This is a genomic window from Gluconacetobacter tumulicola, assembly GCF_014174215.1.
Classification (GTDB): Bacteria; Pseudomonadota; Alphaproteobacteria; order Acetobacterales; family Acetobacteraceae; genus Gluconacetobacter; species Gluconacetobacter tumulicola.
Window position 1 is genome coordinate 1 of the sequence record NZ_JABEQL010000010.1, and the last position, 55,425, is coordinate 55,425.

Below are 55,425 nucleotides of genomic sequence, written 5' to 3' on the forward strand. Positions count from 1 at the left end.
GACGTGTCGATGGCAATGCGTTTAAACTCGCTCATGGGCGGCTCCTGGGTTCAGTGTGATGACCCCCTGAACCTTGGCACATGATGCCGTGGGGGCCGTCCACCCCAACACGGCCGTCAAGGCCGCTCCGCTTCGGTGCTCGGAAACACACGACGGGCGTACCGCTGCGCGGCACTCTCGCTCACCAGCCCACATTTTCACGAAGGCTCTTCGGGGCTCACTGGGCATGCATACTGGCGGCGATTCCGTGTGTGTTTCCATTTCGGCTCTGACGACGTCATCGTCATGATCCGAGGGCTGTCGGGCGGGGTTTTTCCCGCGAGGCCCTTTTAACGTCGGGGGATGTACGGCAGAAAATCGGGTCATGATGGATATCGTGTCGAATATGCTGATGAAGCTGGTGCGGCGGCTGGACCCTGAGGACGCGCATCGCCTGGCCCTGGATGCCCTCATGCTCGGTCTGGGGGGAGGCAATGGCTCGGGCCAGGACGATCCGGCCCTGTCGGTGCGGGCGATGGGGCTGCGCTTTCCCAATCCGATCGGCATTGCCGCCGGTTTCGACAAGAACGCCCAGGTGATCCGGCCGCTGGCGAGGATCGGGTTCGGCTTTGTCGAGGCCGGAACGGTGACGCCGCTGCCGCAGGAAGGTAACCCGCGTCCGCGCCTGTTCCGGTTGACGGAAGATCGGGCGATCATCAACCGCATGGGTTTCAACAACCAGGGCATCGACCGGTTCGCGGTTCGCATGGCGCGGCTGCACAAGCTTCCCGCCAAGGGCAATGGCGCCGGCGCGCGGGTGCCGGTGGGGGCCAATCTGGGCATCAACAAGAATGGTGCCGACCCCGAGCGCGACTATCCCCGTCTGGTCGGGCGCGTGAAGCATTATGCGGACTATATTGTACTGAACCTGTCATCGCCCAACACGCCCGGCCTGCGCGACCTGCAGCAGGCTGACCGGCTGCAGGCAATCCTGCAGGCGATCGGCGAGGCCCATCCCGACCGGCCGCCGCTGCTGGTCAAGCTGGCGCCCGATCTGGCCCGTGACGATATCGGGCCGGTGATCGAGGCCGTGATTGCCGGTGGCGCGCAGGGTGTGACCGTGACCAACACCACGATCTCGCGGCCCGACGGGTTGCGCAGCCCCCATGCCGGCGAAACCGGCGGCCTGTCGGGGCGCCCGCTGCGCCCCCTGGCCGAGGCGGTGCTGCGCGACGTGGCGCAGATTGCCGCCGGGCGGCTGACGCTGGTGGCCTGTGGCGGGATCGAGACCGGGGCCGATATCGTGGACCGGGTGCGTGCCGGGGCCGACCTGGTGCAGCTTTATAGTGCCTTCGCCTATGAGGGGCCGGGGATCGTGCGGCGCCTGAAGCGTGAGACGGTTCGTGCCCTGAATGCCGAAGGGTTCGAGACGCTGGCCGACGCGAAGGGGACCGCATGATGCGCTTTCTCGACGGGATCGCGCCGCTGGCCGGGCAGTATGACGGTTTTATCGTCGATCTCTGGGGTGTCATACATGACGGTGTCAGCCCCTATCCGGGGGCGCGGGACTGTCTGGCGGCGCTGCGCGCGGCGGGGCGGCGCGTTGTGCTGTTATCCAACGCGCCACGGCGGGTATCGGTGGTGCGCGAGGGGCTGCGAGCCATGGGGGTGGCGGACGATCTGTACGACGGGGTGATGACCAGCGGCGAATATACGCGCGGCCTGCTGGCCGAACGTACCGATCCCTGGTTTGCCGGACTGGGGCGCCGGATGCTGCATCTGGGGGCGCCGAAAGACTATAATCTGTTCGAAGGGCTGGATCTGGAGCGGGTCGAAGACCCGGCCGATGCGGATTTCATCCTGAATACCGGACCGAACCCGGAGCAGGGCGAGGGCGACCCTGCACCCTATCTGCCGCTGCTGGACGCCTGTGCGGCGCGCGGGCTGAAGATGGTGTGCGCCAATCCGGATATGGAAGTGATCCGTGCCGGCCGGCGGCTGATCTGCGCCGGCTTGCTGGCCAGCCTGTATGAGCAGAAAGGCTGCGCCGTCCGCTGGATCGGCAAGCCGCATCCGGAGGTCTATGGCCCCGTCCTGCGCATGCTCGACGTACCGCCCGAGCGCGTGCTGGCGGTCGGCGACGCACTGGCCACCGACATGCGCGGAGCAAAGGCAATAGGGGTCGATGGCTGCTGGGTTCTGGGCGGTATCCATCAGGAAATGATCGGCGACGACACGGCACTGGCCGAAGCGGAAGCCTTGTCGGCGGGGCTGGCCCCGGTGGCCTGCGTGCCGGCCTTTCGCTGGGCGCTCTGAGCGACGCTCAGGCGCCAGCGCTCGGGCTTTGTCCGACTCCCGCATACCGATTCGTTGATACGAAAGAGTAACGGAGGTGCGGCTTGATCAGCTGTCGGCATGGGAGAGGCTGCTTTAAAAGTGCTGATGCTGAGCAAGAGCGACCCTTGAGGGTCGCGGCCGGCGTGTGTTTTTGAGCATCGGAGCGCAGAAAACGCGCGTCGGATTGCCGGCAGCGGCGCTTTTAAAGCAGCCTCTCTCAGGCTCGGCTGGTTTGGTGGGTTAGGTGCATCGGATCCATGTTGATGGTCGCCAGGGCCTGGCGCCATTTGGCGCCGTGGTCCAGCCCGAAGAGGATTTCGTCGCTGGGCGGGGCTGGTAGCCAGGCATTGTGGCGGATGATCTCGTCTTCCAGCTGATCGTCGCACCAGCTTGCATGGCCCAGGGCCAGCAGGGCGTTGCGGGGGCCGGCGCCGTCGGCGATTTCGCGCAGTACATCCAGGCTGGCGGTCAGCGTCGTGCCGTTATCGACCGACAGGCTGCTATCGCCGATCCAGTCCGAGGAATGCAGCACGAAGCCACGGCCGCCATCCACCGGGCCGCCGGCGCACAGCGCGATCCGACGGCGCGGCGGCACCGGATCGATGCCGAGCCGTTCCAGCACGTCATCCAGGCCTGGTTGCGACAATCGGCGATTGACGATCAGCCCCATCGCGCCTTCTCCGGGCACATGGGCGCACAGATAGATCACGGTGCGGGCGAAGGGGCTGTCCGCCAGGGCCGGGGAGGCGACAAGCAGGGAACCGGTGAGGGAGTCAGCCGAGGTCTGGGAGAGAGGAAACATCACCTTGTACATAGAACAAGAACCGCCGGCCATTGCAACCGCAGCATGCCGATTTGCGGCGGCGGGGGGATTGGCGCTTAAATATTCGCGACAGAATGGCCATGGGAGCATCCGGCGATGACGAAGATTGTTTTGGTGACGGGGGCAACGGCGGGTTTCGGCAAGGCGATTGCGGAACGGCTGGTGCATGACGGATATCGGGTGATTGCCAGCGGGCGCCGCCGCGACCGGCTGGAGGCGCTGGCCGGGTCGCTCGGGCCGGCGCTGCTGCCGCTGGTGCTGGACATGGATGACAGCGCGGCCCTGCGCGCGCTGCCTGCCAGCCTGCCGGACGGATGGCAGGAGGTGGATATCCTGATCAACAATGCCGGCCTGGCGCTGGGCATGGGCAAGGCGCAGGACAGCGCGGTCGCGGACTGGCGGCAGATGATCGAGACCAATATCGCCGGGCTGGTCGAGATTACGCACGCCCTGCTGCCCGGCATGGTGGCGCGCGATCGGGGCCATATCGTCTCGATCGGCAGCACCGCCGGCACCTATCCGTATCTGGGCGGCAACGTCTATGGCGGCACCAAGGCGTTCGTGGCGCAGTTTATGCGCAATCTGCGCTGCGACCTGCTGGGCACCAGGGTACGGGCGACGAACCTGGAGCCGGGCCTGTGCGGGGGCAGCGAATTCAGCAATGTGCGCCTGCGTGACGATGCCAAGGCGGCGGCCGTGTATCAGGACACGCACCCGATTCAGCCCGAGGACATCGCCGAGACCGTGGCGTGGGTGCTGGGACTGCCGGCGCATGTCAACATCAACCGTATCGAGATGATGCCGACCTGTCAGGCGGCCGGTGGGCTGGCCGTGGCGAGGGGGCTGGAGGTCTGACGGTGGGTGAGAACGCGCTCGACCTGAAGACAGTGCTGCATCGCTGCCGGGTCGAGGAGGGGGCGCGTTTCGACCTGGCGGACCATCCGACCCGCATCGCGGAGATCGCGGATATCGACAAGGCGGCGGGCAAGCACATGCTGCGTCATGGCGTGAAGCGCCTGTCGGCCTTGCAGGAGCTGCTGTACGCCAACGGCACCTGGTCGCTGCTGCTGGTGTTCCAGGCGATGGATGCCGGCGGTAAGGACGGAATGATCAAGCATGTGATGTCCGGGGTGAATCCCCAGGGCGTGACGGTGACGTCCTTCAAGCAGCCGGGGCCGGTCGAGCTGGCGCATGATTATCTGTGGCGGGTGCATCTGGCGGCGCCCTCCAGCGGACGGATCGGGATCTTCAATCGCAGCCATTACGAGGAAGTTCTCGTCACGCGGGTGCATCCCGAACTGCTGGTCCGGCAGAAGATTCCGGCCCCGCTGCGCGATGGCACGATCTGGGAAGAGCGGTATCGCGACATACGGCATTTCGAACATTACCTGTCGCGGCAGGGGACGGTGGTGCTGAAATTCTTCCTGAACCTGTCGAAGGAAGAGCAGCGGAAACGCTTCCTGCGGCGGATCGATCAGGATGAGAAGCACTGGAAATTCTCGGTCTCGGACGCGCGGGAGCGGGAGCATTGGGATGCCTATCGCAATGCCTATCGCGAGGCGATCTGCAATACCGCCCAACCCAGCGCCCCGTGGTTCGTGATTCCGGCCGATCGGAAATGGATGGCGCGGCTGCTGGTGATGGAAACGACCATCGCGGCGTTGGAGGGGCTGAAGCTGAGCATTCCCGACCCGGCGCCCGACATCGTCCGCGACATGGCGGCGGTGCGCCGCGAACTGGAAGCGCAGGCGCCGAAGGCGAAGCACGCATGATGATGGAACGGAGTGGACCTTCGCGCATGGATCATAAGGGCTGGCGGGTGTGGGCGGCCATCGCGGGTGCTGTCTTCGCGATGAGCCTGCACGGCGCGCAGGCGCAGGAGGCCATCGGGCCCGCCTGCGACAACCGGCATTTCCTGGCGGTGCAGCAAGCGTTCGAGGGCGGATCGCTGCGTGGAGACCAGCCGGTGCATGTCTGTGGCCGGGTGATCGCGGTCTCGCGTCAGCGCCGGACGCGCAGCGGATGGCATGGTTATTTCTATGTCGATGTCGGGCAGGGTGTGTCGATCCGCATCGTGTCGGACCTGGACCGGATGGCGGCGCCGGCCTGGCCGTGGGTCGCCAAGGGGGATGCGGTCGATGTCGTTGGTCGCTATTATTACGACAATCCGCGTAGTCAGGGCATCGACTGGACTCATCATGGCACGGGCCGGACATGGGGCATGCCGGGATATGTCGCCGTTAATGGCGCGCGGTATCAGTGAATAGGGGCGGGCGGGCTTTGTGGGGCTCTGCCCCACAAAGCCCGCCAAAGGGCAGGCGCCCTTTGGAAACCCATTCGTTATCAGATGATTGGGGTGTGGGGCGGAGCCCTGGTTGCCAGATAAAAGAAGGGCCGCGCGGCTTGTGCCGTGCGGCCCTCTTTATAGGTCCCGGCTGGGACGGGGTCAGTTCGCGGTTTCGGATTCCCGCTCGCTGCCCTCGTCGCCTTCGGTGGCGGTCTCGCCATTGGCTTCGATATATTCGAAATCCAGCGCGCCATCCTTCAATGTGATCTTGACCGCGCCACCCTTGACCAGCCGGCCGAACAGCAATTCCTCGGCCAGCGGCTTCTTGATGTTCTCCTGGATCACCCGGCCGAGCGGACGGGCGCCGTAGAGACGGTCGTAACCGCGTTCGGCCAGCCATTCCTTGGCCGCCGACGAGATTTCGATCGTGACGTTGCGGTCGGCAAGCTGGGCTTCGAGCTGGAAGACGAACTTCTCGACCACCCGGCCCACGATCTCGGGCGTCAGGTTGGCGAAGGGGATGATCGCATCCAGGCGGTTGCGGAATTCCGGGGTGAAGATGCGCTTGATCGCTTCCTCATCCTCGCCCTCCCGCGTGTCGCGGCCGAAACCGATCGCTTCCTTGTTCAGGTCAGCCGCGCCCGCATTGGTCGTCATGATCAGGACGACATTGCGGAAATCGACGGTCTTGCCGTTATGGTCGGTCAGGCGCCCATGGTCCATGACCTGGAGCAGGACGTTATAGAGGTCCGGATGCGCCTTCTCGATTTCATCCAGCAGCAGCACGGCGTGGGGATGCTGGTCGATCGCGTCGGTCAGCAGGCCGCCCTGATCGAAGCCGACATAGCCCGGCGGGGCGCCGATCAGGCGCGAGATCGAATGGCGCTCCATATATTCGGACATGTCGAAACGGACCAGCTCGATGCCCAGCGTCTTGGCCAGCTGCTTCGCCACCTCGGTCTTGCCCACGCCGGTCGGGCCGGAGAACAGGTAGTTGCCGATCGGCTTTTCCGGATCGCGCAGGCCGGCGCGTGACAGCTTGATCGCGGCCGTCAGGGCCTCGATCGCGCGGTCCTGGCCGTAGACCATGCCCTTGAGGTCGCGTTCGAGGGTGCGCAGCGTCTCCTTGTCGTCCGACGACACGCTCTTGGGCGGGATGCGGGCGATCTTCGCCACGATGTCCTCGACATCCTTCAGGGTCACGGTCTTGCGGCGCCGGTTCTCGGGCACCAGCATGCGCGAGGCCCCGACCTCGTCGATCACGTCGATCGCCTTGTCCGGCAGCTTGCGGTCATGGATGTATTTCGCCGCCAGTTCCACCGCGCCGCGAATCGCCTCCTCGGTGTAGCGGACCTTGTGGTGGCGTTCGTAGTTGCCCTTCAGGCCGCGCAGGATCTTGACCGCGTCCTCGACCGATGGTTCGGCGACGTCGATCTTCTGGAAGCGGCGGACCAGCGCGCGGTCCTTTTCGAAATGCTGGCGGTACTCCTTGTAGGTCGTGGAGCCGATGCAGCGCAGCGTGCCGGCCGCGAGCGCGGGCTTCAGCAGGTTGGAGGCGTCCATCGCCCCGCCGGAGGTCGCGCCCGCGCCGATCACGGTATGGATCTCGTCGATGAAGAGGATGCTGCCCGGATTATTGTCCAGTTCGGTGACGACCGCCTTCAGCCGTTCCTCGAAATCGCCGCGATAGCGGGTGCCGGCCAGCAGCGCGCCCATATCCAGCGAATAGATCGTGGATTTGAGTAGCACTTCGGGCACGTCGCCTTCGACGATGCGCTTGGCCAGCCCCTCGGCAATGGCCGTCTTGCCCACGCCCGGATCGCCCACATAGAGCGGGTTGTTCTTGGTGCGGCGGCACAGGATCTGGATCGTGCGCTCGATTTCCGAATCGCGGCCGATCAGCGGGTCGACCTTTCCGTCCTCGGCCTTGCGGTTGAGGTTGGTGCAGTAGGCGCTGAGCGCGTCCTGATTCTTCTGGGCACCCTTGCCGCGTTCCTCCCGCTCGCCCTCCGGATTTTCCTGCGCGCTGCCGGTGATCGGGCGGCGTGTGGAGCGGTCCGGCGCCTTGGCGATGCCGTGGGAGATGAAATTGACCGCGTCGAGCCGCGTCATGTCCTGCAGTTGCAGGAAATAGACGGCGTGGCTTTCGCGTTCGGCGAACAGGGCCACCAGCACGTTCGACCCCGTGACCTCGTCGCGGCCGGTGGACTGGACATGGATGGCGGCGCGCTGGATCACGCGCTGGAAGGCGGCGGTGGGCTTGGGATCGACCGTCCGGTCGGATGCCAGCCCCGCCAGATCCTTGTCGAGGAATTCGGTCAGGTCCGACCGCAGCTTGTCGAGATCGACGCCGCAGGCGCGGAAAACCGTCACCGCGTCGCTGTCATCGACGAGGGCCAGCAGCAGATGTTCCAGGGTCGCATATTCGTGACGCCGATCCCCGGCTAGGGTCAGGGCACGGTGAAGCGTCTGTTCGAGAGTGCGTGACAACATCCGTGACGCTCCTTTTCCTGGGCCGGACACGAACCCGACGGGTCGGGCCGGTCGAACAGGACCATATTTGGTGTGTTTTGGACGGAAAGCCAGTGGAAAGAACGATAAAGTTCTGACGGGGGCGCGCAGTTGCCGCATGGCTGCGACAGGGTGGGCTTTGCGCACGCCGCATGTGCCCACGCGCGTGGGCCGGAGGGGAGGTGCGCTGCCGGCGGCATGCCGGGCATCCGGTTTGGGCCGAACGGCCCGAATGGCCGGAGATGGGTTGCAAAAACAACGATCTGGCGGAGATCGTGCGCTAAATCCGCAAGGCGGGGTTCAGCCTAGTCTTTCTCGATCGTGCATTGCAGCGGGTGCTGGTTCTGCCGCGCCAGGTCCATTACCTGCGTCACCTTGGTCTCGGCGACCTCGTAGGTGAAGACGCCGCAGACGCCGACGCCGCGCTTGTGGACATGCAGCATGATGTCCGTCGCTTCCTCGCGCGATTTCTGGAAGAACCGTTCGAGGACATGAACGACGAATTCCATCGGCGTGTAATCGTCGTTCAGCATCAGGACCTTGTACATCGCGGGCTTGCGCGTTTGCGGCCGGGTGCGGACGACGACGCCGATCGTGGGGGAATCGGGATTATCCGGGTCGGAATCCTGTCCGTTGCCATCGCGTCGGGTCGGGTTGTTGCCGCCATGCGCCCACACCGAACCCGCCGCGACTGTGACGCGCGGGCCGATCATGGGACGGACAGGGGAAAATGCTGCTGTCATGGTGATACCATATTGGATCGGCATCGTGGGTTGGAAGAGCGAAGCGGTGGAATTTTAAGCATGGCTGGGCCCGCTTTCGATGATCAAATCCACCGGAAGCGGCGCATGGCTGCCTGCTCCCGCCTGCGGCCGGGCGCGGGCATCACTGAAAAGACTGTATTTTCTTCCCCTTATCGTGGTTTTCTCTGGACGGGTTCCGAAAAAAGGCCATAAAGTTGACGGATGATGCGGATCCTGTAACGAGGGGACAGGCGGTGACCGACGGAGCATGGATGGACGAGAAGCGGGGATGGCTCGCCCACCTGCGTCGCACTGTGGTGTCTCTCGTTCCTGACGGCGCGCGCCGTCAGGCTGGTCGCGGGCGCACCCTGCGCCTGTCCGTTGGTCTGGCGGCCGGATATCTGGCCACGACCGTGGTCGCCACGCCCCGTGCCCATGCCCAGTATGTCGGCCAGATCAGCTCCATCGTCATGGACGCCCGCACGGGCGCCGTGCTGTCGCAGAGCAACCCCGACCTCCAGCGCTTTCCCGCAAGCCTGACAAAGTTGATGACGCTCTACATGGCTTTCAAGGCCATGCGGGGCGGGCAGATCACGCTCGACCAGTCGGTGCCGGTCTCGGCCCATTCCGCCTCCATGGAACCGTCGAAGCTGGGGCTGGTGCCCGGCAGCTACCTGACGGTGGAGCAGGCGGTGCTGGGGTTGGTGACCAAATCGGCCAATGATGCCGCCTGCGCGCTGGGTGAATTGCTGGGCGGGGGGGACGAGGCCCGGTTCGCCGATCTCATGACCCGTCAGGCGCGGGCGCTGGGCATGGTCAACACGACTTTCCGCAATGCCTCGGGCCTGCCGAATGACGAGCAGATGACCTCGGCGCGCGATCTGGCGGTGCTGACCAGGCAGATCATCACCGAATTCCCGGAATATTATCATTATTTCTCGGTTCCGGCCTTCTATTTCCATGGTCGGCAGGTGCCCAACCATGATCCGATGCTGCGGATCTATCCGGGCGCCGACGGGCTGAAGACGGGCTATACGGTGCTGGCCGGGCGTAATCTGGTCACTTCGGCGGTTCGCGAGAATGTGCGGCTGATCGGCGTGGTGCTGGGGGCGCGGAGCAATCCGCAGCGCAGCGCCCTGATGGCCGGTATCCTCGATGACGGTTTCCGCCAGGAAGGCGTGGCCGATGTGCGCCGGCCGCTGGTGCTGGCGCGTGGGACCCATCGCCGGGCCGCGATCATGCTGGCCGCAGCGACGCGCGGCAGCGCCGGGCCGGAGCAGGTGGCCGAACTGCCGAGCACGCCCCATCATCGTGCCGGGATGCACCATGCGCGCGCCCATGCCCCCGTGCATATGGTCGCGGCGGGCCATGCAGGCCACGCAACGCGCCGGCGTGGGCGCAGCCACGGCTGAGGCGAGGGGACGAGCGGCGCGTTGCCCTTGCCTAGCGGCCCTGTCCCGCGCATTTATCCCCGAGAGTTGATGGTGCCGTTCTGCGGCGAATGAACAAGCGAGGGGGCATCGTTATGGATGGTGATACGGACGCGCGGCGCGTGATCCTGCATGCGCAGGAGGATTTCGTCGGCATGCGGGCGGCGGGCCAACTGGCGGCGCGTACACTGGACATGATCGTGCCGCACGTTCGCGCGGGCGTGACGACCGGGGAACTGGACCGGCTGATTCATGATTTCATGATCGCGCACGGGGCCACGCCGGCGACGCTGGGCTATCGCGGCTATCCGAAATCGAGCTGCATTTCGCTCAATCACGTCGTCTGCCATGGGATTCCGGGCGACCGGCAGTTGCAGGATGGCGATATCCTGAACATCGACGTGACCGTGATCCTGGACGGCTGGTTCGGCGATACCAGCCGCATGTACACGGTCGGCGCGGTGCCGCGGAAAGCGGAGAAGCTGATCGAGGCGACCTATGAGGCGCTGATGCTGGGCATCGCCCAGGTGCGTCCGGGCAATACGCTGGGCGATATCGGGCATGCGATCCAGGAATTCGCCGAATCGCATCGTTTTTCGGTGGTGCGCGATTTCTGCGGCCATGGCATCGGCCGCACCTTCCATGCCGCGCCGAACGTGCTGCATTACGGCCGCCCCGGCCAGGGGCTGGTGCTGCGTCCGGGCATGTTCTTCACCATCGAACCGATGCTCAATGGCGGCCGGCCGGACGTGAAGGTGCTCGATGACGGCTGGACAGCGGTGACGCGCGACCGTTCGCTGTCGGCCCAGTTCGAACATATGCTGGGCGTGACCGAGGATGGGTGCGAAATCTTTACGCTTTCGCCCGCCGGTCTGGACCACCCGCCTTATACGGTCACGGCCTGATCCGATCACGGCTGGGCGTTCGTGACGGAAATCCCTTATCCTTGAAGGGTTTGTAATGCGCTTTCCCCTGTTTCGAGTCCGCTGTGCGTCCCTCATGCTGGCGGGGTCGATGCTGGCGGCGCTGCCCGCCGGGGCGGCGCCGGCGACGCAGGGGGATGTGCTGACCTTCGGCCAGGCGCAGGCTGCCCTGCCGCCGCTGGCGCCGGCGCAGGGGGCGCATGGCATGGTCGTGTCGGCCCAGCATCTGGCCTCGGAGGTCGGGGCGCATATTCTGGCGCAGGGCGGCAACGCGGCGGATGCGGCGGTGGCGGTGGCCTATGCGCTGGCCGTGGTCTATCCGGCGGCGGGCAATATCGGTGGCGGCGGGTTCATGACGCTGCGCGCGCCGGACGGGCATGCGGTCTTCATCGATTTCCGAGAACATGCGCCGCTGGCCGCGACCGCAACCATGTATCAGGATGCCAAGGGGACGGTCGTGCCCAACCTGTCGATCGTGGGCTGGAAGGCCGTCGCGGTGCCGGGAACGGTGGCGGGCATGGACATGATCCTGCATCGCTGGGGGCATATGACGCGCCAGCAGGTGATGGCGCCCGCGATCGCGCTGGCGCGGGACGGTTTTGTCCTGGCCGAGGGCGATGTGCAGTTGCTGAACACGTCGACCGCCGATTTCGCCCGCGATCCGGAGGCGCGGCGGATCTTCCTGCGGCCGGACGGCACGCCGTTGCAGGTCGGCGACCGCCTGGTGCAGGCCGACCTGGCCGACAGCCTGTCGCTGATCGCGCGAAGCGGGGCGGCGGCCTTCTATCGCGGGCCGATCGCCGATGCGATCGTCCAGGCCAGCAAGGTCGGGGGCGGCATTCTCCAGGCCGAGGATTTCCGCCGCTACGCGCCCCGCGTGCTGCCGACGCTGACCTGCTCTTATCGGGGCTACAAGGTCGATACGGCCCCGCCGCCCAGCGGTGGCGGGGTGGCGCTGTGCGAGATGCTGACCATTCTCTCGGGCTATGACATGCACAGGCTCGGCCTGCACAGCGCGCCCGCGGTGCAGCGCGAGGTGGAGGCGATGCGCCGTGCCTATGCCGACCGGCAGGGTCTGGGCGACCCGGCCTTTGTGCAGAATCCGGTGACACATCTGATCGACCCGAGCTATGCGCGGCAGGTGCGGGCGGCGATTCCCACCGATCGCGCGGTGCCCTCGGCCGCGCTGACGCCCGGCCAGATCGAGCCCGAGAAGCACGAGACGACCCAGTTTTCGGTCGCCGACGACAAAGGCATGGCGATTTCGGTGACCTATACGCTGAACGGCTGGTTCGGCGCGAAGGTGATCGGCGGGCATACCGGCATTTTCCTGAATGACGAGATGGACGATTTCTCGTCCCGTCCGGGCGTGCCCAACATGTTCGGCATTGTCGGCAGCGCCGCCAATGCCATCGCGCCCGGCAAGACGCCGCTCTCGTCGATGTCGCCCACCATTCTGTCGCGCAACGGCAAGCCGGTCATGGTGATCGGCAGTCCCGGCGGATCGCGCATTCCGACTATTGTGCTGTCCGCGATCCTGGGCGTGGTGGATTACGGGCTGGATATCCAGCAGGCGGTGGACCTGCCGCGCATCCACGAGCAATGGCAGCCCGAGCCGGTCGAGATCGAGCAGGGGGCGCTGACCGACGCGGTGGCGGCGACGCTGGAGCAGGAGGGATACAAGCTGGCGCCGCATGCGCCGTGGGGCGTGGCCGAGGGCATCCTGGTCGGTGCGCCGCGCCTGGGCGCGCGGCCTGTCGGGACGGCGCGCTATTTCGGCGGCTTCGACCGGCGGCATCCCGGCGGGGCGGCTGTCGGGGAGTAAAGGCTGGTCCCGTGGCGGCTCTGCCGGTACGGGAAGTGTTTCTTCTTTCGGTCGCGCGATTCGGCCCGCATAAGGGAGAGCCTGCGTCGTGCGATCGGCCCGAGGGATTTTGGCTTTGGGGGTTATTGTAATAAAATCAAAAGATTGATGGATTTCTGATCCACGGGATGCGTCGGTGGCATGTTGAAACCGGCCTGCCGGCCCGTTGGCCCCCTTGTGCCCGCCACCCGTTTGCGTGCTAAGAAGGTGGTGGGAGACCGGCAACGGACGGGCGCCTTGCCAACCCGGTCAGGTCCGGAAGGAAGCAGCCGCAGTGAGTTTCGCCCGGGTCGTCTGTCCGGTCTCCCACCTCGGGATTTCAGTGGTCCCTGAGATTTCAGCTTTCGATGATGCCGCCGCCCCGGATGCGGTGCTGCGCTCTCTCCGGAAATCGTGATGACCGTGTCTTCGGACCAGGATGTTTCCGGGGACCCGGACCTGCCGCTTCCGCCCGATTCGGGCATGGGCCTGTTCGGGGACACCCCTGCACCCGCCGCCCCCAAGGCACCCGCGCCCACGCAGGGCCCCTATCGCGTGCTGGCGCGCAAATATCGCCCGACCACCCTCGATGACCTGATTGGTCAGGATTCCACCGTCCGCATCCTGCGCAATGCCTTTGCGCTGGGGCGGGTGGCCCATGCCTTCATGCTGACGGGCGTGCGTGGGGTGGGCAAGACGACCACCGCGCGTATCATTGCCCGGGCGCTGAACTGTGTCGGACCGGACGGTAACGGCGGGCCCACCGCCGATCCGTGTGGGGTGTGTGCCAATTGCGTGGCGATTCTGGCCGATCGCCACCCCGACGTGCTGGAGATGGACGCGGCTTCGCGCACCGGCGTGGACGATGTGCGCGAGATCATCGAGGCCACGCGCTTCCGCCCGATGCAGGGGCGGATGAAGGTCTTCATCATCGACGAGGTCCACATGCTGTCGCGCAACGCGTTCAACGCGTTGCTCAAGACGCTGGAGGAGCCGCCGGCCCAGGTCACGTTTATCTTCGCCACCACCGAACTGCGCAAGGTGCCGGTGACGGTGCTGTCGCGCTGCCAGCGATTCGATCTGCGCCGTGTGCCGCAAGCCGAACTGGCGGCCCATTTCGGCCGGATCGCCCGGGCCGAGGGCGCGGAGTGCACGCAGGATGCGCTGGCGCTGATCGCCCGTGCCGCCGACGGATCGGTGCGTGACGGGCTCTCGTTGCTGGATCAGGCGATTGCCCAGGGTAGCGCCGAGGCTGATGGCGGGCCGATCGGCGCCGAGCGTGTGGCGGACATGCTGGGGCTGGCCGATCGTGGTCGGGTGTTCGATCTGCTGGAAGCCGTGCTGTCGGGCCAGCCGGACCGGGCGCTGACCATTACCGACGAAGCCCATGCCCGTGGCGCCGATCTGGGCGTGATGCTGGGCGACCTGCTGGAACTGATTCATACCGTCTCGCGCCTCAAGGCCGTGCCGGCGCTGCGTCAGGCCGCCGATCTGCCGGAGGCCGAGCGCGAGCGGGGCGGGGCGCTGGCCGACAGGCTGTCGGTGCCGGTGCTGGGGCGGACCTGGCAGATGCTGCTGAAAGGCCTGTCGGAGGTCGAGATGGCGGCCGACCGGCGCCAGGCGGCCGAAATGGTGCTGATCCGCCTGTGCTATGTGGCCGACCTGCCGCCGCCTGGCGATCTGGTGCGGCGCCTGACCGAGGGCGGCACTTCTGCGGTGGCCGGCCCGGCGGTGCGGAGCGGGGTATCCGATGGCGGGCCGAGCGCGAGCGGCGGCGGGATGGCGGTATCGGCTTCCGGCATGGCGGCCCCCGGGCGGCCGGGTGGCGGGCAGGTGATGGCCCATGGCGGGTTGCGGATGGTGGCCAATGGCGGCGTGCGGATTGCCGACTCGGTTGCCGACCCGGTGGTGCCGGAAGCTCCAGGCGAACTTCCGGACGCGCCGGTGCCGGAAGATGATATTCCGCCCGCGCTGACGACATGGCGCGCGGTCATGGCCTTCGTGTCCGGGCGGGATGCCATGCTGCATGGCCACATGCTGCATTCCACCCATCTGGTCGCCTTTGCGCCGCTGCGCATCGATATCCGGGTGCAGCGCGCCGGCCTGCCGGGGCTGGCCCGCCGGCTGGAAGCCCTGCTGCGCCGGGAGACCGGGCATGAATGGGAGGTCCGGTCCTCGACCGAGGAGGGGCAGGCGACGCTGGCGGAACAGGGTGCCCAGGTCATCCAGTTTCATCGTGCGGCGGCCGAGAGCCACCCGCTGGTGCGAGCGATCTTCGCGCGCTTTCCCGACGCCGTACTCGGGGCGGTGACCGATCATTCCCTTGACGATTACGGGCTGCCGCCCGAAGAGGCGGCATCCGTCACGCTGGCGCCGGATCTGGAATTCGCCCCGCTCGATGCCGAACTGGTGGACGAGGACGATCTGGACGCGGGCGACGAGAGGTAAGGAGAGACAGTCGATGAAGAATCTTGCCGGGCTGATGAAGCAGGCCACCCAGATGCAGGCGCGCATGGAAGAGATGCAGTCCAAGCTGGAAGGCATGACGATCGAGGGCAGTGCCGGGGCCGGCATGGTGCAGGTGACGCTGAATGGCAAAGGCGACATGAGGGCCATCAAGGTCGACCCCAAGCTGGCCGATCCGAACGAGATGGAAATGTTGCAGGACCTGATCGTTGCCGCCTGCGCCGATGCGCGCAAGCTGCTGGACGAGCGGGCGTCCGAGGAAATGAAGAAGGTCACGGGCGGGCTGAACCTGCCGGCGGGCCTGAAGCTGCCGTTCTAAGAACCAACGCGGGTCAGGCGGACGCATGGGTGGAGCGGACATCGAACGGCTGATCGCGCTGTTGGCGCGTCTGCCGGGACTGGGGCCGCGTTCGGCCCGGCGCGCGGCGCTGGCGCTGCTGCGCCAGCCGCAGACGCGCATGCTCCCGCTGGCCCAGGCGATGGAGCAGGCGGCGCGCTCGGTGCGGACCTGCTCCAGTTGCGGCAATCTGGATACGCACGACCCCTGCGGCATCTGCGCCGATCTGGCGCGCGACCGGGCGGTGGTCTGCGTGGTCGAGACGGTGGGCGACCTGTGGGCGCTGGAGCGTGCCTGCGTGCATCGCGGTGTCTATCAGGTGCTGGGCGGCACGCTGTCGGCGTTGTCGGGCACCGGCCCGGACGATCTGAATCTGGCGCCGCTGTTGGCACGGCTGGAAGAGGGCGGCGTGCGCGAGGTGATCCTGGCGCTGGGGGCGACGGTCGAGGGTGCCGCGACCGCGCACTGGCTGCAGGACCGTCTGGCGGCCTATGATGTGCCGGTCAGCCGCGTCGGGCAGGGCGTGCCGATGGGCGGTGCCCTGGACGTGCTGGATGACGGGACGCTCGCCGCCGCCCTCACCGCCCGAAAAATCTGTTCGTAAACGCGCGCTGGTGGCGATCCGACGCGCGTCCGCTGTGCTCCGGTGCTCACGGCCATCAAGGCCGCTCCGGTGCTCGCGGACACACGCCGGGCGTGCCGCTGCGCGGCACTTTCGCTCACCAGCCCACGTTTCCGAACAGATTTTTGGAGATTTGGATTAAGGAGGGGGAATGACGATGTGGCCGGTTTCTGAGGCGATTCCCCGGGTTGCTTTTGTGACGGGTGGGGCGGTGCGGCTGGGGCGGGCCATTGCGCTGGCGCTGGCGGATGCGGGCTTTGACGTCGCCATTCATTATCGTTCGGGGGACGATGAGGCCCGGCGGACGGTGGAAGATATCGTGGCGCGCGGGCGGCGTGCCTGCATGCTGCGGGCCGATCTGGCCCATGAAGCCGAGGTGACGCCGCTGATCGCGCGGGTGCGGGCGGAGCTGGGGCCGGTGGGCGTGCTGGTGAACAATGCCAGCACGTTCGAGCGTGACGAATGGTTCGATGCCACCCGTGCCGGCTGGGATGCGCATCTGGAGCCCAATCTGCGCGCGCCCTTCGTGCTGACGCAGGCCTTCGCGGGGCAGGTGCCCGAAGGGGCCGAGGGCATGGTGCTGAACATGCTCGACGAGCGCGTCTGGTCGCTGACGCCGCATTTCGTCAGCTATACGGTTTCGAAATCCGCGCTGTGGACGCTGACGCGCACCATGGCGCTGGCGCTGGCGCCAAGGCGCATCCGCGTCAACGCCATCGGGCCCGGCCCCGCCCTGCCCAGCCCGCGCCAGAGCGTGGAACAGTTCGCGCGGCAATGCGCCTCGGTGCCGATGGGGCGGGGGACCGATCCTGACGAGATCGCGCGGGCCGCGTTGTCGCTGCTGTGCCTGCCGTCGGTCACAGGGCAGATGCTGGCGCTGGATGGCGGGCAGCATCTGCAATGGTCGCCGGCGCCCCCGTCCGGCCTGACTCCGGAAGAGTAACCAGAACAGGAAGCCGTTCGATGTCCATTTTCGCCGCCTGGCCGGTCCAGCCTCCGCTGCGCCGCGTGTTCCTGAAGGACATGGCGCTTCAGGCCAATATCGGGATCTATCCCCACGAGCAGGGCGTCACCCAGCGTATCCGGGTGAATATCTCGTTCGGCGTGCCGGACGAGCCGGGGCTGACGGTCGGCCGCGACGATCTGAGCCGCACCGTGTCGTATGAACGGATCGTGCTGATGGTGCGGCGGATTATCGCCGAGGGCCATGTGCGCCTGGTCGAGACGCTGGCCGAGCGAATCGCCATCGGCGTGCTGGCCGACGAGCGGGTGCATGTGGTGCGGGTACGGGTCGAGAAGCTGGACATCTTCGACGATCTCGATGCCGTGGGCGTCGAGATCGAGCGCTGGCAACCCGACTGACAAGGCCGTTGTCGAACGGCCTCTGGAAGGTCCCCCGCCCGAAGGCGGGGGAGAGGGTCAGCTATCGTGCTCGTCGGAGTCGGTGCTGACGTCGATGTCGGCGCTGATCTCGTCGTCATCGTCGTCCAGATCCGACGTATCTTCCATCACGTCGTCATCAGCCTCGTCGTCGGCATCCAGATCGACGGCGGTGTCGATGTCACCGTCCTGGGCCTTTTTCGGGCTCTCGGGGACGGCATCGGTGGGGGTACGGCGCGGGCGGGGCACATCCGCCGGTTGCTCGGTGCCGCATTTCGGGCAGATGACCGGGCTTTTGCCCAGATCGTAGAAACGGGCGCCGCAGGAGACACAGACGCGCTTGGTGCCGAGATTAGGCTGGGCCATGCTTGAAACCTGTCGATCCTGGAGTGGGTTGGACAAAAGCCGCGGCGAAGGCTGCTCAGGGCGGAGCCCCATGCCAGCTTGCGCGCCGCATGTCAAACCGCGATCGTGGCATCTGCGACATTCCGGCGTTTTTTGATGTCGGGATGCACACCGGTAATTGACTTCGCTGCGAACAATCCGGAAGGGATTGGTCCCATGGAAAGCATGAATGCCCCCGCCTCGCGCCCGCTGACCGTCCGTTTGGCGACGACTCCTCTTTCCGGCTCCGTCGCGGTGCCGGGCGACAAGTCGATCAGCCACCGCGCGCTGATGTTCGCGGCGCTGGCGCGCGGCGAAACCGGGATCACCGGCCTGCTGGAAGGTGAGGACGTGCTGCGCACCGCCGCCGCCATGCGGGCCCTGGGCGCCACCGTCACGCGTGTGGCGCCGGGCACATGGCAGGTGACGGGCCAGGGGCTGGGCGCGTTGCAGGAGCCGGACGACGTGCTGGACATGGGCAATTCCGGCACGGCGGCGCGGCTGCTGTCCGGCATCCTGGCCAGCCATGGCATCTTTTCGGTCATGACCGGTGACGGCAGCCTGCGCGGCCGGCCGATGAAGCGGGTGATCGACCCGCTATCGGCCACGGGCGCGCGCTTCAACGCCCGTTCGGGCGGGCGGCTGCCGCTGGCGATCGAGGGCGTGGCCGACCCGGCGCCGCTTGCCTACCGCCTGCCGGTGGCCTCGGCGCAGGTGAAGTCGGCCGTGCTGCTGGCCGGGCTGAATGCCGCCGGCACCACGCGCGTCGAGGAGCCGGTGGCGACGCGCGACCATACGGAAAACATGCTGCGCCATTTCGGCGCCGAGGTTTCGGTCGCCCCGCTGGATGCCGGCGGGCGCATGATCACCCTGACCGGCCGGCCGGAACTGGTGGCGCGGGACGTGGCGGTGCCGGGCGACCCGTCATCGGCCGCGTTCGTGCTGGCGGCGGCGCTGCTGGTGCCCGGATCGTCGGTGACGGTGCGCGGCGTGGGGCTGAACCCGCTGCGCACCGGCCTGTTCACCACTCTGCGCGAGATGGGTGCCGATTTGCGCCTGTCGAACGAGCGGGTGGAGGGCGGCGAGCCCGTCGGCGACCTGACGGCGGTGGCGGGCCCGCTGCATGGCGTGGACGTGCCCGCCGAGCGCGCGCCGTCGATGATCGACGAATATCCCATACTGGCCGTTGTCGCCGCCCATGCTACCGGCCCGTCGCGGTTCCGGGGGCTGGAGGAGTTGCGCGTGAAGGAAAGCGACCGCCTGTCGGCCACCGTGGCGCTGTTGCAGCGGAACGGCGTGAGCGTGGACGTGGTGGGGGACGACATGCTGGTCATCGGTACCGGCGGGGCGGTACCCGGCGGCGGGGTGGTCGAGACCCGCATGGATCACCGTCTGGCCATGAGCGCCACGGTGCTGGGCCTGATCGCGGTCCAGCCGGTGCAGGTGGACGACACGGCCTTTATCGATACGAGCTTCCCCGGCTTCATCGCGCTGATGAACAGCATCGGCGCGGGACTGGCGGCATGAGTCGCGCGCTGGTCATTGCCGTCGACGGCCCGGCGGCGGCCGGCAAGGGCACGCTGGCCCGCCGGCTGGCCGACGCGCTGGGCCTGCCGTACCTGGATACCGGGCTGCTCTATCGCGCGGTCGGGCGACGGATGCTGGATGCCGGGCTGGACCCGGCGGCTCACCCGGCCGACGAACAGGCGCGGCGGGTCACGCCTGAGGATCTGAAGCGCGGCGATCTGCGGGTGCCGGAAGTCGATCGTGCGGCCAGCCTGGTCGCCGCCCAGCAGGCGGTGCGGGCGATCCTGGTCGATCTGCAGCGCGATTTCGCCCGCGCGGCCGGCGGCGTGCTGGATGGGCGCGATATCGGCACCGTCATTTTCCCCGATGCGCAGGTCAAGCTGTTCATCACCGCCTCGCCCGCCGCGCGGGCCCGCCGGCGGTGGGAGCAGTTGGCGACCGACCTCCATGTCCCCGACCGCGAGGCCCAGATCGCGCGGGTCGAGGCGGAGCTGGTGGCGCGCGACGCGGCCGATGCCGGCCGCGCGGTGGCGCCGCTGAAGGCCGCCGCCGACGCGGTGGTGATCGATACCGACCAGTTGACCGCCGAACAGGTGCTGGTCGAGGCGTTGCGGGTGGTGCGCGTGCGGGCCGGGGCTCTCGGCACCGTGTAGGTGGATTTTGCGCGGCGGGGGCTGGTCTGTGCCGGTTTGTGTTGACAGGCCGGGGTGCGAGGGTGTCTGTGCATGCCACGCGCGGTTCCTCCCTGGGACGCGCTGATGCATCGGCCGTCAGGCATGTCGCGACAAGGGTCGTGGACCAAGCCGGGCAAGTCGTTCCGCCGTTGACCGGTGGCGCGCAAGACATCCGGTCCGCCCGCCGTGCCGGAGACAGGATTTACGGTACCTCATGGCTTCAGCCACCTTACAGTCTGCCACCGACCATTTCGGCGGTGAAGATTTCGCGACCCTGCTGGACGAGACCCTCGGCCGCGATACTGCGTTCGACGGTTCGGTCGTCACCGGCCGCGTCGTGCGCCTGACCGACGAATTCGCCATCGTCGATGTCGGCCTCAAGAGCGAAGGGCGCGTGGCGCTCAAGGAATTCGGCCCGCCGGGCGTGTCGCCGGACGTGAAGCCGGGTGACGTCATCGAACTGTTCGTCGAACGGTACGAAGACCGCGATGGCTCGATCGTCCTGTCGCGCGAGAAGGCGCGGCGCGAAGAAGCCTGGACGAACCTGGAAAAGGCGTTCGAGAACAACCAGCGCGTCAACGGCACGATCTATGGCCGCGTCAAGGGTGGCTTCACGGTCGACCTCGGCGGCGCCATGGCCTTCCTGCCGGGCAGCCAGGTCGATATCCGCCCCGTGCGCGACGTCACCCCGCTGATGGGCGTGCCGCAGCCGTTCCAGATCCTGAAGATGGACCGCGCGCGTGGCAACATCGTCGTCTCGCGCCGTGCGGTGCTGGAAGAGACGCGTGCCGAGCAGCGCAGCGAGCTGATCCAGGGCCTGAAGGAAGGCATGATCCTGGACGGCGTGGTCAAGAACATCACCGACTACGGTGCGTTCGTCGACCTGGGCGGCGTGGACGGCCTGCTGCATGTCACCGACATCGCCTGGAAGCGCATCAACCACCCGTCCGAGGCTCTGCAGATCGGTCAGCCGGTTCGCGTGCAGGTTATCCGCTTCAACCCGGATACGCAGCGCATCTCGCTGGGCATGAAGCAGCTCGAGGCTGATCCGTGGGAGAACGTGGCGATCAAGTATCCGCCGGGTGCCCGCTATTCCGGCCGCGTCACCAACATCACCGACTACGGCGCGTTCGTCGAGCTGGAGCCGGGTGTCGAAGGTCTGGTGCACGTCTCCGAAATGTCCTGGACGAAGAAGAACGTCCATCCGGGCAAGATCGTCGCGACCTCGCAGGAAGTCGACGTCATGGTCCTGGATGTGGACAGCGGCAAGCGTCGTATCTCGCTGGGTCTGAAGCAGGTGCAGCGCAACCCGTGGGAGCAGTTCGCCGAGGAGCACAAGATCGGTTCCACGGTCGAGGGCGAGATCCGCAACATCACCGAGTTCGGCCTGTTCATCGGCCTGTCCGCGGACATCGACGGCATGGTCCACATGTCCGACCTGTCGTGGGACGAAGCCGGCGAAGTCGCCATGACCCACTACGAGAAGGGTCAGGTCGTCCAGGCGAAGGTGCTGGATGTCGACGTCGAGAAGGAGCGCATCTCGCTCGGCATCAAGCAGCTGCATGAAGACCCCGCCGCCGACGCGCTGGGCAAGGTGCAGAAGGGCGCGATCGTCACCTGCATCGTGACCGCCGTGCAGTCGAACGGCATCGAGGTGAAGGTCGACGACGTGCTGACCGGCTTCATCCGCCGCGCCGAGCTGGCGCGCGACAAGGCCGAGCAGCGTCCGGAGCGTTTCGCCGTCGGCGAGAAGGTCGATGCGAAGATCGTGTCGGTCGATCGTGCGGCCCGCAAGCTGGCCCTGACCATCCGCGGCCGCGAGGTCGAGGAAGACAAGCAGGCGATCAACGAGTACGGCTCGTCCGACAGCGGTGCCTCGCTGGGTGACATCCTGAGTGCCGCGATCCGTCGTCGTAACGCCGACGCCTGATCGGTCCGGTTCACGGATTGAACTAAGGAAAGGGCGGTGCCGGAAACGGCACCGCCCTTTTTCTGTTCAGGGACTTTCGATGATGCTTGGAGATCATGAGCTGGCTTCGGTGGAAGCGCATTGTCTGGAATATGAAAGCGAGCTGTGGGGTATTTACAGGCATATAGCAGAGAAGCATTCCCGGAGCGGAACAGGGAACAGCATAAGGAAATATTCTTTCATTTCCTGCGGCATGCTCTGGAGAAAAAGCTCTTCCTTTTGAAAGAAGACCCCGATTTCGTGCGTCATCTCAACAGTGTGGCGCCGCCGCACAAGCAGTATCCTCTGACCGAGCCCCGGACGCCTGCGGAATTCGAAGGCTTCTTTCGGCTTTTCTGGCCAGAACCCGAAAACCCCGAATATGACATGGAAATTCTGGTCGTGCTGGAAGCCGGCGGCCGTATCTGGTGGATGCGGGGTGGCGAACCGACGGAGTGGTTTCTCGGTTATCCGGGAAACAAGAAGAAACCTGCCCGATAGCGCACCATCGGGCAGGGATGTGTTCAGGGCGTCGGCGTCGGCCCCTTGACGATTTCCGCCATGTCGTGCGGGCGGACCCAGGTGCGGAAGGCGGTCTGCACGGCGGCGGCGGTCATGTCGTAATAGGCGTGGGCGGCGCGGTCCGGGGTGTCGAGCGGCAGGCCCAGTTCGATCAGGTGCAGATCTTCCGCCGCGATCGAATCCAGGCTGGCACGGGCGAGCGGCAGCCCGCGCAGCAGTGACGCCTTGGCCAGCGTCAGTTCGGCGTCGGTCACCGGTTGGTCCCGCAGGGCCTGGACGTCGTGCAGGGCGGCGTCGCGGGCGCGGCCGACCTTGTCGGGGTCGGCACCGAAGCTGATGCTGTAGCCGCCGCGATGGCGCGACCAGGAAAAACTGCTGCTGACGGAATAGACATAGCCCGTGCGCACCCGCAGGTCGCGATAGAGGCGCGACGAGAAGCCATCGCCCAGGATCTCGTTGCCGACCGTCAGCGCGAAATGGTCCGGGTGGGCTGCGGTCAGGCCCAGGCTTTCGGCCAGGATGGCCGAATCCTGCACGCTGGTGCGGTCGGGCACCTGGGTGCGCGAGGCCCGGCTGTCGGGGCGGGGCGGCAGGTCGACCGTGGGCGTCGGGCCGGCGGGCCTGGCCCACGCGCCGAAGGTGCGGCCGATCACGTCATGCGCCTGTTCGGGTGTGACGTCGCCGACCACGACGATGGTGGTCAGGTCGGGGCGGTAGGCGCTGGTGTAGAAGGCCTGCACGTCGGTCTGTTTCAGCATCATGATCCGTTGCGGATCGGGCTGGCGCAGCGTGGGGTCGCCGGCCGGCGAGACCGCGGCCTTGACCGCGCGGCCGAACAGGTAGTTGGGCGAGGTCAGCAGCCCGGCATAGGATTGGGCCGTCTGCATGCGGACCACCTGGAACGCACGGTCGGGCAGGGCCGGGTGCATTTCGTTATCGGCCAGCAGGCGCGTGGCTTTTTCGAAATCAGGGGTCAGTACCGACACGCTGAAGCCGGGGCCGGCGCTCTCGGTGGCGGCGATGTCGTCCAGCGCCTTCTGGAAGGCCAGCCGGTCCAGCGACCGGGTGCCGTAGCTGAACAGATCCTCGGTGATCGCGGCGATGCCGTCCTGGCCTTTCGGCTCCTGCATGTTGGCGTTCTGGCGGATCTGGCCGTAGACCGACACGGTGTGGCTGACATGGGCCGGGTGGACGATCAGCCGCAGCCCGTTGGGAAAGGTGAAGACGCTGGGAAGGCCGACCGGCGGCGGCAGGGTGACGGTCGACAGGGCCTCGTGCGCCCAGTCGGGCAGGGCCACCGGGTGGTCGGGCGGGGTGGCGAAGGATTCGGAGCCGCCGAAACCCTTGCCGGCGATGGGGTGGCCGGAATCCTCGGGTGTCAGCAGGGCGGTGACCGCCTGGCGTGGGTCGAGGATCTGTTTGGCCAGGCGGTTGACGTCCTCCACCGTGACCGCCTTGAGGGCGGTGCCCAGCGCGTCGGGCGAGTTCACGCCCATCACCGCCAGCGCCTGCGACCAGGTTTCCGCCAGGCCGCTGATGCTGTTGGCCGAGAAGCCGAGCTGGGCCAGTTCCTTGCGTCGTGCGGCCTCGACCAGATCCGGGGGCACGCCCTTGTCCCGGATGGCGGCGATGATGCCGTTGATCTCGGCCAGCAGGGGGGCGGGGTCCTGGTTGCGGGGGAAGGCCGCCACCGCGATGCCGATGCCGGCATCGGCCTTGGGCGCGAATTCGAAGCCGGCGAACAGCGCCTTGCCCGACGGCACGAGGTCGTAGAGCGCGCCGCGCTGGCTGGTCAGCACGTCGGCCAGGATCTGCGCGGTTGCGTAATCCTTCGACCGCAGGCCGGGCATGCGCCAGGCGACCGTTGCCAGCCCGACCGGGTAATCGGTGGGGAAATGCAGCGTCTGGCCCGTGACCGGGCCGGGCTGGACGGGCGTGCGTTCGGGCAGCGTGCGGCGGGGAATGTCGCCGAAGATGGCTCGTACCCGTTCGATGGCGTGGTCCGGGTCCACATTGCCGGCAATGACCAGGATGGCGTTGTTGGGGGCGTACCACGCATCATAGAAGCGGCGCAGCAGGGTGGCGTCGGTCTTGTCGAAGGAGGGGCGGGTGCCCAGCGCGTCATGCTCGTAGGGCGTGCCGGCGAACAGGATCGATTGCAGGCGGGTCAGATACTGGTAGCTGGGGCTGGACAGGTCGCGCGCCACTTCCTGTTCGATCGCGCCGCGCTCCTTCTCCCAGTCGGGGGCCGCCAGTGCCAGTCCGCGCATGCGCAGCGCCTCGATGCGCAGCATGACGTCGAGATCCTCGGCCGGAGCGGTGTAGAAATACTGGGTGACGTTCTCGGTCGTGTCGGCATTGTAGCTGCCGCCCAGTCGTGCGCCGATGGCGGCGAGCTGGTCCTTGTCCAGCCCGTCGCTGCCGCGGAACATCATATGTTCCAGCGCGTGGGCGGTGCCGGGAAAGTCTTTCGGTGCCTCGCTGGAGCCGACCAGGTAGTTCACCTCGGTCGTCACCACCGGGGCCAGCCGGTCGCGAACCACCACCACGCGCAGGCCGTTCGGCAGGGTGGCGCGGACCGCATTGTCGGCGATGGTCGCCACGGGGGCTGCCAGTGGCCGGGGGGGCGGCGCGTCGGCCCGAGCGGCCTGTGGCATGGGCATGGCCAGAAGGGCCAGGGAAAGGCTTAATGCGGTGGTGGCCAGGCGCGCTGTCATGATTCACGGGTACTCCTGCTGACCCGGACAGCGTAGACGCGGGGCGTCCCGGTGAAAACCGGGGGGCGGTCAGGTAGGGAAAGGCGACGGAAAAGGGAGGACGCGATGAGCGAGGCCATGCCGGTTGCGGGGATGGATGCGCGTGTCGGCCAGGTGATGGATGCGGCGATCGCGCGCGGACGGCTGGTGGGCGCCGCGGTGCTGGTGTCGGTGGACGGAAAGACGCTGGTGCGCCGTGCAGCCGGGCTGGCGAATCGCGAAGCGGGGGAGCCGATGGGGCCGGACACGCTGGTGCGCCTGGCATCGCTGACCAAACCGGTGGTGACGGCGGTGGCGCTGGCCCTGGCGGAGCGGGGCGTGCTGTCGCTGGAAGATCCTGTGACGCGTTTCCTGCCCGATTTCCGCCCCGCCTGCGCCGATGGGTCGGTGCCGACGATCACGTTGCGGCATCTGCTGACGCATAGTTCGGGCCTGTCCTACGGGTTTGCCTTTCCGCGCGACGACAATCCTTATGCAAGAGCCGGGATTTCGGACGGGATTGCCGAGCCGGGCATGGCGCTGGAGGAGAATCTGGCCCGTCTGGCGAGCGTCAAGCTGCTGTTCGCGCCGGGCGAAGGCTGGGCGTACTCGCTGGCGCTGGATGTGATGGGCGGGGTGCTGGAACGTGCGGGCGGTGCGACGCTGCCGGAGCTGGTGCAGCGCCATGTGGGTGCGAAGCTGGGCTGGACCCGCACCGGGTTCGCTGTGCCCGACCCGGACGCGCTCTGTCCGCCTTATGCCGATGGGCGGCCCGTTCCGGTGGTGATGGGCGCGCATTATGCGATGCCGCGCCAGTTGGGCGGCGGCAAGGTCAGTGAGATCCTGTTCGCCCCCGATCGGGTGCTGGACCCGCGATCCTATCCGTCGGGTGGCGCCGGGATGGTCGGCACCGCCGAGGAGTTCCTGCTGTTTGTCGAGGCGCTGTGCAGCGGGGGCGGGCCGATCCTGTCGCCGGAAAGTGCGGCACTGTTCGGGCGGAATGCGATTGGCGACCTGTCGATGGGGCCGATGAATGCCGGGATGGGCTTCGCGATCGGGGCGGCGGTGGTTGAAGACCCGGCGCGGGCGCGGACCCCGGTTTCGCGGGGCGGTTTCACCTGGGGTGGCGTGTATGGCCATCAATGGATCGCCGACCCCGTGCGGGGCGTGTCGATCGTGATGATCAGCAACACTGCGCTGGCGGGCATGGTCGGGTCCTATCCCGACGCGGTGCGGGATGCGGTGTATGACGCCCGGTAGCGCGGGCAGGAGGCGACATCCGCGAGGAGCGGTGGCCGCCTATGTGAAAAGAAGATGAGAATGCTATTGCGAACCATTATCATCCGTGCTTGAAGGGAGGGGCACGGAGATGGGACGCCTGATGTTTGTGTGTTCTTGCAATATGCTGACCGACCAGGATGTGGAGCGCGCGGTTGACGGGGGAGCGACCCGCCCGCGCGAGATCTATGCGGCACGCGGGTGCCGGGCGCAGTGCGGCAATTGCGTGCCAGGCGTGCTGTGCCTGCTGCGCCGCGCGCTTCAGGCCCGCGCCGAAATAGCGCCGTCGGAGGCGTTGCCCGCCGTTTGAGCGCGTTGCCGGGCCTGCTGGGAAACGTGCATCGGATCGCCACCAGCGCGGATTTCCCCACAGGCCTCCGAAAAGGGGATGCGGCGGGTTGGCGGGCTTGATACAAGGTCCGCATGTCTTTTGGTGATCGCATCAATCAGTTCGATGTCTGGCTGCTGGACCGGGTGTTCCAGCCTTTTGCCGACCGTCTGCCGGAGCGCTTGCCTGCGCTGGCCCTGGGCATGAATTTCCAGTTCGGTGCCATCATGCTGTCGGCGGCGTCGATCGTCGCCATGATCGTCATCGGGCACATGTCGATCAGCGATGCGATGTTCAATGTGCTGGTCTGGTGTCTCGGCCTGGCATTCTATGTCGGCATCAACCGGGTGCGGCCGCTGGTCCGGCCCGGGCATATGAACCCGCTGCGCGTGATGCTGTCGGGCATGCGGCCGCTCTCGATCCCGTTTGCGATCTATGCGCTCTATCAGGGTGCGACGGCGCCGCCGCATTTCGAGATCGCGCTGTGGTTCAATTCGTTGGCCAATATCATCTTCGTCGCCGGGATTTATCTGATCTCGTGCGAAGTGCGCCCACCCGGCCATCGTCAGACCGCTCGTGCGCGCTTCGGGCGCATGCAGGAGCAGGGCGGGTTATAGAGACGGGCGCTATTGCAAGCGCCCTCCGCGATTTTCAGAAGTCGATGCAACGCCCTTTGACGGTCCAGTCACCATAGCGCGTGGGCTGCTTTTCCTTGGGGCCGCCATATTCCTTGGCGTCGGCCGAGGTCGCGGTTTCGGGCGCGTCGGCTGCCGGCGTGGCGGGCGAGGGTGCTTCGGTGTTGGTATCGGTGCTGATCATGGCGTCAGCTTGGCCCGACTTTCGGCCATGGGCAAGAAACGGGCGTGTGATCGGTCAGGGTTTGTCGGGCGGCTTCATCCAGCGATCGCCGGCATGGCGGGAATGGGCGATGAAGAAGCCGATCAGGCCGCCGATCGCCCCCGCCAGGAGCGCCAGTTGGGTACCCGCGCCGATCAGCAGCATGAAGACCGGGCCGGCCGTCACCCCGACCGCGAAGGTCAGCACGCTTTCGCGCAAGGTCGGGCCGAAGCGCCGTTCCGCGCCGCAATGGGGGCAGATTTCGGCCGTGCCGCGGATCGTGCGGCGGCAGAACGGACATTGCTCGACGGTGCCGGCGATGGGTTCGATCATGATGCTCCCTATGGTTCGCCGCGATATCTATTGATGTTCGGACTGGGCGATCCGCTGCTGGGCGGCCATGCGCCACGGCGCGTCGGCCGGGGCGGTATCGAGCGCGCGGCGGAACAGGGCGGCGCTTTCGGGGCTTACCCGGCCATCGGCCAGGGTCTGGGCCTCGGCGGCGCGGGCGGCGACTTCGGGAACGAACTGGATCGTCGTGGCCTGACGCCATGCTTCGGCCGCCGCCGCATAATGGTCGCGCGCGGCTTCGGCCTGGCCCAGCAGCAGGAAGCCCCGGAAGCGGTTCGGATCGTCCGGCGGCATCCGGCCCAGTCCGGCGCGCAGTTCGGCCAGCAGCCCGTCATCGCGCTTGTCCTGCGCCTTCTGCGCCAGCAGGCGCGGAGCCAGGGGCTGCGCGGGCAGGGACGGGTGGCCGCACAGCAGATACAGCCCCGTCGCGGTCAGCGGCAGCAGCAGCAGGCAGACCAGCACCACCGGGGTGGTGATGGAGCGGCCGATGCCGCGCGCGGGCGCTGCGTCCGACGCCAGCAGGCGCCGCTGGATTTCCAGCCGCGCGCCTTCATGCTCGCTGGCGGCGATCAGGCCGCACTCCCGGTCGCGGTCCAGTTCGGCAAGCTGCGCGCGCAGCAGGACCAGGGCCGATTCCCGTTCGTCCCGCAGGCGGGTCGTGTGGCGGAAGGCCAGGAGAGAAGGCAGCAGCACCACGGCGCTGAGTAGGAAAATGCCAATCCAGATCATCATTATCTCAGCGCGGTCAGGTCAGGTCAGGTCGGTCAGGCGCGCGCGCTCGTCGTCGCTCAGCGGTGCGGGGCCGGTGCCGCGGGCGCGGCGGAAGGACAGGAAGGCGACGAGACCGCCGACCAGCAGGGCGAGGACCGGCATCAGCCACAGCAGGACCGTACCGATGGTCAGCGGCGGGCTCAGGCGGATGAAATTGCCGTAGCGGCCGACCATCCAGTCCATGATCTGGCGATCGGATTCCCCCTTGGCGACATGCGCGCGCACCACGTGGCGCAGGTCGCGGGCCAGGCCGGCGCTGCTGTCCTCGATCGATTCGTTCTGGCAGACCAGGCAGCGCAGTTGCGACCCGATGGCCTGGGCGCGGGCTTCCTGATGGGGGTCGGGCAGCATTTCCGACGGGTCGTCCACCGCCACGGCGGCCAGCGGCGACAGGCCGATCGTCAGGGCGAGGACGGTGGCCAGCATGGCGGCCAGACGACGCGTCGCGGCACTCATGTCCGCAGGCTCGCGGCCAGGGGCAGCAGGGTCTGGTGGGCGGTGGCCTCGTCCAGCGCGGCGGCGGAATGCCAGCGGATGACGCCGCCGGGGCCGATCAGGAACGATTCCGGCACGCCCGACACGCCCCAGTCGATCGCGGTCATGCCCGACAGGTCGCTGGCGATGCGGGCATAGGGATTGCCCGCGCGGCGGACGAAGCCCAGCGCGTCGGCCGGCTTGTCCTTGTAGGCGATGCCCCAGATGGGCAGCTGGGCCTTCAGGGCGTTGAGCTGCGGCATCTCGGCGATGCAGGGGATGCACCAGGAGGCAAAGAAATTGACCAGCACCGGCACTTTCAGGGCCCGCAGGTCGGCAGCGCCGAAGCCCTGGCCCGGCAACTGGTCGGGCAGGGTGAAATCCGGCACCGGGCGGTTCAGCGCCGGGGCCTGGATGTCGTGCGGATCGAACGAGCCCTGCTGCATGCCCGACAGCATGCGCCAGAATGCGACGCCCGCGCCGCCCGCCACCACGAGCGGGGCCGCCATCAGCAAACGCCGGCGCGCCAGGTCCGGCCGGGGTGCGTTGTCGCTCATGACGTGGCCACCAGGCCGGCGGCCGCGGCGCGGCGGGGGGCGCCCACGCGCATCCGCCGGTCGGACAGGGACAGCACCCCGCCCAGGGCCATGATCAGCCCGCCCAGCCACATCCATGGTGCCAGCGGGTTGTAATGCAGGCGCAGCACGTAGGTCGTCTCCGCGCCGTTATCGTGCCGGTCGCCCAGCACGCCGTACAGGTCGGACATCAGGTTGGTATGAATGGCCACCTCCGTCGTCGTCTGGTTCTGGCTGGCGAATGTGCGTTTGGCGGGGTGCAGCACCGTGACCAGGTGTCCGTCATGCCGCACCTCGATGGTCGCGATCAGCGCCGTGTAGTTCGGGCCCGGTGCGGCGCGCACCTCGGTCAGCGTCCAGGAATCGCCGGCCAGCATTTCGGTCTGGCCGATATGGACCTCGACGATCCGGTGCTGGGCCTGCGACATCGCGGCCAGCCCCAGCACGCTGACGCCCACCCCGGCATGGGCCAGCGCCGCGCCGAGGGCCGCGCGCGGCAGCATGCGGGCACGCTGCCAGCTTGCACCCACGGGGATGCGGAACAGGCGGATGCGCTCGGCGATGTCGGTGATGCTGCTGGCGATGACCCAGACGGCGCCGGTGGCGGCCAGCAGCGGCAGCAGGTCGCGGACCCGCCAGGCCGCGAAGGCGAAGGCCAGCACGGTCACGGCCCCGGCCCACCATAGCCGGCGCAGCACCGGCCAGAGCTGCGCGCGCTTCCACGGCATCATCGGGCCCAGCCCCATGAAGGCCATCAGCGGGATCGCCATCGGCGCCGCCGTGGCGTCGAAGAATGGCTTGCCGACCGAGATCGTCTTGCCGAACAGCAGCGACATGAAGGGCGGGTACATCGTGCCGGTCAGCACTACCGCGCAGATCGAACACAGCAGGATGTTGTTGAGCACCAGCAGCCCCTCGCGCGATACCGGGGCGAACACGCCGCCGGCCGCGAGCTGCGGCGCACGGATGGCGAACAGCAGCAGCGACCCGCCGATCACCAGCCCCAGCAGGCCCAGGATGAAGATGCCGCGCGCGGGATCATTGGCGAACGCATGGACGGAATTGAGGATGCCCGAGCGCACCAGGAACGTGCCGGAGAGCGAGAAGGAGAAGGTGCCGATGGCCAGCAGCACGGTCCAGATCTTCAGCGCCTCGCGCTTTTCCACGACGATGGCGGAATGGACCAATGCGGTGCCGGTCAGCCATGGGATCAGCGACGCGTTTTCCACCGGGTCCCAGAACCAGTAGCCGCCCCAGCCGAGCACGTAATACGACCACCAGGAGCCGAGCGCGATGCCGCAGGTGAGGAAGCACCAGGCCGCGACCGCCCACGGGCGGACCCAGCGGCCCCAGGCGGCATCGACGCGGCCTTCGATCAGCGCCGCGACGGCGAAGGCGAACGGCACCGCGAAGCCGACATAGCCGGTATAGAGAATGGGCGGATGGAAGGCCAGGCCGGGGTCCTGCAACAGCGGGTTCATCCCCTGGCCGTCCATCGGTGCCGGCCAGACACGGTCGAACGGGTTCGACGTGGTGAGGCAGAAAAGCTGGAAGCCCGCCGAGACGCCGCCCAGTACCGCGATCACCCGTGCCCGCAGGGCGGAGGGCAGGTCGCGGCCGAACAGCGCCACCGCGCCGCCGCACAGGCCCAGGATCAGCGCCCACAGCAGGACCGAGCCCTCGTGATTGCCCCACACGCCGGTGATCTTGTACAGCAGGGGCTTGGCCACCGCACTGTTGGCCGCGACGTTCTGGACCGAGAAATCGTCCTGGATCGCGGAATGGATCAGGCAGGCGAAGGAATAGAGCAGCGCCAGAAGCTGCCCGATGGCCAAAGCAGGGGCCAGCGCCATCAGGCGCGGATCGCGGCGTTGCGCGCCGACCATCGGCAGCACTGCCTGCCCGGCGGCGAGGCAGCAGGCCAGCGCGAGGGCGAAATTTCCCAGTTCCGGGGTCATGTTCAGTCAGCTTCCATGCTGCGAGGCAGCTTTATCCTGGCCCGTGGCGCTTGTGGTCATGGCATTCCAGCTCGCGGCATCGGGGGCCTTGCCGTAGCGGGGGTCCCATTTGCCGCTGCGGCGCAGGGCCTCGGCGACTTCCTTGGGCATGTAGGTCTCGTCATGCTTGGCCAGCACTTCGCTGGCGCGGAACGATCCGTCGGCCAGCACGGTGCCGATGGCCACCACGCTCTGCCCCTCGCGGAACAGGTCGGGCAGGATGCCTTCGTAACGCACCGTGACGGCGTCCTGGCCGTCGGTGACGTTGAACTGGTTGACGGGTGTGTCGCCGTTCTTCTGCTGGCGCACCGATCCGGCCACCACCATGCCGCCCAGCCGGATGGTGCGGTCGGCGGCCGGCGGGTGGGCATGGACCTGCGACGGCGCCATGAAGAAGACGATGTTGGAGGAGAACGCGCTCAGCGTCAGCGCGGTGGCGGTGCCCAGTCCGATCAGGCACCCGCCGACCAACCACAGGCGACGGCTCTTGCGGGTCATGGTGCGGAGGCTCCGCCGGTGCGGGAAGGGCGCTCGAGCGCTGCCAGGCGGGCGCGGGCCCGGCGCAGGCGCAGCGCGGCACCGCCGCCCAGGATGATGGCGAGCCCGATGGTCAGCCCGTAGGCGGTGACGATGTAGGGCAGGTGGGTCATGCGACGGCTCCGCTCAGGTCCTGGCCCGAATCCTGGGCGTCATGGCTGTCGGCTCGGCCACGGCGCATGGCCAGCGCCGTGCGGACCCGGCTTTCCATCACGGCGGCGCGCAGGCGCGCGACCAGGATGGCGGCGAAGCCCAGCGTGAAGCCGATGGTGCAGACCAGCAGCGGCCACAGCATGGCGGTCGACATGGTGGGGGCGGCCGTCAGCGTGATGCTGTCGGGCTGGTGCAGCGTGTTCCACCATTGCACGCTGAACTTGATGATCGGCAGGTCGACCGCCCCGGCGAGGCCGAGGATCGCGGCGGCGCGATAGCCGCGCTGCGGCTCGTCGAAGGCGCGGATCAGCGCGATATGGCCCAGATAGAGGAAGAACAGCACCAGCACCGAGGTCAGCCGTGCGTCCCACACCCACCAGGTGCCCCACATCGGCTTGCCCCACAGCGAACCGGTGGCCAGGCAGATGGCGGTGACCGAGGCGCCGACCGGGCCGATTTCCACCGCCGCCAGGTCGGCCAGCGGATGGCGCCAGACCAGCGACAGCAGCGAGCAGATTGCCAGCCCCATATAGCCCGACGATGCCAGCCATGCGGCAGGCACATGGACATACATGATCCGCACACTGTCCCCCTGCTGCCAGTCGGCGGGCGAAAGGAACAGGCCCCAGGCGATGCCGGCGACCGACAGCAGGATGGCGGGCCAGGTCAGCCAGGGTTGCAGGCGCGCGCCAAGCCGGAGAAACCGCCCCGGATTGGCGTAGCGGTGGAAGAAATTGCCCGTGCGTGCGGCAAGGCTCGGTGTGGCGTTCAAGACGGTTTCGTTCTCCCCCACGCGCGGGGGGACTCCTGCTTTATGCGTCCGTCGGGGACGGTGGGGGCGTTTCGCTTTCCGTTCCTACACGAACATGCGAAGAAAGGCACGGCCCGCGCCGGATTCATGGCGCGTTGTTCACGTGGCGGGCCGGCCCGCCTTTTCCGGAAGGAGACTTCCCATGCTCTTCGCCATCATCTGCACCGACAAGCCGGGGGCGCTGGAAACGCGCATCGCCACGCGGCCGCAGCATCTGGCCTATCTGCAGGCCTATCAGGACCGGATCATCCAGGGCGGCCCGCTGATGGGCGCGGACGGGCGGCCCTGCGGCAGCATGCTGCTGATCGACGTGGAAGACCGTGCAACCGCCGAGGGTTTTGCCGCCAGCGACCCGTATGCCAAGGCCGACGTGTTCGAAAGCGTGGTGATCCGCCCCTTCCGCCCGGTCTTCCGTGACGGGCAGCTGGTGGAATAGCGGATGGCGTACTGGCTTGTGAAATCCGAACCCGACGCCTTTTCGTGGGACCAGCAGGTCGCCCATGGCGTCGAGCCCTGGACCGGCGTGCGCAACCACCAGGCAAAGCGCAACCTGATGGCGATGGCGCGGGGTGACCGTGCCTTCTTCTATCATTCCAATATCGGCCGCGAGATCGTGGGCGTGGTCGAGATCGTGCGGGAAGCCTATCCCGACCCGACCGCCGCCGATGGCGGCTGGGTCTGTGTCGATGTCCGCGCCGTGGGGCCGATGCCCCATCCGGTGACGCTGGCGGCGATCAAGGCCGACCCGGACCTGGCCGACCTGGCCCTGGTGCGCCAGTCGCGCCTTTCGGTCGTGCCGGTGTCGGATGCGCACTGGGCGCATCTTTGCCGTATGGGCGGATTTAAATGAAGTAAGAGAATGCGGAGAGCCGTAAAGGCCCCGCTGCCGAGCGAGAGCGGCCCGGCGCGGGCCGCGTCCGGCGTGCGTCTTCGAGCATCGGAGCGGAGCGGCCTTGATGGCCGTGAGTAACGAAGCGCAGAAAACGCGCGTCGGATTGCCGGCAGCGGGGCCTTTACGGCTCTCCGGCGGCGCCTTCGGCGCCGATGGCCTGGATGCCGCGTCCGGGTTGGCCGCCATAGGTCGAATAGGTGAAGGCCGCGTTATAAGCAGGCTGCACCGGGGCGTTGAACTTCACGGGCACGTCGAAGACGCTGAAATGCGATGGCACGTCGCGGGAATCGCGCGGGGTCTGGCGGGCCTCGATCGATGGCAGGCCGGGGCCGTGGAGGGCGGCGATCTCCGGGCTGAAGGTCTGGGCCGTGACATCCTCGTCCTGCACCACCTGATAGCCGTCGGGCGGCGGCGGGGCCGGGGGATTGTCGGGATCGGCGGTCGGGTCGTGGCGGGCGTCGGCCGGCTCGAGCGACGACGAAACGGGCGCATTCAAGGTGCCGGTCGCGGACACCGGCGCGCGGGTTGCGTGGCGCGGGGCGGCCTGGGCGGCGTGTATCGCCGCCATGCTCCAGCCGGCCACAAGGGCCGCGCCGGCGCAGAAAAGCAGGGTCGGGGGCGTCGTCCGCATGGTAGCCCCTGGGGCCTTCATCGCATCCATAAGGGTTCTCCTTGCGTTCGGACTGTATCTGGGCTGTGACCGGTTCGTCCTCTCCCGGCATGGACATGGCGGCCCTGCGTCACGAACCATATACGGCGTGACGGTGGATTTGCGAGAGGGGTAATATGCTTGATAAAGCGACGCCCGCCGTTACCGGTGGGGCTTCATCTACTGGCCGTCGCCTCGTCCATGCGGGCGGGCGGGGGCGCATGATCGGCAGGAGGGTTGGGGAATGACCATTCAAACCGGGGGCGAGGTCGCTTCACTGGTGCTGGACGCCCCGGCGATCGCCGAACTGCAGCGCGCGCTGGAAAAGGTCGAATCGGGCCGCGGCGTGCTGGTGCGGCTGGCGGACCTGATGGGTGGCGCGGTCGGCCAGGCGGCCCTGCTGGGCATGCGGGGCCTGGGCATGGCGCCCACCATGCAAGCCAAGCTGAAGGGAATCGCCGAGAGCGCGATTTCACGCGCTTTTGATATCGCGGTCGTCGGCATGACCCCGCTCAAGGGCGAGCAGGCGGTAGGCGACTCGGCTGCGGTGGCGACCGGCCCCTCTGTTTCCGCCGTTGTTCCCGCCCCGATTTCCACCCCGGCATGGCGGGGGCCGGCGCTGCAGGCGGCGGTGACGGTGTCGGGTGCGGTCGGCGGGTTTGCCGGGCTGGCCGGCCTGCTGCCCGATGTCACCTTCACCACCCTGGCCATCATGCGCGAGATCGCGCGCATTGCCCGTGAAGAAGGCGAAGATCTGTCCACCCAGGATGCCAGGCGCGCGTGCCTCGAAGTGTTCGCGCTGCGGGCCTTTCCGGTCGGTGCCGCCGATGACGAGAGCGAACTGGGCTATTTCTCGGCCCGTGCGATGCTGCGCGGCCGACCAGTGGTGATGCTGGTATCCGAGGTGGCGTCCCATTACGGGCTGGGCCTGTCGCGCAAGCTGGCGGTGCAGATGATGCCGGTTGCCGGCGCGCTGTGCGGGGCCTCGCTCAACGTGGCCTTCCTGGCCCATTACCGCGCCCTGGCCCGGGCCCATTTCACCATCCGGCGCCTGGAGCGCGAACATGGGCCGGAAGTGCGGCGCACCGCCGAATCGCTGCGTGCCGGCATGACCGGCGCCAGCCAGCCCTTCTGACGAAGGGCGCGCCCGGCGCCCTTCAGGCCATCTTTTCGGCTCGTACAGGCGCGCGCATCAGCAGGCCGATCAATACGGCGCTGACGACTGTGCCCGCGAGCAGCGCCACCACATAGGCGGCCAGATGGGTGACGGCGCCCGGAATGGGCAGGACGAAGATGCCGCCATGCGGCACTTTCAGTTCCACGCCCGCCACCATGGAGATCGCGCCCGCCGTTGCCGAACCCGCCATCATGGCGGGAATGACCCGCAGGGGATCGCGGGCGGCGAAGGGAATGGCGCCCTCGGTGATGAAGGCCAGCCCCAGCACCGCTGCCGTCGCGCCGGCCTCGCGCTCCTCGGCCGTGAAGCGCGCATGGAACAGGCGTGTTGCCAGCGCCGCCGCCAGGGGCGGCACCATGCCGGCGACCATCGTGGCGGCCATCGGCGTATAGACCGCGCTGGCGATCAGCCCGACCGAGAAGGCATAGCCCGCCTTGTTCACCGGGCCGCCCATGTCGAAGGCGGACATCGCCCCCAGGATCAGCCCCAGCAATATCGCGCTGGACCCCTGCATGCCGCGCAGCCAGTCCGTGAGGAAGGCCATCAGGGCGGCGACGGGCTGGCCGATCGCGTAGACCGTCAGCAGGCCGGTGATCAGCGTGCCCAGCAACGGCAGGATCAGGATCGGCTTCAGCCCTTGCAGGGTCTTGGGCAGTTGGATCAGGCGATTGAGTGCGTCCACCGCATAGCCTGCGACGAAGCCTGCCGCGATGCCGCCGAGAAAGCCGGCATTGAGGTTCGCGGCGAGGATGCCGCCGATCATGCCCGGCGCCAGGCCCGGACGGTCGGCGATCGAGAAGGCGATATAGCCCGCCAGTGCCGGGACCATCAGCGCGAAGCCGGCCTTGGCGCCGATGGTGAACAGGGTGTGGGCCAGGGTTCCGCCCGACGAGGCATCGTTGGCATGGATGCCGCCCAGCGCGAAGGCGAGCGCGATCAGCAGGCCGCCGGACACGACGAAGGGCAGCATGAAGGACACGCCCGTCATCAGATGCTTGTAGGGACCGGCGCGTTCGCCCTTGCCGGACGATTGCGACCCGCCGGCGGATGCCGAGCCGGCCGCGGGCTGCACGGTCGCCTCGGCCAGTGCCTTCGCGATCACGGCGGCGCCGCCGGTAATGGCCGGCTTGGCGCCGGTGGCATAGACGCGCTTGCCGCCGAAGCGGCCGCGATCGACCTCCCGGTCGGCCGCGATCACCACCACGTCGGCGTCGGCGATTTCCTGCTCGGTCAGCGGATTGCCCGCGCCGACTGAGCCTTGCGTTTCGACGCGGAAAGGGTAGCCGAGCTGGCGCGCGGCTTCCTGCAGGCCCTCGGCCGCCATGAAGGTATGGGCGATGCCAGTCGGGCAGGATGTGACGGCGACGATGCGCGGTGGGCGCGCAGCCTGCGGCGCGGCACCCGGGCGCACGGCGTCGGTCGGGTGGTCCAGGTCCGCGATCGCGCGGCCCGGATCGGCCAGGACGGATTCGAGCGTCAGATGGCGGCTGGCCCGTGCGGCCAGGGCCTCGTCGGGCTGTCCGCTGGTGCCAACCAGCAGCAGCACCTCGTCCTCGCCCGGGGCGTCGGCGGGCAGGGGGTTGAGGGTCCCCTGCGCGGTGCGGATTTCGACGTCCAGCGGGCGGCCCGTTTCGCGCGCCGCGCGGCGCAGTGCCTCGCCGGCGAGAACGCCCGTGACGCTCTCCTCGCCGGCCTGGATGACGGCCAGTATGCGCTTCATGCTGTTTCTCCCGCGCTGCCGGCTTCGATATGTCCGGCTGGCGCGATCGTCACGTTCTTCATCAGGGCCAGGACCGCGTCGCGGCCTGGAAGATTCGGTCCGGCCAGGCCGAGCTTGCCGACCGCGAAGGCGGTGGACAGGCACGCGATATCTTCCAGCGCCGCTTCTTCCGACAGGGCGGCGACCAGGCCCGCGACCATGGCATCGCCGGCGCCGACCGTGCTGGTGACCGTATGGGCCCGCAACCGTGCGGTGATCGCGCCCGAATCCTGGAGGAACAGCGCGCCGTCCGCGCCCATCGACACCACGACCAGTTCGACGCCCCGGGCGATCAGCCGCGCTCCGATGCGCAGGGCATCATCCGTCGTCTCGACGGGTTCGCCCGCCCAGTCCGCGAGTTCCCGCAGGTTCGGCTTGATGATGTTGGGGAGCGTGTCGCCCTGGAGCGCCAGCGTCAGCGGCGTGCCGCTGGTGTCCAGCAGCACGCGCGCGCCCTTGCCGCGCAGCCGGGCGACCAGGCCGGCATAGAGGTCGGGCGGGCATCCCGGCGGCAGGCTGCCCGACAGCACGATCAGGCTGCCATCGCCGGCAAATGCCTCCACCATCCCGACCTGCCGTTCGGCGGTGGCCGCATCGACGGGGGCGCCGTCCATGTTGATGTCGGTGGTGTCGCGATCATCGACGATCTTCATGTTGACGCGGGTGGCGCCCGGGATGCGCAGGAAGCGGTCCGTGATCTTCTTTTGCGCGCACAGGGCCTCGAACAGCGCGGCATTCTCGCGGCCCAGCAGCCCGAATGCGGTGACTTCGATGCCCCAGTCAGCCAGGCAGCTGGCGACGTTCACGCCCTTGCCGCCCGCATTCTGCCGCACGGCACGGGCGCGATGGACTTCGCCGGGCACCAGGTGATCGACCGTGATGGTCTGGTCGATCGCGGGGTTGAAGGTGACGGTTGCAATACGCATCACGCGTCCTTTCCATCGGGCGCGCGGTCCAGTGCGCGGACCGCATCCGGTGTGCCGACCTCGAGCGCGCGCGCGGCGAGGGCGTGCAGATCCGCCAGGCTGGTGTTGCGAATCCGCGCCTTGACGGCGGGAATGTCGCGCGGGGTCATCGACAGTTCATCGACACCGAGCCCGGTGAGCAGGGCGGCCCCGAACGGATCGCCCGCCAGCCCGCCGCAGACGCCGACCCAGCGCCCATGGCGCTGCGCGCCCTCTACCGTCTGTGCGATCAGGCGCAGCACGGCGGGGTGCAGGCTGTCGGCCTCGCTGGCCAGTTCCGGATTCTGCCGGTCGATGGCCAGCGTGTATTGCGTGAGGTCGTTGGTACCGACCGAGAAAAAATCGGCATGTTCCGCCAGGATATGGGCCTGGACCGCCGCCGCCGGGACCTCGATCATGATGCCGATCGGGACCGTCGGTGCGTCAAGCTCGGCACGGATGGCCTCGCAGCGCTGCCGCAGCGTCACCAGTTCGGGGACCGAGGTGATCATCGGGAACATGATCAGCAGTTCCCCGCCCGCCTTCGCCGCCCGATAGAGCGCGCGCAGCTGCGGGTCGAGCAGGTCGGGCCGGCGCAGCAGCAGCCGTGCGCCGCGCACGCCCAGGAACGGGTTTTCCTCATGGGGCAGGTCCAGGTGCGGGACCTGCTTGTCACCGCCGATATCGAGCGTGCGCACGATCAGCGGGCGGTCGCCCAGGGCCTCGATCATGTCGCGATAGACGGCGTATTGCTCGTCCTCGCTGGGGGTTTCGCCGCGTTCGAGGAACAGGAACTCGGTCCGCATCAGGCCGACGCCCTCGGCCCCCTGCGACAGGCAGAACGCTACCTGGTCGGGGCGGTTGACGTTGGCGCCGATGGCGACGCGATGACCGTCCGTCGTCTCGGCGGGGTTGGCGCGCTTTTCTTCTTCCGCCGCGCGCAGGCGCGCGCGGTCGGCGAGCCAGGCCCGTGCCGAGTCCAGGTCGGCCTCCGTCGGGTCCAGCCAGATGCGCCCCGTATCGCCATCGACGATCGCCATGCTGCCGGGTGCCAGGGCCAGCAGCCCGGGGCCGCCCGCGACGACCGAAGGCAGGCCCAGTGTGCGCGCCAGGATCGCGCTGTGCGATGTCGGGCCGCCCAGCGCGGTAGCGATGCCGGCGACGCGGCTGATGTCCAGGGTCGCGGTATCGGAGGGCGACAGGTCCGAGGCGACCAGGATGCACGGTTCTTCCGGCAGGTCGTCCAGCGTGCCGGTGCCCAGATCGGGGTCGATCTGCGCCAGGACGCGGCGCCCGATATCGCGCAGGTCCGCCGCGCGCGCGGCCAGGACCGGGTTGCCGAGCGACGAGAGCCTGGCCGCCATCTGCTCGACGGCCTCGTGCCACGACCAGGCGACGCCATGGCCTTCGACCATGATCTGGCAGGTCAGCGTGATCAGGTCGGTGTCGTCCAGCAGACCGGCCTGCGCGATGAAGATTGCCGCATCCCCAGCACCCAGACGGCGGGTCGTATCGTCGATCAGTCCTTCCATCTGCGCGCGCGTGCGCACCAGGGCGCCATTGAGCAGCGCGCCGCCGGTCACCAGATCCACCGGTTCGTCCGGGACTTCGGTTTCGGCGGCGGCGAGGATATGGATCTTGCCGATGGCCAGGCCGGGACTGGCGGCGACACCGGGCATGAGGCGCGGCGTGCTGACGGGCGTCCAGCCCTTCAGCGGGCCGGCTTTTGCCGCCGCGGCGGCTTTCTCGGCAGCGCGGGCGGCATCGGCCTTTTCCTGCGGCGTCAGGCGTGTGACGACATTGTGAAACCGTTCCAGTGCCGCACGGGCATTGGCGCCACCGGCCGAGATCACAATCGTGTCACCGGCTTTCAGGCCCAGCTGCAGCAGGGCGACCAGGCTGCGCGGATCGGCGGCTTCCGCGCCATGCCGCACGCGCAGCGGGGTGCCGGCGCTCTTCGCGGTTTCGGACCATGTGGAAGCGGGGCGCGCGTGCAGGCCCGTCGGGTAATCGACAATCCATTCGATCCGCTCGGGATAATCCTCGGCGGCGCCCGAGGAGGCGGGGGGCGGGGGCTCGTCCCGCAGGGCGGCGGAAATGACATCCGGGTCGCGCGTGGCAACCAGTTCCTGCAGGCGGGCCTCGTTCTGGATCAGGCGTGTCAGGCGCCGCAGGATCGCGATATGGCTGTCCGATCCGGCAGCGATTCCGACGACCAGATGGGCGACCTGACCGGGATTCCATTCGATTCCATCGATGAATTGCAGGATCACGATGCCGTCCTGGCGCACCAGCCCCTTGTCATCGCCGGTGCCGTGCGGAATGGCGACGCCCGAGCCGAGATAGGTGTTGGCCACCTGCTCGCGCCGGATCATGCTTTCTTCGTAGCCGGGGATCACGCAGCCGGCCGCGACCAGCAATTGCCCCGCCTGGCGGATGGCATCGTCCTTGTTCGCTGCGCGGGCATCAATCCGGATCAGGGTTTCGACCGCCGGGCCGATAACGGTGGTGGGGGGCATTCGACAAGCCTCTCCGTTCTTATTTTCCTAGTAGGGAAAACGTTCTCTGTGGTTTTTGTCAATAGACAGGATATTCGAACGGTGCCATGGCATAATCACTTCCCCTGGATACCGTTTCCTGCAGCGCGTGGAGGGAGAACGTTTTCCCGATGAATGTCGGAATCAAGGATGTCGCGCGGGTGGCGGCGGTCTCGCCTGCCACGGTATCGCGTGTTCTGGCCGGACGTCCGGTCGATCCCGACATGCGCGATCGGGTGATGGCGGCGGTGCACGAGACGGGCTACCGCCCCAATCTGGCGGCCCGGCGCCTGCGCTCGCGGCATACCAATACCATCGGCCTGATCGTCGCCGATATCCGTAACCCGTTCTTTACCGCCGTGTCCCGCACGGTCGAGGCCATCGCCTATGACCGGGGGCTGCGCGTCATCTTCTGCAATACCGACGAGGATGCGGCAAAAGAGGCGATGTACCTGCAACTGATGCAGGAGGAACGGGTCACCGGCGTCATCCTGGCGCCGACGCGCGAAGGGGCGGACAGGATCGCGCATGTGGAGAGCGATTTTCCGATTGTCCTGATCGACCGTGCGGCGCCGAATGCCTCGTGCGACAGCGTCGTCATCGACAATGCGGCCATGGCGGCGAAGCTGGTCGTGCATCTGCACCGGCTGGGGCACCGCCGCATTGCCGGCCTGTTCGGCACCGATACCGTGACCGGGCGCGAGCGCTGTGATGGATATGGGCGTGCGATGGAGGAATGCGGCATTCCCGGGCAGGTCGTCCCGGTGCCGCATGAACGCGAGCAGGCCCAGCGGGTGATCACGGCATTGCTGGAGGATGCGTCGCGGCGGCCGAGTGCGCTGGTCGTCAGCAACAGCGTCATGCTGCAAAGCGTGCTGCGGGTCGCCGACGCGCTGGAGCTTGAGATCCCCCGGGATCTGGCCCTGACGAGTTTCGACAACGAACCCTGGATGGAATTCGTCGGCGGCGGGCTGAGCGTGATCGAGCAGCCGGTGGAAGAAATCGGGCGCGCGGCCGTGACGATGCTGATGGACCGGCTGGATCATGCCGATTGCGTCACGCGCCGCGTCGTGCTGGCGGGGCGTTTCATCGCCCGGGGATCGGGGGGGCGGGGCGCCGAGGCCTGATCGCCGCCCGGAAAAACGAAGAAAAACGAAAGGAGAATACGGACATGAAACCGCCGATTGGTCGTGACACGAAATTGTGCATGTCGCTGTCCGGCAGGCCCGGCAATGCCGGGTCGCGGCTGCATAACCGTCTCTATGAGCTGCTGGAGCTCGATTATATCTACAAATCCTTCAGCACCACCGACCTGCCGGCGGCGATCGGCGGGGTGCGCGCGCTCGGCATTCGGGGCTGCGCGATTTCCATGCCGTTCAAGGAAGCCGTCATTCCGCTGATCGACCGGCTGGAACCGTCGGCCCGGGCGATCGAGAGCGTCAATACCATCGTCAATGACGATGGCGTGCTGGTCGGGCACAATACGGATTACATCGCGGCGCAGACCTTGCTGGCCCAGCGGGGGATCGACCCGGCGACGCCCTTCCTGCTGCGCGGCAGCGGGGGCATGGCCCGGGCGGTGGTGGCGGCCCTGCGCGACAGCGGCTTCGAGGACGGGACGATCGTGGCCCGCAATGAAGAGGCGGGCCGGCGCCTGGCCGAGGAATATGGCTATCAGTGGCGCCCCGACCTGCCGGAGCAGGGGGCGTCGCTGCTGATCAATGTGACGCCGCTGGGTATGGAAGGGCCGGACAGCGCGGCGCTGGCCTTTCCCGAATCGCTGATCGATACCTGCACCATCGCCTTCGACGTGGTGGCCCTGCCGCCGGAGACGCCCTTTCTGCGGGCGGCGCGCGCGCGCGGAAAGATCGTCATTTCCGGTGCCGAGGTGATCGTGCTGCAGGCTATCGAGCAGTTCGTGCTCTATACCGGCATCCGGCCATCCCCGACCCAGGTGCGCGAGGCGGTGCTGTTCGCCCATGGTCCCGCCACGGCCGAAGCCCTGGCCCTACCGGCGAACTGAAGGCCGGCCTGGCAGGAAATACGCGCTGGCGGCGATCCCGACGTGCGTTTCCGGCCAGGCTTCCCGGGAGCGATGATTATCCGTGTGGCGACGGCCACCGCCGCCGGCGCGTATTTCCGGTCAGGCTTTGATGGCCATCCGTGTGGCCGCGGCCATTGCGGCGAGGAGATAGAAGCCGATCAGCGTGCGGGCCATGCCGGCGTAATGCGGCATCAGCAGCAGCAGGGCGACTGCCGTGGCGCAGCCTGCCAGGCAGCAGAGGAAGAAGGTCTGGCTGGCCTGCATGGTCGTTATCCCGCAACCGGGGTCAGGGCCGGGCGGCCGGCAAGGACGGCATCGACGTTGTCCAGCGCCAGCATGCACATGTCGGTGCGGGTTTCCACCGTGGCACTGCCCACATGCGGCGTCAGGAACAGGTTCGGCAGGGAAAGCAGGCGCGGGTCGGGGTTCGGCTCGTTGCGGCAGACATCAAGCCCCGCGCCCGCGAGCTGGCCATCCTTCAGGGCTGCGATCAGCGCGCCCTCATCCACCAGGCTGCCGCGTGCGGCGTTGACGAAGATGGCGCCGCGCGGCAGCAGGCCGAACAATTCGGCGGTCATGACCGGCTTGCCGTCCTTGCTGCCCGGCATGTGCAGGCTCAGTACGTCGCACTGGGGCAGCATGTCGCGCGGATCGGCGAAATAGGTGGCGCCTTCTTCCAGTTCCGGCGCCAGGCGGCTGCGGTTGGAATAGAGGATCTTCATCTCGAATCCGCGTGCCCGCCGGGCCACGGCGCGGCCGATGCGCCCCATGCCGATGATGCCCAGCGCCTTGCCGGTGACGCGCGTGCCCAGCATTTCGTCCAGGCCCAGCGTCCGGCCCCAGCCCGAATCGACCAGTGAGAGATATTCCTTCGCTCGGCGCGATGCCGCCAGGATCAGCATCATCGCCAGGTCGGCGTTGCAGTCGGTCAGTACGTCGGGCGTGTTGGTCAGGGCGATGCCGCGCCCGAGGATCGCCGGAATGTCCAGATGATCGGTGCCGACGCTGATGGTGGCGATGACGCGCACGCTGTCGGGCAGGGCGGCGATGGTGGCGGCGGAGACCGGCGTGCTGCTGGTCACCACCACGGCATCGGGGCGAAATTCCCGGGCTTGGGCAACCAGTTCGTCTTCCGTCAGCTTGTGGTCCGGGGCGGGCAGCGTGTCATAATCCCGGGCGATGCGGGCGTTGGCGGCGGCCAGCAGGTGCTGGGAAACGATCAGGCGGGGGCGTGTCCGGGACATGGGATCGACCTCTTTTCCATGGATGCCGCGCATCCGGCTTCCGTAACAGGTTCGACCTATTGCCGGTTTGTGTCCAGACGCCCGGCATGACGAGAAAGAGAGCGCGATGGGCAACGGGATGGACATCACCCCCGAGATCATGATCCAGGCCTATTCGATCGGCCTGTTTCCCATGGCGCCCGATGCACGGTCGCAACACCTGGAATGGTACGATCCGGAATTGCGGGGAATCCTGCCGCTGGACGGGTTTCACGCCCCTCGCCGCCTGCTGCGCACCGTGCTGTCCGACCGGTTCGAGATCGTGTCGGACCGTGATTTCGAGGCGACGATCCGTGCCTGTGCCGCCCCCGCACCGGGGCGGGAAGAGACATGGATCAACGAACGGATCGTCCGCCTGTTCTGCGACCTGCATGCGCTGGGCCATGCCCACAGCGTGGAAAGCTGGTGCGACGGGGAACTGGTGGGCGGGCTCTACGGGGTGGCGATCGGCGGGGCGTTCTTTGGCGAGAGCATGTTCAGCCGCGCCCGCGATTCGTCGAAGGCGGCGCTGGTCTCGCTGGTCGCGCGGCTGCGGCGTGGCGGCTTCACGCTGCTCGATACGCAGTTCGGCACCGAGCATCTGGCGCGGTTCGGCGGGATCGAAATTCCCGCATGGCGCTACAAGAAGCAGTTGGCGGCCGCGCTGCTTCTGCCGGCCCGCTGGCCGGACGAGTCCTCGCCCGTGGAGCGCGAGGCGATCCGTCATGAAATTATCGCCATGCGGGGCGGAAGCGGCGCGGGCGCAATTTCGTCTGGCGACGGAAGCGGTTAGGGTCGTCGGGCATTATTGGAAGAAGCGGGAAGAGGAATTCGGGATCATGATCCATCCGACAGGGGCGCGCGCGGGCGTGGCTGGCGCGCTGGCGGTGAGCCTGATGACGGCCATTGCAGTTCAGCCGGCGCGGGCGCAGGCCGATGCCGACCATCCGCCGCTGGCACCCGCGCGCGACGTGCAGGTGCAATATGCCGTGCAGCCCGATGGCGCCCCGGCCCCCAAGACGATCGAGGCCTGGTTCACCGCGAATGGCGGGATGATGCGCATCGACAGCCCCGAGGCCATGGGCTCGACGATTCTGAACCGCACCACGCGGCAGGTGACGATCGTGCTGAACAAGCAGAAGGTCTACACGCAGTTCGAGGCGCATAACGGGATTCGCAACCCGTTCCTGCTGGATCTGTCGATGCAGTTTACCCGCAGGGGCACGGCGCAGGTCGCGGGCGTGTCCTGCACCGAATGGGGCGTGGTGTCGGGGCGCGGGACGGCGACCGCCTGCGTGACCGATGACGGCGTGATCCTGCGCGAGGACGGGGTGGATGGCGACGGCATGAAGGGCCGGCTGGAGGCGACGCGCGTCACCTATGGCCCCATTCCGACCAGCACGTTCCAGCCGCCCGAGGGCTATCAGATGGTCACGCGCCATCGCGTCGCCCCGTCGCATGCGGTGGGTGGCGGCCAGCCGGTGACCGGTGGAGCGGCGCAGTCCGGCCAATGAGCGGCGAATCGCGCCGCCTGGCGCTGGCGGGTCTGGTCCTTGCCCTGGCGCTGCCGGTTGGTCCGGCGGCGCGGGCGGCCGGGGACGCGCCCTTCGTCACGCCGCAGCAGGATGTCGACATCAGCTACGCACTGGCATCGCCCGATCCGTCGATTCCGGTGCAGCACCAACGCATGCGCTGGTCGGCCGGCACACGCCGCCAGCGTGTCGATCCCGACGGGTCGGCCACCTACATGATCACCGATTATCGGGCGGGCAGCCTGACGGTGATCGACCAGGCCCACGGTGCCCGCACAATCATCCCCGCCCCCGGCCCGGCCCTGTCGGAACCCGGGCAGCGGGCATCGGGGGACTGGGCGCGCGGCGAGACGATGCTGGTGGCCGGCGAAAGCTGCACCGTCTGGCATACCCATGACACGGACGGCCGGGTGAGCGATGTCTGCTACAGCGATGACGGCGTCATGCTCCAGGTCATGCAGGGCGACCGGATCGTGGTGCGTGCGGAACAGGTGACCCGCGCTATCCAGCCGGATTCGGTGTTCGTCGTGCCAGCCGGGCTGAAGCCTATCCAGGCCGCCCATCCCTAGAAATCCGCTCATTGGCGGGGTTCGTGACGGAAATGGGGCGAAACCTGCCCGTAAATCGCCATGAGTGGGTGGTGTGTTTCTTTTTACGCGGGGCGGTTTGCTCCCGCCTGGAAAGAAAGGGTACGGCCATGCGTAAAATGGCGCGACTTCTGCTGGTGGTTCCGGTGATGGCGGCGGGTCTTGCCGCTGCTGCTCCGGCGGCCCATGCGGAATGGCACGGACATGGGTGGGGCGGTCCCGGCCCGGGCTGGCATGGCGGTGGCTGGCATGACGGCGGCTGGCACGGTGGTGGCTGGCGTGGCCCCGGTTGGCGTGGCCCGGGTTGGGGCGGGCGGGGCTATTATGGCCGTGGCTCCGGTGTGGGCGGTGCCTTTGTCGGCGGGCTGATCGGCGGGGCGCTGATTGGCGCGGCCGGAACGGCAATCGCGGCCGATGCCTATGCCTATGCGCCGCCGCCCCCTCCGCCGCCGCCTCCGCCCCCGGTGGTCTATGTGCAGCCTTATGCCTATGCCTATCCGGCTTATTGATCGCGTGGGACGCGGGCCGTCAGATCTGTGAGGCGGCCCGCATCACCTCGGCGACATGGCCGGGCACCTTGACGTTGCGCCACACATGGGCGACCCGGCCGTCGGCGTCGATCAGGAAGGTGGCGCGTTCGATGCCCATATATTTGCGGCCGTACAGCGTCTTCTCGACCCAGACGCCATAGGCTTCGGTGACCGCGCCGGTGGCGTCCGAGGCCAGCGGAAAATCGAGATTCTGCCTGGTGGCGAAAGTGTCGATGGCCTTCATCGAATCGCGCGAGACGCCGATGATGGGAATGCCCGTGCCGCCCAGCGCGGCCAGGGCCTCCTGGAAACCGCAGGCCTCGGTGGTGCAGCCCGGCGTGCTGGCCTTGGGGTAGAAATACAGGATGAACGGCTTGCCCCGCATCGCCGCCAGGCTGACATGCCGCCCCTTGCTGGCCGGCATGTCGAAATCCGGCACCGGGGCGCCGACGGCGGGAAAGATCGGGGTTTCGGCCATGATGGGTCTCCGTTCGGCCCCGGTCGGGGCGGGGTGCGGTGGGCGGGCTTTCTATTTCGATGGGTTTGCCGGTGCCCGCAAGCGTTCCGTCGTGTCCTCGACCGGGCCGATCAGGCGGATGAACAGGGCGCGCACCGAGTCCGCGAGGTCGTCCATCAGGGACAGGGCGTCGTCCATCGACCCAACACCGATCTCGCGCAGCAGGATGTCGCTGGTGGCGGCAGGCATGGTGGCGGGGTCGGTCGGCGGGCGGGCGCCGAAGAGGATGCGCAGCATGCTCTGCACCGACCGCCATGTCCGGTCCGCGCGCAGCAGCACGCGCTCCGCCGCCAGGTCCAACTCGCCATGCCGCGCCAGCAGGCGCAGGGCTTCGCGCGTCGAGGGCGCGCGCGCCTCGGCGGTGCCTGCGACGAGTTGCAGCGCCTGGGCGATGAATTCCACATCCATCAGGCCGCCCGGACGGCGCCTGATATCCCACGGGCCCTCGGCCGGCAGGTCGCGCGCGATGCGGGCGCGCATCGCGCGTGCATCGTCCAGAATCGTCTGGCGGGCGGCGGGGGAGGGGTTGCCATCCAGCGCGGTGGCGATCGCCGCGCGCATGGCGCGGACCAACGGCGGCGCGCCGGCGACGACCCGTGCGCGGGTCAGGGCCATGCGCTCCCACGTCCAGGCGCTTTCGGCGTGATAACGGCGGAACGAGTCCAGCGACAGCGCGACAGGGCCCTTGGAGCCGGAGGGGCGCAGGCGCATGTCGACCTCGTAGAGCGGCCCTTCCGGGCCCGGTGCGGTGAGGGCGGCGATGAAGGCATGGGCCAGCCGGACGAAATACTGCCCGACCGGCAGCGGGCGTGGCGGCAGCCCGCCCCCCTCGGCGGCGGCGCGCGGCGAGACCACGCTGTCGGTCACCCCGGGCGGGTGGTCGTAGATCAGCATCAGGTCGAGGTCCGAACCCGGCATCATCTCGCGCGATCCGGCCTTGCCCAGTGCCACCACCGCGATCGCCCCGCCTTGGATGCGCCCGTAGCGTTCGCGATGTTCGGCGGTGACGGTGCGCAGCAGGCCGCGGATCACCGCATCGGCCATGTCGGTGCGGGCGCGGCTGGCGCTGTCCACGTCCAGCCGACCTTCCAGCCGGGCGGTGGACAGGCGGAATTCCTCGCCGCGCACCAGCGTGCGCAGGACCGGCAGGAGCTGCTCGGTCGAGGTGGCACCCGCCACATGCTGGCGCACGAGCTGGGCGGGCGTGAGGTCGGCGGTGCGCGTATCGGCCTCGTCGTCGCCGATGCCGCCCAGCAGTCCTTCCAGCGCCGCCGGGGTTTCGGCCAGATGGTCGGCCAGGAAGGGCGAGCCGTCGAGGATGGTGGCGATGCGTCCGATCAGCGCCGGATTGCGCTCCAACAGTGTCAGGAACTGCACCCCCGCCCATTGGCGGGCGAGCATGGCGTCGAACCGGCGCAGGCAGGTCAGCGGCTCGCGGCGCTGGCCGAAGCAGGACAGGATCACCGGCATCAGGCGGCGCAGCAGGCTGCGCGCGCGGTCCGAGCGCAGGGCGCGCAGGCGGTTGCCGCTCCAGCGGCCCAGCAGGGCCAGCGCATCGGGGATCTCGGCTACCGGGAAGCCGGCGAGGCGCAGATGCTCCTCCATGTCCTCGGCCTCGGGGTCGATCGAGGCGTCCGTGCCCTCGGGTTCGGCGAACTGGCGCTCGAAGATCCGGCGGGAGTCCTGCATGATCGGCAGCATCATGGCCGCCAGGGCGCGGCCGTTTTCCTCCTGCATGAAGATCGCGTAGATGTTGAAGGCTTCGCGCGTTGTCGGCAGGCGGTGGGTCTGGTGGTCGGCCTGCATCTGCAGCCGATGTTCCGCGCGGCGCAGCATGCGATAGGTGCGGGCCAGGCTTTCGCCCTGCAAGCGGGGCAGGATGCCGGCGCGCACCAGTCGGCGCAGCGCGCCCAGCGTGGTGGGATCGCGCAGTTCGGGCTGCCGCCCGCCCCAGACCAGTTGCAGCGCCTGGGCGACGAATTCGACCTCGCGGATGCCGCCCTGGCCCAGTTTCAGGTCGTGGCCCAGCAGCCAGTCGCGGGCCAGTCGCGGATCGTGGACCGTGCGGTCGCCCAGGCGCGACAGGCCGGTATGGCCGGCATTGCGGTGGCGGTCGATGCGCGCCTTCATATCGTGCAGGTCGTCGATCACCGCGAAATCGAGGTGGCGGCGCCAGACGAACGGGTGGATCGCGCGCAGGAAGCGGCGGCCGGCGCTGATGTCGCCCGCCACCGGGCGCGCCTTGGTCATGGCCGCGCGTTCCCAGGTCTGGCCCATGCTTTCGTAATAGGCGATGCCGGTGGGAAACGAGATTGCGGGCGGGGTGGCCGACGGGTCGGGGCGCAGGCGCAGGTCGGTGCGGAAGACGTAGCCATCGGCATCGCGCGCTTCCATCAGGCTGACAAGATCGCTAGTCATGCGGATGAAGATCCGGCGCAAATCCTCGTGGCCCGGATGGCAGTCCGGATCGTACAGCACGATCAGGTCGATATCCGAGGAGTAGTTCAGTTCCCGCGCACCCAGTTTCCCCATTGCCAGCACGACGAATCCGCTGCCCCGGGTCGGGTGGCCCGGGTCTGGCAGAACGAGTTGCCCCGTATCATGTGCCGTCCGCAGCAGATGTCTGACCGCGGCATCCAGCGCGCCCTCGGCCAGGCGGCTGAGCGCGAGGGTGACCTGTTCCAGCGTCCACAGACCGCCGATATCGGCCAGCGCGATGGCCAGCGCGGCCTGCCGCTTGGCCGCGCGCAGGGTTGCCGCGATCGTGGCGCGGTCGTCGCGCGGGGTCAACGCCGCCATGCTGTCCAGGGCGGTGGCCATGCCCGCGTCCGGCCCTTCGGCCAGCAGGTGGGCGAAGGGAATGACGTCGCGCCGGGCCAGGCCGGCCAGATAGGGGCTGTTGCCGCCGATCGCCGCCAACATGGCCGCCACGCCCTCGGCCTTCAGCAATGCCGGGTCCAGCGCGTGGTCCTGCCACAGCTCGTCCAGGTCCTCGCGCAGCAGGGCGGCGCCGCGCGGATCGGCGGGGGCGGGCCAGGCGCGGTCGGTCCAGGCGGTTGGGCCACCGGCGGGCGGCGCCTGCGTGGCGCGGGCGGTGCGATGTCCGGGCATGGGGCGTCCTGGTCCGGGAGGCAGAAAAGAGAAGGGGCCATATCCCGCGCCATGTCGCGCCGGGGCCGCGGCGCACCCTGGACGGCGCGATGACCCCCGGTCAAGGCCCCCGATCTTCGGCGCCACGCAGGGGGTGGCGCATCGTCCGGGTGCTGGCAGCGGCCTGCGTGGCCGTGCCGGTTCTGCTGGTTGTGGGGCTGGCGGGGTGGCTCTCCTGGCGGCCCGTCGATGTCACGCCGCTGGCGCGGCTGGCGCTGGCGCGCGTGCTGCCGCCCGGCGCGCGGGGACAGAAGGCGGTCCATCTGGAACTGGGGCGGATGCGCGTTGGCTGGGACTGGCTGCATCGCGGCGTGGCCGCGCCGCTGGACGTTGCGGCCGATGATCTGCGCCTGCGCCGGCCCGATGGAAGCGTGGCGGAGAGCGTCGGCGCGCTGCGGCTGGTGCTGGCCAGCGGGCCGCTGTTGCATGGCCAGCTTGTCGCGCCCGAGCTGGCGGTGTCGGACGCGCGGGTGACGCTGCGTCGGGACGCGGATGGAGCGATCGGTCTCGATACCGGCGTGGCGCAGGATGGAGGCGGCACGGCTGGTCTGCCGCTTGATCCCCGGATGATGGAAAGGCTGGCTCTGGAGGATGTCGCGGTCACGCTGCGCGATGTGCCGACCGGCCAGACATGGCGCGCCGACGGGGTGAATGCCGAGCTGCGTGCCGTGCGTCATGCCGCCCTGTTCGGCCTGGTCGGCCATGCCGGGGTGACGCTGGCGGGGCCGGGGCTGCGCGCGACGCTGCGCGCCGATGGCCAGGCCGATGGTGCGGCGGGACTGGTCTGGCATCTCGCCGCCACGCCGGTGACGCCGAGCGCGCTGGCCCCGCTGGCGCCGGGCCTGGCCCATGCCGACCTGCCCGTCGGGCTGGATGCAACGGTTCGTCTGGCGGCGGATCGGGATGGCCTGATGGCCCGCCCGGTCGCGGCCGCCCTGCGCGTGCGGGCGGGTGCCGGGCGGATCGTGACGGGCGCGCGGGGCCTGGTTCGCGTGGCCGGCGCGCAGGCGGATTTCACGGCCCGTTTCACGCCCGATGCCGGCGGCGGCGCTATTCCGGGTGGGGCGAAGATCCGGCTGGAGACGCTGGCGGCCAGCATACTGCCCTCCGACCGTCCGGCGAGCATGCCCGGCGATACGGTCACGCTGTCCGCGCATGCGGCGCTGGATGTTGCCAGCCTGAATGGCCCCGGGCCGATCTACGGCGCGGTGGATGCGACCATTCCCACACTCGATTTCGCGACCCTGGCTTCCTACTGGCCTGCGGGGGCGATGAAGGGCGCGCGGGCGTGGGTGACGCGGAATATCACGCGCGGCACGGCGCAGAACCTGCATGTCGCCATCGGGCTGGGCAGCGCTTCGGGGTGGAAGGCGCTTGCCATGCGGTCGATGGCGGGCGGCGTCACCGGGTCGGGCCTGGACCTGCACTGGCTGCGTCCGATCCCGCCGATCCAGGGGGTGAATGCCGTCCTGACCTTCGAGGGGCCGGACGCGCTGTCGATCGCCTTCAGCGACGGTGTCCAGACCATGGAGCGCGCCGGCCGCCATGTCGGCGCCACCGGCACCGGGCGGCTTGCGGTCGGCGACGGGCACATGCGCATCACCGGCCTGCAGGGGAAGGACCAGACCGGCGACATTACGACGACCCTGCGCGGCAATCTGCGCGATGTGCTGGCTCTGCTGGCCGAGCCCCGCCTGCATCTGCTGTCGCGCCATCCGGTCGCGTTCGACCAGCCCAGCGGCAATGCGCGGGTCGTCCTGCATCTGGGCCTGCCGCTGGACGACAAGGTCTCGGTGGATCAGATCCAGCTGAATGGCCATGCCGACCTGGATCATCTGCATCTGGGCGACGTGGTGCAGGGGCGCGCCCTGGATGACGGGCGGGTGACGCTGGATGCCACGACGCAAGGGTTGACCATGCGGGGCACGGCGCTGCTGGGCGGCATGCAGTCGGCCCTGACCTATGCCATGGATTTTCGTGGCACGCCGGAGGTCCGCACCACCGAGAGCGCGCATGTGCGCATCCATGTTACGCCCGAGAGCGCGGTGCGCGCCGGTTTCGATGTCGGCCAGCGTTTCCATGGCAGCGCGGACCTGGATGTCGATTACGATCGCTTCCCCGACAGTACCGGTCAGGTGGACCTGAAGCTGGACCTGACGGATACGGCGCTGACCATTCCGGTGTGGAGCAAGCAGCGGGGGCAGGCGGCAGCGGCCTCGGCACGGCTGGGGCTGGATGATGGGCGTCTGGTCTCGGTCGAGGCCATTCATGCCACCGGCCCCGACTTGCTGATCGATGGCCGTGCGACCATGGGGCGGGATGGCGGACGCAGCCTGATCATGCGCGGGTTCCGCGTCGGCCGGTCGCGGGGGGATGCGACAGTGGGGGTTTCGCCGCGACCGTCCGATCCGCTTCGTGTGGCGGTCCATGCCTCGGTGCTGGACCTGTCGCCGCTTCTGGCGCCCACGCCGGAGGCGGCTGCGTCTCCCAAGGAAGCGGAAAAAGGGGCCTATCACATGCCAGAGGCCGCGTCGGGCCGGGTGCATGGGCCGCCTGGGCGGAGCTGGCTGATCGATGCCGATGTCCGTACATTGTTCTATGCCCGCGCCGCGGCACTGACCGGTGTGCATGCGCATCTGGAGGATAATGGCGTCCGCCTGACGCGGATGCGGTTTTCCATGGCCGGGCCGTCGCCGGCCAGTGCGACCCTGACACCGGAGCGGGACGGGCGGCACCTGTGGGCCAGTGTCCAGGATCTGGGCCTGATGCTGCGTACGCTGGGCGTGACGACCAAGTTCGAGGGCGGGCGGACCGTGATGCGGGGCGTGTTCGACGATGCCCAGCCCAGTGCGCCCTTTACGGGTGTGCTGACTGTCGATCCCATCACGTTGCGCGAGGTGCCGCAGGCGGTGCGCCTGGCAAATAATGCCTCGCTCTATGGCTGGATGCAGGCCGCGCCGACGCCGGGGTTCGCGATCCAGCGCGTTTCCCTGCCCTTCACCTTCCGCGACGGGGTGCTGGAGGTCCATGACGGGGTGGCCAGCAATGCCTCGCTGGGGGTGACGGTCGAGGGGCCGGTCGATCTGGACCGGGGGAAGCTGGAGCTGAAAGGGACCATCGTCCCGGCTTTTGCCGTGAATACCATCCCCGGTCACATGCCGGGCGTGGGGCGGCTGATGAGCCCGGAGAAGGGGGGTGGCCTGCTGGCGGCTACCTTCGTGGTCAGCGGGGCGCTGGATTCGCCGGCGCTGCGGGTCAATCCGTTTTCGCTCTTCCTGCCCGGCGTGATGCGCCGGCTGGTCGAGTAGGCGGTCCGTGGAAGGAGAAGCGATGGACGGTCTGGGGGCCGGGGGGTGGGGGCTTGTGGCCCTGGTGGTGATCGCGATCGTGGCCGCGCTGGTGCTGCTGGCGCGGCGCGGACGTGGAGCGGATGGGGGTGACCTGCTGGCGCGCGTCTATGTCATGATGGAGCGCGATTCCGCCGCGCGCCTGGCCGATGGCGAGGCCCAGCGTACCCGGCTGGACCAGTTTCGTGCCGAGACGGCGGACCGGCTGGGGGCGATGGCGCAATCGCTGACTCGGGACTTGGCCGAGGCGCGGGTGCGCCAGAGCGAGGCGCTGCGCGAGATGGCCGAGACCTCGGCCCGGCAGCTCGACGCCATTCGCGCCACGGTGGACGAGCGTCTGCACGAGGCGGTGGAGCGGCAGATGCAGACCTCGTTCCAGCGGGTGCTGGAGCAGTTTACGGCCATGCAGAAGGCGATGGGCGAGGTCTCGGCGATGACGGCGCAGATCGGCGACCTCAAGCGCCTGTTCTCCAACGTCAAGACGCGTGGCGGCTGGGGCGAGGCGCAGTTGCGCGCGATTCTGGACGATGTGCTGCCGCCCGGTGCCTACGAGGCCAATTGCCGCCTGCGCGAGGGTAGTGGCGAGGTGGTGGAATTTGCCGTGCGCATGCCGGTAAAGGCTACCACGCCGCCATTGCTGGCGATCGATTCCAAATTCCCCACCGAGGCGTATGAGCGCCTGCTGGATGCCGTGGACCGCGTGGATGCCGAGGCCGAGCGCGCCGCCCGCCGCGCGCTGGAGACGACGCTGAAGATTGAAGCCCGCAAGATCGCCGCCAAATATATCGTCCCGCCTGTGACGGTGGAATTCGCGGTCCTGTATCTGCCGACCGACGGGCTCTATGCCGAGATCGCGCGGATTCCGGGACTGATGGACGAGATCGGGCGGACCTGCCGGGTGATGATCATGGGTCC

53 protein-coding genes and 1 other RNA gene (1 of these 54 only partly in view) are annotated in these 55,425 nt (G+C 68.1%); 32 read left to right on the forward strand and 22 right to left on the reverse strand.

From position 1 onward, the window contains the following. Positions 1-364: 364 nt before the first annotated feature. The gene (locus HLH29_RS08950; protein ID WP_408871956.1) at positions 365-1,438 is read left to right on the forward strand and encodes a quinone-dependent dihydroorotate dehydrogenase; all 1,074 of its coding nucleotides are present in this window, start codon (positions 365-367) and stop codon (positions 1,436-1,438) included. Next, on the forward strand, positions 1,438-2,295 hold the full coding sequence (locus HLH29_RS08955) for a TIGR01459 family HAD-type hydrolase (protein WP_182966144.1): 858 nt from the start codon (positions 1,438-1,440) through the stop codon (positions 2,293-2,295). Before HLH29_RS08950 ends, HLH29_RS08955 begins: the two co-directional genes overlap by 1 nt. 238 nt (positions 2,296-2,533) lie before the next feature. On the opposite strand, the gene HLH29_RS08960 is transcribed toward HLH29_RS08955, so the two are convergent. Continuing rightward, complete coding sequence (locus HLH29_RS08960) at positions 2,534-3,118, reverse strand: YqgE/AlgH family protein (RefSeq protein WP_182965947.1); 585 nt, start codon at positions 3,116-3,118, stop codon at positions 2,534-2,536. 117 nt (positions 3,119-3,235) lie between these two features. On the opposite strand from HLH29_RS08960, the gene HLH29_RS08965 reads away from it, so the two are divergent. The 3 genes from HLH29_RS08965 (at position 3,236) to HLH29_RS08975 (ending at position 5,402) form a co-directional block, all read left to right on the forward strand. Continuing rightward, the gene (locus tag HLH29_RS08965) at positions 3,236-3,994 is read left to right on the forward strand and encodes an SDR family NAD(P)-dependent oxidoreductase (protein WP_182965949.1); all 759 of its coding nucleotides are present in this window, start codon (positions 3,236-3,238) and stop codon (positions 3,992-3,994) included. 2 nt (positions 3,995-3,996) lie between these two features. Beyond that, positions 3,997-4,911, forward strand: coding sequence for a polyphosphate kinase 2 family protein (locus HLH29_RS08970; RefSeq protein ID WP_182965951.1), 915 nt, complete (start codon positions 3,997-3,999; stop codon positions 4,909-4,911). Between the two features lie 80 nt (positions 4,912-4,991). After that, complete coding sequence (locus HLH29_RS08975; protein WP_182966146.1) at positions 4,992-5,402, forward strand: DUF3465 domain-containing protein; 411 nt, start codon at positions 4,992-4,994, stop codon at positions 5,400-5,402. Positions 5,403-5,585: 183 nt separating this feature from the next. On the opposite strand, the gene clpA is transcribed toward HLH29_RS08975, so the two are convergent. Both clpA and clpS read right to left on the reverse strand, forming a co-directional pair. Beyond that, positions 5,586-7,919 (reverse strand): ATP-dependent Clp protease ATP-binding subunit ClpA, encoded by a 2,334-nt coding sequence (gene clpA, locus HLH29_RS08980; RefSeq protein WP_182965953.1) that lies wholly within the window; start codon positions 7,917-7,919, stop codon positions 5,586-5,588. 323 nt (positions 7,920-8,242) lie between these two features. Continuing rightward, positions 8,243-8,650 carry an ATP-dependent Clp protease adapter ClpS gene (gene clpS / locus HLH29_RS08985; protein ID WP_182966148.1) on the reverse strand — a complete coding sequence of 136 codons (408 nt, stop codon included), beginning with the start codon at positions 8,648-8,650 and terminating at the stop codon, positions 8,243-8,245. Positions 8,651-8,952: 302 nt separating this feature from the next. Between clpS and HLH29_RS08990 the strand changes: the two genes are divergently transcribed. The 9 genes from HLH29_RS08990 to folB all read left to right on the forward strand — a co-directional run bounded on the left by HLH29_RS08990 (position 8,953) and on the right by folB (position 17,663). Further along, positions 8,953-10,092: a D-alanyl-D-alanine carboxypeptidase family protein gene (locus tag HLH29_RS08990; RefSeq protein ID WP_182965955.1), complete on the forward strand. Its 1,140-nt coding sequence runs from the start codon at positions 8,953-8,955 to the stop codon at positions 10,090-10,092. A 113-nt stretch (positions 10,093-10,205) separates the two neighbouring features. Beyond that, positions 10,206-11,015, forward strand: coding sequence for a type I methionyl aminopeptidase (map, locus tag HLH29_RS08995; RefSeq protein WP_182965957.1), 810 nt, complete (start codon positions 10,206-10,208; stop codon positions 11,013-11,015). A gap of 55 nt (positions 11,016-11,070) precedes the next feature. Then, positions 11,071-12,858: a gamma-glutamyltransferase gene (gene ggt, locus HLH29_RS09000; RefSeq protein ID WP_246374048.1), complete on the forward strand. Its 1,788-nt coding sequence runs from the start codon at positions 11,071-11,073 to the stop codon at positions 12,856-12,858. Positions 12,859-13,110: 252 nt separating this feature from the next. Further along, positions 13,111-13,207, forward strand: an RNA gene (gene ffs, locus HLH29_RS09005) — signal recognition particle sRNA small type. 86 nt (positions 13,208-13,293) lie between these two features. Continuing rightward, complete coding sequence (locus HLH29_RS09010; protein WP_182965959.1) at positions 13,294-15,324, forward strand: DNA polymerase III subunit gamma/tau; 2,031 nt, start codon at positions 13,294-13,296, stop codon at positions 15,322-15,324. Between the two features lie 13 nt (positions 15,325-15,337). After that, positions 15,338-15,661, forward strand: a complete 324-nt coding sequence (locus HLH29_RS09015) for a YbaB/EbfC family nucleoid-associated protein (RefSeq protein ID WP_182965961.1) — start codon at positions 15,338-15,340, stop codon at positions 15,659-15,661. Positions 15,662-15,686: 25 nt separating this feature from the next. Further along, positions 15,687-16,283, forward strand: a complete 597-nt coding sequence (gene recR / locus HLH29_RS09020) for a recombination mediator RecR (RefSeq protein WP_182965963.1) — start codon at positions 15,687-15,689, stop codon at positions 16,281-16,283. 169 nt (positions 16,284-16,452) lie between these two features. Then, on the forward strand, positions 16,453-17,244 hold the full coding sequence (locus tag HLH29_RS09025) for an SDR family oxidoreductase (protein WP_182965965.1): 792 nt from the start codon (positions 16,453-16,455) through the stop codon (positions 17,242-17,244). A 20-nt stretch (positions 17,245-17,264) separates the two neighbouring features. Further along, complete coding sequence (gene folB / locus HLH29_RS09030; RefSeq protein WP_182965967.1) at positions 17,265-17,663, forward strand: dihydroneopterin aldolase; 399 nt, start codon at positions 17,265-17,267, stop codon at positions 17,661-17,663. A 57-nt stretch (positions 17,664-17,720) separates the two neighbouring features. On the opposite strand, the gene HLH29_RS09035 is transcribed toward folB, so the two are convergent. Further along, complete coding sequence (locus tag HLH29_RS09035; RefSeq protein WP_182965969.1) at positions 17,721-18,047, reverse strand: TIGR02300 family protein; 327 nt, start codon at positions 18,045-18,047, stop codon at positions 17,721-17,723. A gap of 195 nt (positions 18,048-18,242) precedes the next feature. Here HLH29_RS09035 and aroA point away from each other — a divergent pair, with 195 nt between their 5' ends. The 4 genes from aroA to HLH29_RS09055 all read left to right on the forward strand — a co-directional run bounded on the left by aroA (position 18,243) and on the right by HLH29_RS09055 (position 22,715). Further along, the gene (gene aroA / locus HLH29_RS09040) at positions 18,243-19,592 is read left to right on the forward strand and encodes a 3-phosphoshikimate 1-carboxyvinyltransferase (RefSeq protein ID WP_182965971.1); all 1,350 of its coding nucleotides are present in this window, start codon (positions 18,243-18,245) and stop codon (positions 19,590-19,592) included. Then, on the forward strand, positions 19,589-20,245 hold the full coding sequence (gene cmk / locus HLH29_RS09045) for a (d)CMP kinase (RefSeq protein ID WP_182965973.1): 657 nt from the start codon (positions 19,589-19,591) through the stop codon (positions 20,243-20,245). The genes aroA and cmk overlap by 4 nt, the downstream gene beginning before the upstream one ends. Before the next feature lie 235 nt (positions 20,246-20,480). After that, the gene (gene rpsA / locus HLH29_RS09050) at positions 20,481-22,196 is read left to right on the forward strand and encodes a 30S ribosomal protein S1 (protein ID WP_182949640.1); all 1,716 of its coding nucleotides are present in this window, start codon (positions 20,481-20,483) and stop codon (positions 22,194-22,196) included. A gap of 144 nt (positions 22,197-22,340) precedes the next feature. After that, positions 22,341-22,715: a hypothetical protein gene (locus HLH29_RS09055; RefSeq protein ID WP_182965975.1), complete on the forward strand. Its 375-nt coding sequence runs from the start codon at positions 22,341-22,343 to the stop codon at positions 22,713-22,715. A gap of 23 nt (positions 22,716-22,738) precedes the next feature. Here the strand turns inward: HLH29_RS09055 and HLH29_RS09060 are convergent, their stop codons facing one another. After that, positions 22,739-25,453 (reverse strand): M16 family metallopeptidase, encoded by a 2,715-nt coding sequence (locus tag HLH29_RS09060; protein WP_182965977.1) that lies wholly within the window; start codon positions 25,451-25,453, stop codon positions 22,739-22,741. Between the two features lie 105 nt (positions 25,454-25,558). Here HLH29_RS09060 and HLH29_RS09065 point away from each other — a divergent pair, with 105 nt between their 5' ends. The 3 genes from HLH29_RS09065 to HLH29_RS09075 all read left to right on the forward strand — a co-directional run bounded on the left by HLH29_RS09065 (position 25,559) and on the right by HLH29_RS09075 (position 27,694). Then, positions 25,559-26,731, forward strand: a complete 1,173-nt coding sequence (locus HLH29_RS09065; protein ID WP_182965979.1) for a serine hydrolase domain-containing protein — start codon at positions 25,559-25,561, stop codon at positions 26,729-26,731. A gap of 121 nt (positions 26,732-26,852) precedes the next feature. Then, positions 26,853-27,059 (forward strand): (2Fe-2S)-binding protein, encoded by a 207-nt coding sequence (locus tag HLH29_RS09070; protein ID WP_182965981.1) that lies wholly within the window; start codon positions 26,853-26,855, stop codon positions 27,057-27,059. A gap of 113 nt (positions 27,060-27,172) precedes the next feature. Then, positions 27,173-27,694, forward strand: a complete 522-nt coding sequence (locus tag HLH29_RS09075; protein ID WP_182965983.1) for a hypothetical protein — start codon at positions 27,173-27,175, stop codon at positions 27,692-27,694. Between the two features lie 34 nt (positions 27,695-27,728). On the opposite strand, the gene HLH29_RS09080 is transcribed toward HLH29_RS09075, so the two are convergent. From HLH29_RS09080 to HLH29_RS09120, 9 genes are read right to left on the reverse strand one after another with little or no spacing between them, the layout of a single operon-like run. Next, on the reverse strand, positions 27,729-27,896 hold the full coding sequence (locus tag HLH29_RS09080) for a DUF1674 domain-containing protein (protein WP_182965985.1): 168 nt from the start codon (positions 27,894-27,896) through the stop codon (positions 27,729-27,731). Between the two features lie 54 nt (positions 27,897-27,950). Further along, positions 27,951-28,247 carry a hypothetical protein gene (locus HLH29_RS09085; protein WP_182965987.1) on the reverse strand — a complete coding sequence of 99 codons (297 nt, stop codon included), beginning with the start codon at positions 28,245-28,247 and terminating at the stop codon, positions 27,951-27,953. A 27-nt stretch (positions 28,248-28,274) separates the two neighbouring features. Then, positions 28,275-28,994, reverse strand: coding sequence for a c-type cytochrome biogenesis protein CcmI (ccmI, locus tag HLH29_RS09090; RefSeq protein WP_182966152.1), 720 nt, complete (start codon positions 28,992-28,994; stop codon positions 28,275-28,277). Between the two features lie 21 nt (positions 28,995-29,015). Then, complete coding sequence (locus HLH29_RS09095; protein ID WP_408871957.1) at positions 29,016-29,492, reverse strand: cytochrome c-type biogenesis protein; 477 nt, start codon at positions 29,490-29,492, stop codon at positions 29,016-29,018. Next, entirely contained in the window at positions 29,489-30,067 is a 579-nt protein-coding gene (locus tag HLH29_RS09100) for a DsbE family thiol:disulfide interchange protein (RefSeq protein ID WP_182965989.1), read from the reverse strand. The genes HLH29_RS09095 and HLH29_RS09100 overlap by 4 nt, the downstream gene beginning before the upstream one ends. Next, positions 30,064-32,043 carry a heme lyase CcmF/NrfE family subunit gene (locus HLH29_RS09105; protein WP_182965991.1) on the reverse strand — a complete coding sequence of 660 codons (1,980 nt, stop codon included), beginning with the start codon at positions 32,041-32,043 and terminating at the stop codon, positions 30,064-30,066. The genes HLH29_RS09100 and HLH29_RS09105 overlap by 4 nt, the downstream gene beginning before the upstream one ends. Before the next feature lie 6 nt (positions 32,044-32,049). Further along, a complete protein-coding gene (gene ccmE, locus HLH29_RS09110; RefSeq protein WP_182965993.1) occupies positions 32,050-32,580 on the reverse strand; it encodes a cytochrome c maturation protein CcmE in 531 nt (176 codons plus the stop codon). Beyond that, on the reverse strand, positions 32,577-32,732 hold the full coding sequence (gene ccmD, locus HLH29_RS09115; protein ID WP_182965995.1) for a heme exporter protein CcmD: 156 nt from the start codon (positions 32,730-32,732) through the stop codon (positions 32,577-32,579). The genes ccmE and ccmD overlap by 4 nt, the downstream gene beginning before the upstream one ends. Next, positions 32,729-33,544 carry a heme ABC transporter permease gene (locus HLH29_RS09120; protein WP_182965997.1) on the reverse strand — a complete coding sequence of 272 codons (816 nt, stop codon included), beginning with the start codon at positions 33,542-33,544 and terminating at the stop codon, positions 32,729-32,731. Before HLH29_RS09120 ends, ccmD begins: the two co-directional genes overlap by 4 nt. A 181-nt stretch (positions 33,545-33,725) precedes the next feature. Between HLH29_RS09120 and HLH29_RS09125 the strand changes: the two genes are divergently transcribed. Together HLH29_RS09125 and HLH29_RS09130 are read left to right on the forward strand one after the other, a co-directional pair. After that, positions 33,726-34,019 (forward strand): YciI family protein, encoded by a 294-nt coding sequence (locus HLH29_RS09125; RefSeq protein ID WP_182965999.1) that lies wholly within the window; start codon positions 33,726-33,728, stop codon positions 34,017-34,019. Positions 34,020-34,022: 3 nt separating this feature from the next. Then, entirely contained in the window at positions 34,023-34,433 is a 411-nt protein-coding gene (locus HLH29_RS09130) for an EVE domain-containing protein (RefSeq protein WP_182966001.1), read from the forward strand. Positions 34,434-34,596: 163 nt separating this feature from the next. Here HLH29_RS09130 and HLH29_RS09135 read toward each other — a convergent pair whose 3' ends face one another. Then, positions 34,597-35,106, reverse strand: a complete 510-nt coding sequence (locus HLH29_RS09135) for a hypothetical protein (RefSeq protein ID WP_182966003.1) — start codon at positions 35,104-35,106, stop codon at positions 34,597-34,599. Positions 35,107-35,368: 262 nt separating this feature from the next. Here HLH29_RS09135 and HLH29_RS09140 point away from each other — a divergent pair, with 262 nt between their 5' ends. Continuing rightward, complete coding sequence (locus tag HLH29_RS09140) at positions 35,369-36,259, forward strand: EcsC family protein (protein ID WP_182966005.1); 891 nt, start codon at positions 35,369-35,371, stop codon at positions 36,257-36,259. 22 nt (positions 36,260-36,281) lie between these two features. Here HLH29_RS09140 and HLH29_RS09145 read toward each other — a convergent pair whose 3' ends face one another. Genes HLH29_RS09145 through ptsP form a run of 3 tightly spaced genes read right to left on the reverse strand, consistent with a single transcriptional unit; the run spans position 36,282 to position 41,523 of the window. Continuing rightward, positions 36,282-38,021 carry a PTS fructose transporter subunit IIC gene (locus HLH29_RS09145; protein ID WP_182966007.1) on the reverse strand — a complete coding sequence of 580 codons (1,740 nt, stop codon included), beginning with the start codon at positions 38,019-38,021 and terminating at the stop codon, positions 36,282-36,284. Beyond that, complete coding sequence (gene pfkB / locus HLH29_RS09150) at positions 38,018-38,986, reverse strand: 1-phosphofructokinase (protein WP_182966156.1); 969 nt, start codon at positions 38,984-38,986, stop codon at positions 38,018-38,020. Before pfkB ends, HLH29_RS09145 begins: the two co-directional genes overlap by 4 nt. Next, positions 38,986-41,523, reverse strand: a complete 2,538-nt coding sequence (ptsP, locus tag HLH29_RS09155; protein WP_182966009.1) for a phosphoenolpyruvate--protein phosphotransferase — start codon at positions 41,521-41,523, stop codon at positions 38,986-38,988. Before ptsP ends, pfkB begins: the two co-directional genes overlap by 1 nt. A gap of 149 nt (positions 41,524-41,672) precedes the next feature. On the opposite strand from ptsP, the gene HLH29_RS09160 reads away from it, so the two are divergent. Together HLH29_RS09160 and HLH29_RS09165 are read left to right on the forward strand one after the other, a co-directional pair. Next, entirely contained in the window at positions 41,673-42,668 is a 996-nt protein-coding gene (locus HLH29_RS09160; protein ID WP_182966011.1) for a LacI family DNA-binding transcriptional regulator, read from the forward strand. A 44-nt stretch (positions 42,669-42,712) separates the two neighbouring features. Then, on the forward strand, positions 42,713-43,564 hold the full coding sequence (locus tag HLH29_RS09165; RefSeq protein ID WP_182966013.1) for a shikimate 5-dehydrogenase: 852 nt from the start codon (positions 42,713-42,715) through the stop codon (positions 43,562-43,564). 120 nt (positions 43,565-43,684) lie between these two features. On the opposite strand, the gene HLH29_RS09170 is transcribed toward HLH29_RS09165, so the two are convergent. Beyond that, positions 43,685-43,849, reverse strand: coding sequence for a hypothetical protein (locus tag HLH29_RS09170; protein WP_182966015.1), 165 nt, complete (start codon positions 43,847-43,849; stop codon positions 43,685-43,687). 5 nt (positions 43,850-43,854) lie between these two features. Beyond that, positions 43,855-44,829 carry a 2-hydroxyacid dehydrogenase gene (locus tag HLH29_RS09175; protein WP_182966017.1) on the reverse strand — a complete coding sequence of 325 codons (975 nt, stop codon included), beginning with the start codon at positions 44,827-44,829 and terminating at the stop codon, positions 43,855-43,857. 106 nt (positions 44,830-44,935) lie between these two features. On the opposite strand from HLH29_RS09175, the gene aat reads away from it, so the two are divergent. From aat to HLH29_RS09195, 4 genes are all read left to right on the forward strand, one after another. After that, positions 44,936-45,640 (forward strand): leucyl/phenylalanyl-tRNA--protein transferase, encoded by a 705-nt coding sequence (gene aat / locus HLH29_RS09180; RefSeq protein WP_182966019.1) that lies wholly within the window; start codon positions 44,936-44,938, stop codon positions 45,638-45,640. A gap of 46 nt (positions 45,641-45,686) precedes the next feature. Next, on the forward strand, positions 45,687-46,361 hold the full coding sequence (locus tag HLH29_RS09185; RefSeq protein ID WP_182966021.1) for a DUF4412 domain-containing protein: 675 nt from the start codon (positions 45,687-45,689) through the stop codon (positions 46,359-46,361). Next, on the forward strand, positions 46,358-46,948 hold the full coding sequence (locus HLH29_RS09190; protein ID WP_182966023.1) for a hypothetical protein: 591 nt from the start codon (positions 46,358-46,360) through the stop codon (positions 46,946-46,948). The genes HLH29_RS09185 and HLH29_RS09190 overlap by 4 nt, the downstream gene beginning before the upstream one ends. Positions 46,949-47,085: 137 nt before the next feature. Then, the gene (locus HLH29_RS09195; RefSeq protein ID WP_246374050.1) at positions 47,086-47,475 is read left to right on the forward strand and encodes a hypothetical protein; all 390 of its coding nucleotides are present in this window, start codon (positions 47,086-47,088) and stop codon (positions 47,473-47,475) included. A gap of 19 nt (positions 47,476-47,494) precedes the next feature. Here HLH29_RS09195 and bcp read toward each other — a convergent pair whose 3' ends face one another. Together bcp and HLH29_RS09205 are read right to left on the reverse strand one after the other, a co-directional pair. Beyond that, positions 47,495-47,974 carry a thioredoxin-dependent thiol peroxidase gene (gene bcp, locus HLH29_RS09200; RefSeq protein WP_182966027.1) on the reverse strand — a complete coding sequence of 160 codons (480 nt, stop codon included), beginning with the start codon at positions 47,972-47,974 and terminating at the stop codon, positions 47,495-47,497. 51 nt (positions 47,975-48,025) lie between these two features. Continuing rightward, positions 48,026-51,124: a bifunctional [glutamine synthetase] adenylyltransferase/[glutamine synthetase]-adenylyl-L-tyrosine phosphorylase gene (locus tag HLH29_RS09205; RefSeq protein ID WP_182966029.1), complete on the reverse strand. Its 3,099-nt coding sequence runs from the start codon at positions 51,122-51,124 to the stop codon at positions 48,026-48,028. 89 nt (positions 51,125-51,213) lie between these two features. Here HLH29_RS09205 and HLH29_RS09210 point away from each other — a divergent pair, with 89 nt between their 5' ends. Together HLH29_RS09210 and HLH29_RS09215 are read left to right on the forward strand one after the other, a co-directional pair. After that, positions 51,214-54,471 (forward strand): AsmA-like C-terminal region-containing protein, encoded by a 3,258-nt coding sequence (locus HLH29_RS09210; protein WP_182966031.1) that lies wholly within the window; start codon positions 51,214-51,216, stop codon positions 54,469-54,471. A 22-nt stretch (positions 54,472-54,493) separates the two neighbouring features. After that, positions 54,494-55,425, forward strand: partial view of a DNA recombination protein RmuC gene (locus HLH29_RS09215; RefSeq protein WP_182966032.1) — the 5' portion only. It continues 307 nt past the right edge of the window; 932 of the gene's 1,239 nt are visible here — the first part of the coding sequence; it begins with the start codon at positions 54,494-54,496; the stop codon falls past the right edge of the window.

Bases quoted from the DNA above. Each gene is read 5' to 3' on its own strand.
- aroA (WP_182965971.1), top strand. From the start codon at position 18,243: ATGGAAAGCATGAATGCCCCCGCCTCGCGCCCGCTGACCGTCCGTTTG.
- HLH29_RS08960 (WP_182965947.1), bottom strand. From the start codon at position 3,118: ATGTTTCCTCTCTCCCAGACCTCGGCTGACTCCCTCACCGGTTCCCTG.
- HLH29_RS09075 (WP_182965983.1), top strand. From the start codon at position 27,173: ATGTCTTTTGGTGATCGCATCAATCAGTTCGATGTCTGGCTGCTGGAC.
- HLH29_RS08965 (WP_182965949.1), top strand. From the start codon at position 3,236: ATGACGAAGATTGTTTTGGTGACGGGGGCAACGGCGGGTTTCGGCAAG.
- HLH29_RS08950 (WP_408871956.1), top strand. From the start codon at position 365: ATGATGGATATCGTGTCGAATATGCTGATGAAGCTGGTGCGGCGGCTG.
- map (WP_182965957.1), top strand. From the start codon at position 10,206: ATGGATGGTGATACGGACGCGCGGCGCGTGATCCTGCATGCGCAGGAG.
- folB (WP_182965967.1), top strand. From the start codon at position 17,265: ATGTCCATTTTCGCCGCCTGGCCGGTCCAGCCTCCGCTGCGCCGCGTG.
- clpS (WP_182966148.1), bottom strand. From the start codon at position 8,650: ATGATCGGCCCGCGCGTCACAGTCGCGGCGGGTTCGGTGTGGGCGCAT.
- HLH29_RS09170 (WP_182966015.1), bottom strand. From the start codon at position 43,849: ATGCAGGCCAGCCAGACCTTCTTCCTCTGCTGCCTGGCAGGCTGCGCC.
- HLH29_RS09145 (WP_182966007.1), bottom strand. From the start codon at position 38,021: ATGAAGCGCATACTGGCCGTCATCCAGGCCGGCGAGGAGAGCGTCACG.
- HLH29_RS09025 (WP_182965965.1), top strand. From the start codon at position 16,453: ATGACGATGTGGCCGGTTTCTGAGGCGATTCCCCGGGTTGCTTTTGTG.
- HLH29_RS09060 (WP_182965977.1), bottom strand. From the start codon at position 25,453: ATGACAGCGCGCCTGGCCACCACCGCATTAAGCCTTTCCCTGGCCCTT.
- HLH29_RS09125 (WP_182965999.1), top strand. From the start codon at position 33,726: ATGCTCTTCGCCATCATCTGCACCGACAAGCCGGGGGCGCTGGAAACG.
- HLH29_RS09135 (WP_182966003.1), bottom strand. From the start codon at position 35,106: ATGCGGACGACGCCCCCGACCCTGCTTTTCTGCGCCGGCGCGGCCCTT.
- HLH29_RS09160 (WP_182966011.1), top strand. From the start codon at position 41,673: ATGAATGTCGGAATCAAGGATGTCGCGCGGGTGGCGGCGGTCTCGCCT.
- HLH29_RS09130 (WP_182966001.1), top strand. From the start codon at position 34,023: ATGGCGTACTGGCTTGTGAAATCCGAACCCGACGCCTTTTCGTGGGAC.
- HLH29_RS09205 (WP_182966029.1), bottom strand. From the start codon at position 51,124: ATGCCCGGACATCGCACCGCCCGCGCCACGCAGGCGCCGCCCGCCGGT.
- HLH29_RS09105 (WP_182965991.1), bottom strand. From the start codon at position 32,043: ATGACCCCGGAACTGGGAAATTTCGCCCTCGCGCTGGCCTGCTGCCTC.
- HLH29_RS09165 (WP_182966013.1), top strand. From the start codon at position 42,713: ATGAAACCGCCGATTGGTCGTGACACGAAATTGTGCATGTCGCTGTCC.
- HLH29_RS09080 (WP_182965985.1), bottom strand. From the start codon at position 27,896: ATGATCAGCACCGATACCAACACCGAAGCACCCTCGCCCGCCACGCCG.
- pfkB (WP_182966156.1), bottom strand. From the start codon at position 38,986: ATGCGTATTGCAACCGTCACCTTCAACCCCGCGATCGACCAGACCATC.
- HLH29_RS09190 (WP_182966023.1), top strand. From the start codon at position 46,358: ATGAGCGGCGAATCGCGCCGCCTGGCGCTGGCGGGTCTGGTCCTTGCC.
- HLH29_RS09035 (WP_182965969.1), bottom strand. From the start codon at position 18,047: ATGGCCCAGCCTAATCTCGGCACCAAGCGCGTCTGTGTCTCCTGCGGC.
- aat (WP_182966019.1), top strand. From the start codon at position 44,936: ATGGGCAACGGGATGGACATCACCCCCGAGATCATGATCCAGGCCTAT.
- HLH29_RS09175 (WP_182966017.1), bottom strand. From the start codon at position 44,829: ATGTCCCGGACACGCCCCCGCCTGATCGTTTCCCAGCACCTGCTGGCC.
- HLH29_RS09065 (WP_182965979.1), top strand. From the start codon at position 25,559: ATGAGCGAGGCCATGCCGGTTGCGGGGATGGATGCGCGTGTCGGCCAG.
- HLH29_RS09100 (WP_182965989.1), bottom strand. From the start codon at position 30,067: ATGAGCGACAACGCACCCCGGCCGGACCTGGCGCGCCGGCGTTTGCTG.
- ccmD (WP_182965995.1), bottom strand. From the start codon at position 32,732: ATGACCCACCTGCCCTACATCGTCACCGCCTACGGGCTGACCATCGGG.
- HLH29_RS08955 (WP_182966144.1), top strand. From the start codon at position 1,438: ATGCGCTTTCTCGACGGGATCGCGCCGCTGGCCGGGCAGTATGACGGT.
- HLH29_RS09085 (WP_182965987.1), bottom strand. From the start codon at position 28,247: ATGATCGAACCCATCGCCGGCACCGTCGAGCAATGTCCGTTCTGCCGC.
- cmk (WP_182965973.1), top strand. From the start codon at position 19,589: ATGAGTCGCGCGCTGGTCATTGCCGTCGACGGCCCGGCGGCGGCCGGC.
- rpsA (WP_182949640.1), top strand. From the start codon at position 20,481: ATGGCTTCAGCCACCTTACAGTCTGCCACCGACCATTTCGGCGGTGAA.
- clpA (WP_182965953.1), bottom strand. From the start codon at position 7,919: ATGTTGTCACGCACTCTCGAACAGACGCTTCACCGTGCCCTGACCCTA.
- HLH29_RS09095 (WP_408871957.1), bottom strand. From the start codon at position 29,492: ATGAGTGCCGCGACGCGTCGTCTGGCCGCCATGCTGGCCACCGTCCTC.
- HLH29_RS09210 (WP_182966031.1), top strand. From the start codon at position 51,214: ATGACCCCCGGTCAAGGCCCCCGATCTTCGGCGCCACGCAGGGGGTGG.
- bcp (WP_182966027.1), bottom strand. From the start codon at position 47,974: ATGGCCGAAACCCCGATCTTTCCCGCCGTCGGCGCCCCGGTGCCGGAT.
- recR (WP_182965963.1), top strand. From the start codon at position 15,687: ATGGGTGGAGCGGACATCGAACGGCTGATCGCGCTGTTGGCGCGTCTG.
- HLH29_RS09015 (WP_182965961.1), top strand. From the start codon at position 15,338: ATGAAGAATCTTGCCGGGCTGATGAAGCAGGCCACCCAGATGCAGGCG.
- HLH29_RS08975 (WP_182966146.1), top strand. From the start codon at position 4,992: ATGAGCCTGCACGGCGCGCAGGCGCAGGAGGCCATCGGGCCCGCCTGC.
- HLH29_RS09195 (WP_246374050.1), top strand. From the start codon at position 47,086: ATGGCGCGACTTCTGCTGGTGGTTCCGGTGATGGCGGCGGGTCTTGCC.
- HLH29_RS09140 (WP_182966005.1), top strand. From the start codon at position 35,369: ATGACCATTCAAACCGGGGGCGAGGTCGCTTCACTGGTGCTGGACGCC.
- HLH29_RS09185 (WP_182966021.1), top strand. From the start codon at position 45,687: ATGATCCATCCGACAGGGGCGCGCGCGGGCGTGGCTGGCGCGCTGGCG.
- ptsP (WP_182966009.1), bottom strand. From the start codon at position 41,523: ATGCCCCCCACCACCGTTATCGGCCCGGCGGTCGAAACCCTGATCCGG.
- ccmI (WP_182966152.1), bottom strand. From the start codon at position 28,994: ATGATCTGGATTGGCATTTTCCTACTCAGCGCCGTGGTGCTGCTGCCT.
- ccmE (WP_182965993.1), bottom strand. From the start codon at position 32,580: ATGACCCGCAAGAGCCGTCGCCTGTGGTTGGTCGGCGGGTGCCTGATC.
- HLH29_RS09070 (WP_182965981.1), top strand. From the start codon at position 26,853: ATGTTTGTGTGTTCTTGCAATATGCTGACCGACCAGGATGTGGAGCGC.
- ggt (WP_246374048.1), top strand. From the start codon at position 11,071: ATGCGCTTTCCCCTGTTTCGAGTCCGCTGTGCGTCCCTCATGCTGGCG.
- HLH29_RS09010 (WP_182965959.1), top strand. From the start codon at position 13,294: ATGACCGTGTCTTCGGACCAGGATGTTTCCGGGGACCCGGACCTGCCG.
- HLH29_RS08990 (WP_182965955.1), top strand. From the start codon at position 8,953: ATGGACGAGAAGCGGGGATGGCTCGCCCACCTGCGTCGCACTGTGGTG.